This window comes from Pseudomonas sp. NPDC085632 (assembly GCF_044541255.1).
Lineage (GTDB): Bacteria > Pseudomonadota > Gammaproteobacteria > Pseudomonadales > Pseudomonadaceae > Aquipseudomonas.
Genome location: NZ_JBITSX010000007.1, coordinates 1 through 55,418, shown reverse-complemented (window position 1 = coordinate 55,418; position 55,418 = coordinate 1). Strand labels below are relative to the sequence as shown.

Sequence of the window (55,418 nt, the reverse complement as noted above, 5' to 3'; positions counted from 1 at the left end):
GCGTCGGCATTCTTCGGCGGCGACTGGCTGATCTACGGCGGCATGGCGACCATGGCCTGCGCGGCACTGGCGATTCTCGCCGCGCAACGCCTGGAGCGCATGGCCAGCCTGAGCATTCTGGTGTCGGCGGGAATTCTGCTGTCCGCGGTCGGTTTCGCCCAACCGAACCTGATCGGCGCGGCGCTGTTCTATCTGGTCAGCTCGACTCTGGCGTTGAGTGCGCTGTTCCTGCTGGCTGAGTTGATCGAGCGCTCGCGCTCGGCCAACGAGATCCCGCTGGAGGACGAAAGCGAACTGCTGCCGCGTCCGCAGGAATCCCTGCAACCGCCCAAAGGCATCAACCTCGATGACGAGCAGAAAGCTGTGGTCGGTCAGGTCATTCCGTGGACCATGGCGTTTCTCGGCCTGAGCTTCATTGCTTGCGCGCTGCTGATCATCGGCATGCCGCCACTGTCCGGTTTTATCGGCAAGCTCAGCCTGATCGGCGCATTACTCAATCCATTGGGCCTGGGCACCGGTGCGCCGATAACCAACGCTGCATGGGCGTTGCTGGCGCTGCTGATCCTCACCGGGCTGGCGTCGCTAATGGCGTTCTCGCGTCTCGGCATCCAGCGCTTCTGGACGCCCGAAGAGCGCCCTTCGCCGCTGCTGCGCAAACTCGAATGCACGCCGATCTTCCTGTTGCTCGGGCTGAGCATCGTCCTGACCTTCAAGGCTGAACCGCTGCTGCGCTACACCCAAGCCACTGCCGATGCGCTGAACAATCCGCAACAATACGTCATGGCGGTGCTCGGCACCCGCGCCGTGCCGAGCCCGGAAGCCAAGGCCGCGATGCTGGAGGTGCAGCCATGAAGCGTGTGTTTCCGGCACCGTTGTTGTCGCTGGCGCTGTGCGCCTTGTGGCTGACGCTAAACCTGTCGATCAGCCCGGGCAATCTGTTGCTCGGCGCGATACTGGGTTTTGCTGCACCGTTGATGATGCGCAAGTTGCGCCCGAAACAGGTACGCATTCGCCGTCCCGGGACAATCCTGCGCCTGTTCTTCCTCGTCGGTCGTGACGTGGTGGCTTCCAACCTGATCGTCGCGTGGGGCGTGCTCTACGCCGGTCGTCGCCCTCCGCGTTCAGGCTTTGTCAAAGTCCCGCTGGACCTGCGCGATGCTCACGGTCTGGCGACCCTGGCGATGATCTGCACAGTGGTGCCCGGCACGGTGTGGTCGGAACTGTCGCTGGACCGCAGCATTCTGTTGCTGCACGTCTGGGATCTGGATGACGAAGCGCAGTTCATCGAGCACTTCAAGACCACCTACGAGCGGCCGTTGATGGAGATTTTCGAATGAGCCCATTACTGTCGAACGCGATCTTGCTGACGCTGTTCCTGTTCTCGCTGGCCATGGTGCTGACCCTGGTGCGTTTGTTCAAAGGCCCGTCGGCGCAGGATCGGGTTCTGGCGCTGGACTACCTGTACATCGTCGCCATGCTGATGATGCTGACCCTGGGCATTCGTTACTCCAGTGACACTTACTTCGAAGCGGCGCTGCTGATTGCGCTGTTCGGCTTCGTCGGCTCGTTTGCCCTGGCGAAATTCCTGCTGCGTGGCGAGGTGATCGAATGAATGCTGAATTGTCTCTGTGGGTCGAGATTCCGGTGGCGATCCTGCTGGTACTCAGCGGTCTGTTCGCGTTGATCGGTGCGATCGGGTTATTGCGCATGAAGGATTACTTCCAGCGCATGCACCCGCCGGCTCTGGCTTCGACGCTGGGTGCATGGTGTGTGGCGTTGGCGTCGATCATCTGCTTTTCGGCGCTGAAATCCGGGCCGGTCATACATGCCTGGCTGATTCCGATTTTGCTGGCGATCACTGTGCCGGTGACTACTTTGCTGCTGGCGCGGGCGGCGTTGTTTCGTAAGCGCATGGCCGGGGATGATGTGCCGGCTGAGGTCAGTAGTCGGCGGACCGAGAGCGGTAGCTGATTCCGAATCCTTGTGGTGTTGGTGCTGGCCTCATCGCTGGCAAGCCAGCTCCCACAGGGTTTTAGGTGGAACCCGGTATTTGTCTACACCCACAATCACTGTGGGAGCTGGCTTGCCAGCGATGAGGCCAGTTCAGCAACCACAAAATCCGATCTGCTCTCAGACCCAAGCCACCGCCAACAACCCCGCCCCCAACACCGCACACAATGGCGAATACACCCAGGTGTCCAGCCGCGCAAACCGCGAATCCTTCACTTCCTTGAAGAACCCGACCAGATGCGAATCACCAATCGCCCGGGCAAACATCAACAGCGCAATCGCGCTGATCACCCATTGCAATGCCTTATGAGTCACCGCCGGCATTCCCCAGCCAACCCGCATACACACTAACGCAGCGATCACCAGCAACGCCGCTGCCACGATCAACGTGAGCCAGCCTGACGGCTTAAAGGCCGGCCTCACCGTTGCGACAAATCCGCGCACCGGCACCTGCGGCACCACCACCGCTGCCGCCCACTGTCCACCCAGCGCCCAATACACGTGCATCAAGGCGATCACCGCGAACGTTGTCACCAGCCATTGAGCCAACACAAAGGTCATGGTTGAAATCCTTGGAAAGGGATTTGAACAAATCATCCTAGTCGGATTTTTTTCAAGTGCACGACCGATCAGCGGTACGGTAAAGTGCCGCCCCATGAAATTCTCCCGTTCCGATCGCTCACTGCTGGCCTGGATGCTCTATTGCTGCGTCCTGTTCAACGTGTTCGCCTGCAGCATCGGTCACGGACAAATGGTCGGCATGCAGCTTAACGGTATCGGCGGCCAGTTCTGTACCGTCGACCCGGCCACCCAAGCGCCGCTCGCCAGCAATCCCACCGAAGAACAACTGCCAACCCTGTCCAAAGCATTTGGCTGCCCGCTGTGCTCGGTCGGCGGTGGCATGGGTCCGGCATTTAACTCCAGCCTGACGCTGGCGATCCTGCCGGAACAACACAGCCCGCCACTGGCGCCCATTGTCAGCGCTGACCTCCCTGCTCGCTTCACCTGGCCTTCGGCCAACCCCCGCGCCCCACCGCTCGTCTGAGTGTCTTTGCCTTTTTGATTTGTCAGCCCACTGCGCCAACGCGCGGCGTTCGCCTGTGCGCTGACTCCTAGACAAGCATTCAGGATTCAATGATGAAACAACTCACTCTACTGGCGAGCCTGTGCGGCTGCCTGTCCGTTAACGTCTGGGCGCAATCCACCGTGGACCTGGCGCCGATCACCATCGACGGCGAGTCCGGCGCAGAACCGGGCCTGAGCCTCGACCAATCCAGCGGCATGGCCTCGCGCCTGGGTTTGAGCGTGCGTGACACGCCAGCCTCGGTGGCCATCGCCAATCGCAACGACATCGAGCGTCATGGTTCACAGAATTTTCAGGACGCCGCCAACACCCTCCCCGGGGTTAACGCCAGCGCACCGCCGGGGTTCGGCGGGTTCGTCTCCTATCGCGGCTTCACCAGCAGCCAGATCACCCAGATGTTCAACGGCATCAACGTTTCCGGCGGCCTCGCGCGGCCGGTTGATTCGTGGATCTACGACCGCGTGGAACTGGTCGGCGGCCCGTCATCGCTGATCAACGGCGCAGGCTCGGTCGGCGGCTCGCTGAACTACGTGACCAAACTGGCCACCCGCGATGAACAAGCTGTTGAAGGCCGGGTCAGCTACGGCACTTACGACACCACCGAAACCGCCTTCGGACTCAACCACGCGCTGACCGACCCGAGCGCCGATATCCAGCACTATGCGCGACTCGACGTCAGCCACAACACCAGCAACGGCTACATCGACCGCCAGGAGCGCGATGCCTGGAGCGTGGCGTTCTCGCTGCTCAGCGACCTCACGCCCGACCTGTCACACACGTTGGCGCTGGAATATCAGGATGAACACGAAGACAGTCCGTACTGGGGCACGCCCGTGCTCAACCCCAAGGCCGGCGAGTTGAAGATCGATAAACACAACCGCTTCAACAACTACAACGTCGAGGACGGTCGGTACGAGCAGCGGACGATCTGGGTGCGCTCGATCATCGACTACCGCATCAACGACAGCACCACCCTGCGCAACACGTTGTACCACCTCGACAGCCAACGCGATTACCGCAACCTTGAAACCTACCAGTACAACGCCGACAACAGCGCGGTGAACCGCTCTACGGCTTATCAAGTACGCCATCAGGGCGAACAGAACGGCAACCAGTTCGAACTCCGCCACGACAACGCGCTTTTCGGTCTCGACACGACGTGGTCGGGGGGCTTCGAATACAAGGTCAACCAGACCACCAACTCGCCGCTGAACATCAAAGGTGCGAGCACGGTGGACCCGAACAACTATCGGCCAGGGCATTTCTACGACATCCCCGGCACCAACCCCAAGCTGATCAGCGACAAGACCAACGAGGTCACCACCAAGGCACTGTTCGTGGAAAACCGTTTGGCGTTGACCGACAAACTGTCGCTGCTCACCGGCCTGCGCTATGACGACATTGACCTCGACGTGACCAACCATCGCACCGTGACCGCTACTAACCCGAAACACCTCAAGCGCAGTTGGGAGCCAGTCACCGGCCGCGCCGGCCTGAGCTACCAGTTCATTCCGTCGGCCAACGTCTACGTGCAATACAGCACCGCCGCCGAGCAACCGAACGGCACGCAGGACTTCGACGTCTCCACCGGCAAGCAATGGGAGATCGGCAGCAAATTTGATTATCTGAACGGACGCGGCTCGGCGACGATTGCCGCCTACACGATTGAGCGAAAGGACTTCGCCGTGACTGATCCTCTGGACCCGACCAGCAGCATTCCGGTCGGCCAGCAGACGTCGAAAGGCATAGAAATCGCCAGTTCCTTGCGGATTACCGACAAGCTTTTGGCCGAAGGCAACTTCGCCTGGGTCGATGCGCAGTACGATGATTTCACCGAAAAGAATACTGCCGGTGTGGTGGTGTCGCGCAAAGGCAACACGCCGACCAACGTACCGGATCGAGTCGGCAATCTTTGGCTGACCTATGATTTTTCGCCGCAATGGCAAGGTGGGGTTGATGCGCGGTATGTCGCGTCGGTGTATGCGGACACGGCGAACACCATGACCGTGCCGTCGTACACCTTGTTTGGCAGCTTCCTCAGCTACAAGGTGGATTCGCACACCACCGTGACCGGGCGCGTGCGGAACCTGACCAATGAGGTGTATGCCGAGTTTGCGCATGTTTCGCCGGCGTATTACCTGGGGACACCGCGCACCTTTGAATTGGCGGTGGCTACCAAGTTCTAAAAGCTTCGCGAGCAAGCTCGCTCCCACAGTGGATATGCGTCGTTCACAAAACCAATGTGGGAGCGAGCCTGCTCGCGAAGAGGCCTGCCGCATCAACCTCTATTTCAGATCAGCCGAAACCTTCTCCGCCACATCCTTCGGCAACCAGGCCTGCCACACATCCGGGTGCGCCTTCATGAACGCCACCGCTGCATCCCGTGGCGCGGTGTGCTTCTCGCTCATCTCCGCCAATGCCTTGTTCAACGGCTCGATCGGGAAATCCACTTTGCTGAAGAACTCGGCAATCTGCGGATACTGCTTTTGAAACGGCGTAGAGACGCCAATCGACAGCTTCGACGCCAGCGACCGGGTCGGTTTCGGGTTGGGATTATCGGCGTCAGTCAGCGTCTTCCACGCCTCGGCATCAAACGGCGGCTCTTCCAGTTGCACCAGTTTGAACTTGCCGAGCAATGGCGTCGGCGACCAGTAGTAAAACAGCACCGGTTTGCCGCGACGAATCGAAGAGCTGATTTCGGCATCCAACGCCGCGCCCGAACCACTGCGGAAATTCGTGTAATCGTCCTGCAAGCCATAAGCCGTCAACTTCTGCTTGTTGACCACTTCCGAGGTCCAGCCGATCGGGCTGTTGAGGAAGCGCCCCTTGCCCGGGGTTTCCGGATCCTTGAACACGTCCTTGTACTTCTTCAGATCACTGACACTACGCAGATCCGGCGCCAGCGGCTTGATGCCTTTGGCCGCGTCGCCCTTGATCACATACTCCGGCACCCACCAGCCCTCGGTTGCGCCCTTGACCGTATCGCCAAGGCTGACGACTTTGCCTTCGGCCTCGGCCTTGACCCACACCGGACTGCGCCCCGCCCATTCTTCGCCAATGACTTGAATATCATTGTTTGCCAGTGCGGTTTCCAGCGTGATGGTGGTGCCAGGCAAGGTGTCGGTCGGTAAACCGTAGCCCTTCTCGACGATGATCCGCAGCACATCGGTAATCAGGCTGCCGCTTTCCCAGTTCAGGTCGGCAAAATGGATTGGCGCCTGGGCGGCCGTCACCGATTGCGCTGATGTCAGCAAACCGAACGTGGCCACGCTGGCGGCCAATAACCGTCGAAATCCGTTCATGCATTGCACCTCGTGCTGTTCACAGCAATGGCAGGATGGCCTGGCAGAAGACCGCAAGCCTCTGAATACTCAGTCAACTGACTGTAGCCGAGGTTCCTGCTTTTTCCGGGCCATGCCCCGGACGAGGTTATGAATCAGACTTTTCCTGCAAGCTTTGCAGCTCGCGTCTGACCATGCTGGCGTATTCCGCGGGACGCAACTGATAGATCTGCGCAGCCAGCCAATTCAACCAGGCGCCTTGCAGTTCGGCCTTGGCGGCGAACAAACGCTGGGCCTCCTCGCGTGCAGTGTCGAGGTTCTGCGAATGAAAATCCGCGCGGCTCACTCGCTGGCCTTGAACGTCACCAGTTCGCCCTTGCGCCACTTGGCGGCCTTGGCGGTAACGGCTTTCAAGGTTTTGGTCAGGCCTTCCTGCAATTGCTCGTTGGCGGCAAACACAGTCACCACGCTATGGCCTTCCTTGAACAGGATCGCGTGCCCGTCAGCGGTGTCGACAAAGGCGTAATCGCCCAACCCATAGACCGTCAGTTTGATTTCGCGAAAACGGATATCCATCTTGCCGCCTTCACGGCTGGGCAAGACCGATGCACTGAAATGATCGCCGACCTTGAGCTTCAGCCCCGGTTTGTCATCGACCACCAAGGCGCTTTCGGTGTCGATCTCGGCCACGTAAATGCCTTCGGCGTTCTGCTCGGTGATGTAAACAAAACGCGACTGGAACAGCTTGACCAGCTTTGCACGCAAATCACCCAACACGAACAAAGCATGCATATCGAGATTACTGACTGCCAAAGAAACATCCCCACATCTGAAAAAACCGCACACGGAAAACGCGCACGGCAAAAAACGGCCAGGCCGATGTCACTGCAAATAAATCAATAAAGCCCGAATCGAGCAGAGTGCTCATTCAACGCGAGGTTGCTAAGACTACTGGATTGTCACCCGCGAAACTCATCCCGATGTCGCCAAAGCTTGAAGGAAAAATCCTCAGTAGCGGCGAGAGCAGTCTGACTACGAACTTTAGGGAAAATTCTCACGAAAAAAAGCACTTTTCCGACATATCGCTGGCGAAAAATTGCTTTAGATAAGCCCTGTCGCCAACGGGTACTGGCGATTCTAGAGCAGCGATGCTCATTCCGACTACCCGCAACGGCCTGTAAATATCGGCCAACTGATGAAAAGGACTTCATATGTGCACCCTGACTCACTTTGCCGTGACCCCTGACGCCCGGAACGAATTGCCGCTGATGCTACGTGCCACCGTTATCAACGACCATTACCCGCGTTTCCAGGTCGTACCCGCTGGCAACGCCTTCTTCCATATAAAGGAAACATCGACCGGCCGTGTAAGAGGTTTCCGCGAAGATCACAACGAAGCCTGCGCCCTTGCCCGCTCACTTGAGTTGAAGATCGAACTCCTGGCGAATGGCTGCCTCAGATAAAGAGAGAGATCGACCGCGCCATACCGGCGCCCACCGAAGGAGTACACGATGGAACTGCCAGCATACGATCTGAAAACCCTGTTCGATCAACTGGGGTTGCCTTCAGAAGGCACAGCAATCGACGATTTCATCGAAGAGCATCCATTGGACGCCAACACCAAACTGATCGACGCCGACTTCTGGTCGCCGCAACAGGCGCAATTGCTCAAGGAATGGTTAAGGGCCGATGGTGAAGAAGCGGTCATGGTCGACGAACTGAATGTGCGCCTGCATCGCGGCAAGTAATCCCGGATCAGTGAAGGCTGTCACAGGGCTCGGCGTGCAATTGCGCGAGCCACGCAGCCTTGCATTCCTCGGCCTCGTCGCGACTGGCAAACGCCGTGCCGCGACGCTCGCCATTGAGCAACACCACCCAGCAGACGCTGCGGCCCATTGCGCGCAAACCGGCAGGCACGCCACTGCCGATCATCACGGCGACATCAACTCTGCACTGCATGCAGCCCTCCCGAAATCATTAGCACCCTAACTAAGCGGTCAGATTAATGGTTTCCTCCGAGTGGAAACAGCAAGCTCCGTGCACAGATTCATTGCATCAGAAGTAACAATCCCTCAGCGCGGACTTTCCGGCTTATAGCCCAAGCGCAATCCCCCCCAGTGCCGGCCCTTGATCATGATCGGCACCGACAGGTCATGCATCAACTCACCGGTGTCGCGGGTGTAGGTCTGCAACAACACCGGTTGCTGATGGCTGCCGCAGCGAATACCGGTGCGGTCGGCAAACTTGCGTTTGGTGCGATTGTTCACTGCGTCGACCTGCGCATCGCCCGTCAACGGCTGACTGAACAGCTGATTGTGCGTCGGCACATAACCCTGTTGCGTGCAGGCGATGGCGAACACCAGCCCCTCGTGACGCGGCAACAACGGCTCCTGAATCGCCGGCAACACCTGATCGGTGTAGCGGTCGAAACGGGTTTGAAATTTCGCCGGTTGTGTATTCGGGATCGGCTGATACTGACGATCGAACAGATCCTCGAGGCTGATCCGGCCCTGCTCGACATCCGCCTCGAAACGCGCAGCAATCTGACTCGAGCCTTCGCGGGCCAGATCGTAGATGCGCTGGTGATAGTCATCCAGCCCGACTTCGGCCAGGCGCTCACTGATGGTTTCCGCCTGCCCTTCCATTTGCACGGCGGCTTCGGCGAGGCGACGGGTCTGTTGATCGCTGATCGCCAGGTCGCTGCGCATCTGCTCGATGGCCTTGAACAGACTGTCGAGTTGTTCGCGATTGGTTTCTGCACCTTGGGCGATTTCACCGACCTGAGTTTCCACCCCCGCAGCCAGTCGCGCGATGTTATCCAGATGTTGACCTGTATGTTTGACCTGCTCGACGCCGGTCTGCAGATCGCTCGACAGTTCGCGAATCTGCTCCACCACCTGCGCCGTGCGTTGTTGAATATCAGCGACCATCTCTCCGACTTCACCGGTTGCCGACGCCGTGCGCGCCGCCAACCCGCGCACTTCATCCGCCACCACCGCAAAACCGCGCCCATGCTCCCCCGCCCGCGCCGCCTCGATCGCTGCGTTCAACGCGAGCAGATTGGTCTGGCTGGCAATCGACTGAATCACCAGGGTCACGCGCTGAATATCATCGCTGCGCACACTCAAGGCTTCGATCAATTCACGGCTGGCATTGGCGCGCTGACTGAGCTGATGCATGCGCGCGATCGAGTCCACCAGTTCCGTGCGCCCCGCCGCGCTGCTGTGATGCGCCTGACTGGCCGCCTCAAGCGCGGCACGGCTGAGCTGCGAAGTCGCGTGTTCGGTGGCGATCATCACCTCAGCGTTGCTGACGATCCGCGCCGCCGCATCGAGTTGCGACTCGAGTTTGCTCGCCAGTTCCTTGACCGAAAATGCCACGCCCGCCGCCGACAACGCGTTGTGGCTGGTGGTGTAGGAAAGGTCGCGGGTCAGTTCGGACATTGCGCTGCCGCTGTCGGCAGGCTGGGATTCGGGGATGGCGCGGGAGCGCAGGCGCGGCAGCCAGACAATCAGCACCGCCAGCGGCATGCCAATGTACAGCGACCATTCGGCCAGGCTCATGCCGGCCAACAACAGCATCAAGGCGATGCTTTGCAGGGTCGGAACGATCCAGCGGTTTTTCGGCAAAAGCACTGGTGCAGGCAAAGCCCCAACCAGAGATCCATCTCTCGTCATATCAACACCCCACGCTTGTTCTCATTATTGTGACTGCATTAAACGCCACTACAACGCCATTATCCATGGTCCGTTAGTCGTGGGGTCTGTGGCAGGTCAATGGAATCGCGCGGAAATATTGCGGACGATAAAAAGCTTCGCGGGCAAGCCCGGCTCCCACAGGTTCGGTGTTGAACCTTATGGGGCGGACTTGCCCGCGATCACAGCGCCGGAAAAATCAGGCCTGACGCTGGTGCTTGTCGATCTGCTCGTGACGCTCTTGAGCTTCGATGCAGTACTTGGTGGTCGGGCTGATCAGCAGACGTTTGAGGCCAATGGCCTCGCCGCTGTCATCGCACCAGCCAAAGCTGTCTTCCTTGATGCGCTCAAGGGCTTGTTCCAGTTGCGGCAGCATGCGCTGGTCGCGATCGATCGCGTTCACCAGCCAAGTGCGCTCTTCTTCAACCGAAGCCGCGTCCGCCGGGTCAGCCGGGGTGTCCAGGCTTTCGATGGCGATACGATTTTGCTCAATGCGCTCGTGGGTTTCGACTTTCATGTTCTGCAACAGCTCAGTGAAGAAAGCGTGCTGCTCGGCATTCATGTAGTCATCTGCCGGCATGGCCAGCAACTTGTCCTTTGTCATTGATATCTCTATAAAAAAACGTGCATTAAGGCGAATTAGGGAGCGTTTCGGCGAACCGCGTGCGGTCGGCGAAAAGGCATCGTTTATTGCAAATGCCACCCGGCACTCAATTTACGAGGGGCGGCAGTCTAAGGCCCGAATGAGGCCTCAGCAACTGTAAATACAGGGAATTTGTCCGACAACGTCCGGAAACTGCTCTGACACAGCGTTCACACGGCAATCGGAGTGCGTTTATAGCAAGAAATTCAGTCGAGCGGCTGTATATAGAAGACAAACGGCTAACCACGCAGCGCCCAGACGCAATTTTTTACCACGCACTGCATCGTTTCAGCAAAGCAGAACCGCAAAAGCCCCCCTACTATCAGGCCCACCGTGTGATCAAACAGCCTGAAGGATGACCTATGCCCCGCCCCGATCTGCCGGCCACCGACGAGGTTTCACTCGCCAGCCCCCCGATCAATGCCGAGCGCCTGCTGCAACTGATCACCGACGAATACGACGCCCTGCCGCGCCAGCTCAAACGCATCGCCAGCTACATCAGCCAACAGAGCGACCGGATCATGGTCGACCGCATCAGCGACATCGCCCGCGAGTGCGAAGTGCACCCGTCCGCCATCGTGCGCTTCTCGCAACGCTTCGGTTTTAGCGGCTTCAGCGAAATGCAGGCACTGTTCCGCAGCGCCTACACGCACAAAGCCTCGCCGGTGCAAAACTACCAGCAACGCATTCGCAGCATGATCGCCAACCAGTCGCAGCCAGCCGGCGCCGGCGACCTCGCCCGCGAATGCATCGACGCTACGCGCTCCGGCATCGAACGCCTGGGCCGCGAACTCGACGACGCCGCGTTCGAAAAAGCCGTCGACCTGATCGTCAACGCCGACAACATTTATGTCGTCGGCGTGCGCCGCTCCTTCGCCGTCGCCGACTACCTCGTTTACAACTTGCAACACACTCAGAAACGAATTCATCTGGTTTCCGGGCTAGGCGGTAGCTATCGAGAGCAGATGCGCAGCGTGCGCGCCAACGATCTGGTCATCGCCATCAGCTTCGTGCCCTACGCCAAAGAAACCCAACACTGCCTGCGCTACGCCCGACAGCAACAGGCCAACACCCTGATCCTCACCGACAGCCACCTCTCACCACTGGCAAAACTCGCCAACAGCGTATTACTGGTCAACGAAGGCAGCGCCCTCGCCTTTCGCTCATTGAGCGCAACGTTATGCCTGTGCCAGGCGTTATTCGTGGCCGTGGCCTATCGGCTTGAACTGAATGTCGATGAGATTCACGAACAAGCCGGATTTGAGGATTAATGAGCGTTTTCTTGAGCTGTGCAACTGCCACTTTGCAAAATCAATTTCTTTTGATTGGGATTGGTCATAGTCCTTATCCCGGGAAGAAGGATTTGTAACGGCGCTGCCACACTGCCGTAATCAGGCTCTAATGGCTTGGGTGGCGACGGGTCAGAGTTTGAGGCCGGATTCAATGAAGCGATTTTGAAATGTATACCTCGATAACCAATGACAACCGGCTCCGCGAAAGCCTGCCGTAAAGTAATGCCCAACGCCGAAGAGCGAACCACAGATCCGGTAACGCCTGGCATGTCCGGAACAATCTGGCTGACTTTCTTCCTCAACGCATCATTGACTTGAGCCAGTTCGGCTTTGATACGCGCGATCTCCGATTGTTTGGCCGGTGTATCCGGCTTCGGATCTTCCGGCTTGGCGCCCGCTGGTTTAAGCCCCTCTGGCTTAGGCTTCGGCGCACCTTCTGCCGCAGGCTCTTGTGGCGAAACCGGCGCTTGCCCAGTCAATTTGCCAAGTTGGGCTTCAAGTGATTTCTTGTTTTCGCTCAGATCAACCATTGCCAGGGTGACGGCAGAAAACGTCCCACTCATTCCCTCCTCCGATGACACCACAACATCGATTGCCCGGGTCAGATATACATCTGTGACAAATACCAATATAGGTGCTGCCGTGTTGTTTTTATTAACCTGTGCGGCCTGTAGCTGTGCAGCTGATTCGCGCATTCTCCGCAGATCTTCCTCGCTATAGCGATTGAGCGTTTCCTCATCAAAACGAGTCCTCGCCAACAAATACATAGCGCCATAGGTTTCAGCACTGGGAACCGAATATGACACGCTGTACTGAGAGCGGCGCCCATATCCCAAAGCCGTCGCTATCGCGCTGCTAGTGACGTTGACACCGATGTCGCTCTCGGCGAGTGAGGCAAAAGTGAATCCCGGAAACGCCACGAGACTGTTCACCTGTTTGTCACAGACCATCATGGGAATCAGCGCGCGGGTGTTCACGGGGCCACTTCCCGAGCCGTCGTCATAGGTCGCAGTCGACGTGAATGTATGTTTGCGCGCAGACGCGGCAATCTGCGCATCTAGATTGATGTAATCAAATTTGGTTGAAGCGAGAACGTAGTCGGAGGTTGTGATCTTCTCACCGGTTTTCACAGCTCTAGCGATAAAAATATCACCCACCTCGACATTGCTCCGAGGAGGATAAATTGCCTTGATCCCCAACTGTTCTGTGTTGGTGGTCCAGTTCTCGGCAACCACTCCCGGAGCAGGCTTCGAACTCCCACACCCCGCCAACCCCGCCCCCACCAGACACAACACCAAATGTTTAGAAGCTTTCATGCGATGACCCTCCCTGCAGTTTCGAAAGCACGACCTGACGCATTGAATGCGCACAGGTTGGCGCCTCAACGATTTCGGGATCATGGACTGCAAGGGAGTAATACAAACGAGTACTGAATCAGAGGGCCTGAAGCTCGCTTAACTGTTCCATCCCTGGTCGGTGCTGGCAATTTGACTATAGATCCGCACAAGCAACCAACAAGCCCATGAAAGCCTTTATTTATGGCTGTTTCGCAGGTGTTACAGATTTCGCTTCAGTTCCGATACAGACGTTGCGTACGCGCAGGGACAGTAGTCAATCGACAACCTTTCCAGCTACATTCGGCATCCATCGACGATTGCAGGCAGTCACGCCAAGGAATTGCACATGAAACTGATTGGCATGCTGGACTCCCCTTACGTACGCCGCGTGGCGATCTCCGCCAAACGCTTGGGGATCGACCTCGAACACGAGTCGGTCTCGGTGTTCCGCCACTTCGAGCAATTCCAGCAGATCAACCCGGTGGTCAAAGCCCCCACGCTGATCCTCGACGACGGCGTCGTCCTGATGGACTCGACCCTCATCCTCGACTACCTCGAAGCCTGTTCCGGCAAAAGTCTGCTGCCGACCGACCTGAAACAACGCGCCCACGCCCTGCGCCTGATCGGCCTCAGCCTCGCCGCCTGCGAAAAAGCCGTGCAGCTCTATTACGAACGCAACCTGCGCCCGGCCGACATTCAATACCAACCATGGGTCGAACGCGTCGAAGGCCAACTCGCTGCCGCCTTCACCGCCCTCGAGCAAGAACTGGAAAAAACCGGTCTGCCCACCGACGGCACCCTCACCCAGGCCGGCATCAGCCTCGCCGTCGCCTGGAGCTTCACCGACCTCGTCGTCCCCGACCAGATCGACACCCGCCGCTACCCCCACATCGCCCAATACACCGCCTACGCCGAAACCCTCGAAGCGTTCGTCAGCACCCCGATGACCTGACCATGAGCACCACCGACACCGCCGCCCCGGCGTTAAAGGAAATCTTCAACGCCGAGCGCTTGCAGCACATCGCCAGCGAAATGAGCGCCGTGTACCCGGCATTCAAGGCCAAGGCGTTTCTCAAACACACCCAGGACGGACTCGCTGAATTATCAGTGATGCAACGCATGGCGCGTGTCAGCGAGAGCCTGCACGCCGTGTTGCAGCTGGACTTCGAAGATTCCCTCGATGTATTGCGTGAACTTGCACCAAGGCTGAACAGCGGATTCGTCAGCATGTGCCTGCCGCACTACGTCGCTAGCTATGGCGGACACGCGTTCGATACCTCCATGGAGGCCCTGAAGTACTTCACCACCTTCGGCTCCTCCGAATTCGCCATCCGCCACTTTCTGCGCAGCGACCTCGAGCGCTCGTTAGAACTGATGCACGACTGGACCCGAGACGAAAACCACCACGTTCGACGACTCGCCAGCGAAGGCAGCCGCCCTCGCCTGCCCTGGTCGTTTCGGTTGGACGCGGTGCAGGCGGATCCGCAGTTGGCCGCCGGGATACTGGATCGGTTGAAAGCGGATGAGAGTTTGTACGTGCGCAAGTCCGTGGCGAATCATTTGAATGATGTGACAAAGGTGCATCCGGAGTGGGTGTTGGACACGATTGAAGGTTGGTCGCTGGAGAACAAGCACACGGCGTGGATTGCGAAGCATGCGTTGCGGAGTTTGATCAAGCAGGGAGATTTAAGGGCGCTGACGGTGATTGGTGCAGGGGCGAAGGCTGAGGTTGAGTTGTTGGATGTGCGGGTTGAGCCGGCGGTGGTTAGGTTGGGGGAAGCGATTACGTTGTCGTTTGTGGTGAAGTCGACGGTGGCGCATGAGCAGCGGTTGGTGATTGATTATGCGATTGACTATGTGAAGGCGAATGGCGGGGTTTCGGGGAAGGTTTTTAAGTTGAAGACGGTGGGGTTGGCGGGGTTTGAGAGTGTGGGTGTGGGGAGGCGGCAGGTGATTAAGGATTTTACGACGCGGAAGCATTTTGAGGGGCGTCATGGGGTTCGGGTTATGGTTAATGGGGAGGTGTTGGGGAGTGCCAAATTCGACATCGTCGCTGATTGATACCGCTAATGGATTCCGCTGATCTGGCAGTACTCGGACTGATAGGAAATTACGGATGGGGCAGCTTTCGGCCATGAGCGGACATTCGACTAGGGGGTGGATTCTGCTAAGGAATGGGCAAAGGAAATTGATGGTTGGTTAGTAACTCTCTTCCAGTCTCGACTATATTTCTAGATGTCGGCACACTATGGGCCAAGAATGGCGCTAAGAATAAATACAAACTTTTTAGGCTAGTTCAAGGAGCTTTATGGAAACGCCGGGAAGAAACGACCCATGTTGGTGTGAGTCGGGAAAGAAGTACAAGCACTGCCATCGAGATAAAGACAAGCATCCAGCGGTTGAGGCTCATACCCTATTTCAAACTTTAGGATCCTTTAAGAAAACTAAAAGGTGCAGCGTTCCGGAATCGCTGTTGCATGAGTGTTCGAATAAGATAATTAAAGCACACACAGTATCAAAAAGCTCATCCTTGAAGGCGATAGCTAAAAACGGTCATGTTTTAAAAATATCCGTAGACCTAAAATTCAACGTCGCGCCAGAAATAATTCTTGAAGAGGTCGGAATAAATAACGCGTCTACCTTCTCAGGTTTTTGCTCTGTACATGACAAAAAAATATTCTCGTCAATCGAAGATCAACCGTTTAATTCTTCGCCTCTACATTGCTTTCTAGTGACTTATAGGGGAATAGCCAAAGAATTATTTAGCAAGGACTATGCATCAAAAACATTTGAATTGATGAAAACCCTCGATGGAGGTAAAAGCCTACCTCAGCAGGTAGCAATCCAAGCCACATCAAGTTCGCTCGGCAATAACAATAGTTTAACGACAGGGGATTTGAGGCAGATCAAATCGAAGCTCAATACGATGCTAATCTCGAATGACTATTCTGATCTGAACTATACAGTTTTTACACTTGAATCTCCGCCTCCAATAATGGGCAGTGCAATGGTTGGCCCAACGTTTGATTTTAATGGGCACAAAGCTCAAGACATTTCAAGCGATAAAAACAGCGTGCCGGATTACATTGCTATTAATTCATTTTCTAGTGAAGGGAAAGGGTATATTGTTTTATCATGGCTATCAGAGCACTCTTTAACCTGCAATAAACTGATTAGGCAGTTTCTAGATAAAAAACTGACAGCCGATAGCTTGGCGGTGTTCACGATTCTGCTTATCGAAAACTTCTATATTTCGCCAGCCTGGTATTCTTCGCTAGACGACGACACCCAGAGATTAATAAAAAATCTGTATTCGCAAGGCATAGATGGTTATACCTATGGCGAGTCGATAAATATTTCTCGCCCTTTGTATTTTCCACCAATAACGAATATTTTGATGGTGCCGATGATTTAACTTGCATGTTTGCAAGTCAAGCTTCGGGGGTTTGAGTAAAAATACTTCGTAACCATAACGTCGTTATGTTCAACAGCCCCCCACACCTTGACCCGGTGCGGGGGGCTTTTTGTTGGGCTAAGGAGCATGACTAGGGTTTCGAACCCCTTCTAATATCTTTGCAGACCGCTTCAGGGCCAAAATCTCGGTCATTCAGGTCACGTGTTTTGGTTCTCTGCGACCTACAGGGGCCTCCAATGTGCCCTAAATATGCCCTAAAACGCTTTCAACGATCCTCCGAAACCCTCACCCAGCCAGGTCCTTTCGGCCAATAGTTGCCTCTTGCGAAAACAGGTTTGATGCGCGGTCGCCGTGGACACGCCGTACAGACTGAGAGTGTCAAACTGTGCGCATTTTTGCCTACGGAGCGGCGTTCTCTATCCACCATACCTGCGTGGGTATCGGCTTAAATAGAAGTACCGTCAGGACCCTTCTTTCCATAATTGATCGCAAGTGGCGGCTGCCATCCTGCAACTGGCCCAACGTGTACGTTCACACCTCTAGCGAATTGCTCTTGTAGGTATGGAGCCCCTCTATACAAAATCACATTACAATCTTTCTCCAGCTCTTTGTATAAAGCGTTATCGCTACCACAACTGTACAGCAGTGCCACCTTAAGCACACCTTCCTTGCTTTTTGCCAATACTTTTACATAAAGATCACTTGAAACATCCGTAAACTCAACTGCCCATCCAGCGCCTCTTAAAGGGCGTACTAAATCGTCGATGCAATCCTTCATAAGCAGCGCTGTTCGAAGGGTCGCTCCGTCGTCGGTTGGCAGGATAGGGACCAATTTTCCGTTTTCGTGATAATTTCTTTCCTCCATAAGTTTTATGACCATTTGAGCGGATCCATGGAGAATCGCTTGTCGCCATAAGAGTTCGCTGTCTTTATTCGTCGCCGGAAACAGAAGTGGGGCTGAATTATCTTGGTGGTACCAAGACTGAATTACACCCACAGTAGATATGGCAACAATCAATCGAGACAAATTTGCCTGTTGCCATTCGGGCGAAAGCCCATGTGCAAAGAGATGTCTGTTTAGACGGGCCGCACCTTTGTATCCGTCCGTGTTTTTGTAAAAGGAATCTTGCAACCACCGTCTGAATGTTTCAAAAGCAAAAACCATCTCGTCCATGCAGAACAGGTATTCAGTGGTTTTGTAGTTCTTGGGAGTCCACATTCCTTCGAAGTGAAGCTCGGCGGCATTACTTATTGCTCCAGCGACGGCTTTATTCACTCTTTCCATGGTCGCTAAGGAATGGTTTTCCTTGGGAAGTATTTTTGAAATTGCGCCTTCAATGGCTGGGATGAGAGCCGCTATACTTGCCGATTTGTAACCGGCGTAAAACGCCAAATACGCTTCTCTTGCCAATGGGCGGATATCAGCGAGGCATGACGCCCCGGCCATTATTTGCTCAATGCAGGTAGCTTCGAAAGAAAGCGTGTAAATGGTGGAAGTATGATAATTGAACAGCTTTATCGCGTCCTCCGCGGTTCGGTGCTCACAGTCATTAAGTATTCTTGTCACGTCTTTTCTACATACCCAGAACGGGGAGAACCACTCGAGTTTTGCCCAGATTGCTGCCGTCTTTGAATATGACTCGTTCCGTTTAATCCAATCTTCTCGGCTCGCTTCTGTGATCACCGGAAAGCATGCGCTTCCGTGCTGAGTATGAATTATCACGCAATCGGTCTTGCCAAATCTCCCCACATTTTTGCGTACAACTCCGGAGACGGTTAAACCTTTCGCCACCGCCCAGCTTTCAATTTCTTCCAGATTTACTTTATCTTGGTCTTTAAATCTAACCCAGATGCCGCTGAACACACATTCCAACGTTTTCCTTTCCATTATTTTCTCCTAGAGCACCAGACCGAGTCATTCGACATTGGCAGACCAGACACAGTCGCGCTCAGATTGACGAGGGTAGAGATATATCATCGTCGTTTGAGGCTGAGAGGTTGCTTGTGGTCGATTGCGGCTCCTTGCCAAATGCAGAAATCGGCCAAAGCCGGCACTAACGTTTGGTTAAGGGGCGCGGTTTAATCCGTGCTAGCGAGCCACTACTTCAGCAAATGTTCGAGTAAATTCCTCATTAAGTTTTTTATTTGATTTGTTGGTATCTTTGCCTCGAAGCCATTTTTATCCGAAAAACAGAAGCCTTCGCATGGTCGGTGATCATTTGGAAAAGGGTTTACCCTACAATGAGCGACGGCGTTTCGTAGGTGGCGTATTATCTCCCTCAGAGTTAACTCTTCTGACTCTTTGTTTGCACCTGCATTGACAATGCAATCTGAGTTAAAACCCCAAGCCTCTAATTCTTGGAGGGCGGTCTCAGGTATCAACTCCCACATTCTTTCATGTGGGAAAAACAAAAGCCCGATGAGTCCATTCAGTAGTTGTGTGGTTTCATACTCGCCACTGCATGTGTCAATTAGCTCTAGGCTGCGCTGCATGAAGACTCGTTCAAAATTGTTGAAGTAGCTCATGTAGTTACCTCTGGTATATTCTTAACAGAGAATTCAGTCGCCCGAGCAGAGAATATAATAAAGCATGATACTTTTAGGTATTGAGGTACCTTTGAGTCCATTCTTCATCAAGCCTTTTCATTTTTTTCTTGTTTAAGCCCCTACTCCAAGGTAGGCGGCGCCATTCTGCGTGGCGAAGGATATTTTTAAGATGCCTCGCTCTTCTCCGAGCCCCCCAACCACCTAGCCTTCGAACCTCGGCACTTAACCTGGCGTGATTCAGATGACCAGAGCGCGCTTTAGCGTCTGCGGCTGTGATCAGTTCATAAGGTGGTAGATCTTCAAGCCTCGCCGCTTCAGCCCAAAGTAAGTCGATCATCATGAGGCAGCGCCGCCGGATTCCATCGTGGCAAACCAACCATGTAGTAATTTCGCTGCGAAGACGGTCGTGCCTCATCTCCTCGTCGTTGGGCCCGATAGATCCGTAGCATCTAAGGTAATCAGAGTTACCGTCTAGCAAAGTGCGAAGAGGTGCTCCCTGCCTCAGCAGTTCTGTGCCAAAAATTGGATAGATTTCATCAATTTTTATATGGCCTTTTAGGATTCTTGAACATAGATCACTAAGCATGCCACAAACATTACGAACGGACGCCTGAGCCCATGAGGACGCGATGTCGCTAGAAGGTGATCTTAAAAACTCGCGTAATTCTTGAAGTTTTACATGATGAGCAATTTGATAATAGTCTTGTGCCTTTCGTCCAAGAAATACAATTGTCGCCCAGTCGCCTTGGAGTTCAGTCCATCTACATCGGTACATCTCCGCCCAATCCAACCTTTGTTGTTGTCGCTGTCCAGACAGTACTCTGACCTGGGCTCCTCCCACCACGACCAAAAGTATAGTTGCTAATGCAGTTAGCTCGGCATCCGTCATAAATTTTCCCGCCATCTATTTTCGCCACCAATAGGCGGATGATGGCCAATGATCGAAAGAACCGCAATCGGCATCTGAATTTGGAGACCCGCGCCTCGCCTTAAATCGCCCACCGTTTCTAGATTGATCCGATTGGCAGCTTTTGGCCGAAAGCGAACCTTCGTTGAGCTCAGCATTGACGCGGTGGCGGTGAACGGTGATTAACTCCAGACAACGCCACTGAAAGCGGGCAAGAGAAGTGACTGCTACCTCTTTCCTACCAGCTTCCATACGGAATGCCGTACTTTTCGACGTATCGTTTAGCTTTCTCACTTACCGGATAGGCATAACGACCACCGTGCTTCCCTTGTTCCGGCCCCAGAGGCTCTATCTCTCCTTGACCGCGAGAAATCTCAACCGGATTTCGACATGAATCTCTAACCCATGTTTTGAGCACACCGCCCGGAGCGAGCCCCACGTAAAGTGACGCCATAAAGCGAGCAGTTTTCTCCGGTGTTTCCGGGCAACGCTGGTGTGTTGACTTCACCATCAGTTGCCTGCCTTCCTCCGGAATTTCGATGAAACCTTGATAGGTTTTTTGCTCTGTTATGGATTGCCAGCGGACAAAGATCAGTTTTGGAAGGTCGGCGCCCGTCACAGGTATCCCGCTCCCCGACACTGTCCCCCAACCGCGGGCAGACTCTGTGCTGATATCGGGTTCTCCGCTGGCTGCGGTACTCTTGCCAGCTCTAAAGAAGACTTTGTTATTGATGTCTTGGACGGAGCTGTCCTCTACCCAGACCCTCATGTAATTCGGCTCAACGAACACTAACTCCCACCATGGATATTTAGGGTCATTTTCGCCGGTTTCTGGGCCTGTGATTTGGCAGCCAGACAATAATAAAGCGCCCAGCAGCGCAATCCTTGCGTTCATTACAAAAGATCCATTCAGTTAACTGTCACGACTACCAACTTCCGTACGGAATGCCATATTTGTCGATATACCGCTTTGCCTTTTCACTCACCGGATAAGCGTAACGCCCTTCGTTCTTACCTTGGCTCGGCCCCAGTGGCTCAATTTCAGCCTGCGCTCGAGCGACTTTGACCGGGTGGTGGCAAGAGTCTCTTACCCAAACCTGCACAACACCACCGGGGGCCAACCCTAAATAAACCGACGCCATAAATCTCGCTTCCTGATCAGGCGTCTGCGGGCAACGTTGATTGACGGACGCCACCATCAACTGCCTGGCTTCCTCTGGGATTCCTACCCATGCCTGCCACGTTTTCTGTTCGACAATCGATTGCCAACGGACCCAGATGCGGACAGGCAAATCTGCTCCAACCACTCTCCTTCCGCTGCCGCCTACCCCACCTGTCCAACCTCGGGCGGACTCCGTTCCATCTTCTGGCTCTCCCCCCGCAGCGGTGCCGCCGCCGGTTTTATAGAAAATCCTGCCGTTAATGTCTTGAACAGAACTGTTCTCTACCCAGACTTTCATGTAGTCCGGCTCGGTAAACGCCAACTCCCACCACTCGGATTTCGGGTCATTTTTTGCTGAAAGTGGATCCGCGGACTGGCACCCAGTAATGAACAGCGCGCATAGCAGGGTAAAAAGTACTTTCATCACCAAAGTTTCCAGTCAGCTACATGAGGGTGTTGTACGCGTATCGAGTCCGGCGTCGGGGCATTGATGTAAACGGCACTGACACCACTGCCATCTCTGCGCCCGAGAGGATGGTTCCAATTTGCAGACATGTGAATGTACTTCAGCTTCAGCAGTTGGTCTTCTTGCATTGAGGTGTCGTAACTACCCGCCAGAAATCGATCACACAGCGATTGAAGCTCTGCGGGCACTGCCAACTCTGGCGTATCGGGAATGTCTTGAAACCGAACGCCCTTCTCTTTTGCCAATCGGTGCATCACTCGTAGATATACCCTGGAGAGCAAGCCACTCACAGGACGCTTGAGCTGCACTGCGGCATACACGCGTTTCATACGTGGGCTGAGCCGATCCTGCCGATCAATTGGCAGAGGAAGGGCTTCAGGCGTGACGATCTCCAACATCTCTTCTGGCCATCCTTTGGCAAGCCACTGCGCCTTCACCGTCACGGCATCACGGTAGATCGACGTAGTGGAGACATCGGTAAATTGCGACACCTCAAGCGTTTGCATCGGACTGACGAGCACGCACTCTTCGACCTCATCGCGGTAGCCACCGCCGATGTCGGAATGAACCCCGGGCAGAGTTATTTCCAAGTGATCCGCTTTAACGCGGCTCAGAGCGAAGTTGGCCCGATATTCGTCACGTGCGGATAGCTGCACGACATCTGTGAAGAAGCGACGGTCGAGGTAGAGTTTGATTCCTGTTGCGATGGGACTTTTGATGTCCCCAAGATTCGACCAGCCAGCAATCGATGGCACCGTATCAAAAAGGCCAATAAAACCCATGTTGATGCTGCTTTTGTACTCCTCGATGAAGGTCCGGCTGAGGGCATTGGCGTTGCTGCGCAAAACCTCCCCGAGTGGCCCCTGCTTTCCACGTACGACCTCGTTGGCGAAGTGTCTTGCTGCAGCAGCACCACGGCTGAAGCCGAATGTATCAAAGGTCAGGGACGTAATTTCACTATTGGGATTGTTGTCCAACACGTCCTTGATACGGGTTTTGATCTCTGCGAACGACAACTGAACACGGCCCGCCACGCCTGTTTCGCCTCGGCCAGTACCACCACCTAACGTACTGTCCTTTTTGCCTGACTCAGTTCCTATTCCCTCGATGTAAATCATCCGGAACGCTTGCTTTTGCGAACTATCCCCTTCGGCCTTTTGAGGTGCGAAGTACAGTTCGCTCAGTTTCTGAACATTGGTGGTGCTATTGGCGTAGCTGCTGTCCGGATCCCTCATATAGGGCTGACAGCTAGCAGGAATATCCTGCGGCGCAATCGGATGCTGCGCCCCACACAGCAATCCAGCCGCCGTGTTATTCGCATTATTCCCAGTGCCATCAAAGAAAACCCCAATCCTCAACGCGATCCCGATTTTCTCAGGTTCGCGCGCAGGTTCTTTCCCGTGCTTCTCATATTCCGCCCAACGCTGGGCGTGAATATCGACGGGTTTGGCTTCTTCGTAACGATAATTTTTCGGGGGGTTGGGTACGTAGCCACTCATCCGTGATTCCTGGTTCTGATCCTTGAGAACGGCCCGAAGGGTGACAGCCGTGGCTGGGGGGCGCAAGCCGTGGCCGTGTGCCAGCCAGGGTGTGACAGCGGGGTTCGACGAGGGTTTCCCCTCGTCGGGGGTGGGGGTTAGCTGGCGATTTCGACGTTATCCAGCGCTTGGTTGACGGCGATTTCGCCGAGCATCACGACTTGGGCGATGCCCAGTGCGGTTTTGCGGTGGGGGGTGTCGAGCATGGCGGCGAAGTTGAGGAGCATTTCGCTGGCGGAGCCGAGGGTTTCGCTGGCGTTGGCGAGCAGGGATTCGCTGTTGTACTTCGGGTTGGCGAGGTACATGCGTTCGGGTTGTTGGGTGCTGGCCATGATTTGGCTGGCGGGTTTAAGGTAGTGGTCGAGGGCGCGTTCGGCGGCTTCGTGGAATCGCTTGGAATCGGGGGATTCGTAAGGGGATGTGGGGTCGGTTTCTGGTGGGTTGGGTGTTGGTTTGATCATGTTTGTTCTCCTGGTTTTCATTAGGAGCTACCAGCATCACTTGCAGATGATGGGTGGCAGCTATGCGCGGGTCTGCAAGACCGGGAAACCAGGCACCCGGCAGACCCGAAGGTCTCCCGCACAAAGCTGCCATTGAGCGGACACGAACGAGTGTCCTTTTGGCTGGCTGTGCGACTGGTTTTTCCGGCGGGCTTGCAGACCCGATCACTGATGAGCAGTGACGGGAATCAAGGTACGGAGGGAGTGCCAGACGCACAAGCCGGCGGATTCTGGCTTAGTCGTAGGCGATGGCGCAAGGAGTTGTAGGGCGTAGCCAGCAACGAGAGACACCTATTAAACAAACATGTAGATCATCTGTTTAACATGTCAGTTGAGATGCAGAGAATTCCGAATCAATGGGTCTCAAACGAATTCCACTGGTGAGTATCAAGATCCAGCGCGCAGTAGGGTTCGAAAACGTAAAGCACAAGCGGATTTTCAATATCTATCGCTGCCACCTGGAGTGACTTGAGATAGGACTGAGCCTCTGCGAATGATGTACCGAACAGAGGATCATCCATTGCCTTCGCGCGCGTCAGCTTGGAAATCGTTTGATCTGGATGTTTTGCCATCGCAATTCGAAAAGCCAGGCTAGCGTCGAAGTGTGTTTTACCGAAGACGTGCTGACGAAGCCGACTGATCACGCTTCTTGAAATACCAACGTAGATAGGCACGCCGTTGTCGATCAGCACGTAGCAACCCGAAAAATCTTGCGCCAGTTTGAACTGCTTCAGCAACGATTTAACGCCAACACCAGGCACTGAAAAGTCCTTCAACTGTCGCGGAGTTTCAAGAGAGCTTTTTATTCTGCTCATATGGCCGGGCAGTACCGTTTTGGCTAACTCTTCAAATGTGTGCATGCATTCGTGTAACGCCATTGGAGAACCGCTCGGTCGAGAGATGGGCGCCAACGCTATCGCGTCAAGTCAGACCATTACAAGCGATGTAACTCTCGTCTATGTAAAGCGACGCCTGAACAATGTGAGGTAATAAATCTCTGTAGCGAAGAACAGAGGAATCGCTACAGAGATCGTTCACATCTAGCTGGCGATTTCGACGTTATCCAGCGCTTGGTTGACGGCGATTTCGCCGAGCATCACGACTTGGGCGATGCCCAGTGCGGTTTTGCGGTGCGGGGTGTCGAGCATGGCGGCGAAGTTGAGGAGCATTTCGCTGGCGGAGCCGAGGGTTTCGCTGGCGTTGGCGAGCAGGGATTCGCTGTTGTACTTCGGGTTGGCGAGGTACATGCGTTCGGGTTGTTGGGTGCTGGCCATGATTTGGCTGGCGGGTTTGAGGTAGTGGTCGAGGGCGCGTTCGGCGGCTTCGTGGAATCGCTTGGAATCGGGGGATTCGTAAGGGGATGTGGGGTCGATTTCGGGTGGGTTGGGTGTTGGTTTGATCATGGTGAAACTCCTAGTTAATAAAAAGGAGCCTTCACATTCGCTACCAAACGAAGGTGGCGGCCATACGCGGGTTGGTAGACCGGTAACTAGGACCCGGCACACCCGAAGGTGTCCTGCGCATGGCCACCATTGAGCAGAGACCTGATGAGGTCTGCGAACGGTTCGCGATGCGACTAGTTATGGCGGGCTACCAAACCCGATCGCTGTTTTTCAGCGACCGACAGACGATAGAACCCGCGACCTAGACGCACAAGCCGGCGGATTCTGGCTTAGTCGTAGGTAACGGCGCAAGGCGTTGTAGGGTTTCGGTGGTTACTTGAGGCTTCGTTTAAACAGTGGTGTTTTTTTCTGTTTAGAGACTGGGGAAGGTCAAGGTTAGTGGCAGCAAAAGGTAGTCGGCAATTCGGTGATTGATGTGTTGTTTGGGCTGACGCTTTCGCGAGCAAGCTCGCTCCCACAGGAGAATGTTTCTGGCTTGGGATTGGTGGTGATCGGGCTGGCGTTATCGCGAGCAGGCTCACTCCTACAGGGGGTTGTGGTTGGGTTGGGATTTGCGGTGGCCGGGCTGGCGTCTTCGCGAGCAGGCTCGCGCCCACTGGGGAATGCGGGTTAGGCGTCATGCGTTTGGATGCGGAATACGAGGCTGGGGGCTTTGCCTGGGACGTCGTCTAGATCGCCGAAGCGCTGCATGCCGATCTTTTCCAGGACGCGGATTGAGGCGATGTGGTCGGGTCTGACCAGTCCGAAGACTTCGGCTAAGCCGAGGTGTTCGAATGCGTGGGTCAGCGCGGTTTGGGCGGCTTCTGTTGCGTAGCCGTGGCCCCATGCTTCGACGGCGAAGCGGTAGCCGAGGTTGATGACTGGTTTGCCCAGATAGTCATGGGCAGCGATGCCGGCGAATCCGAGGATTTTTTCGGGGGCTTGAGGGCTGCTGATTGCCCACCATCCGTAGCCGTGGGTTGTCCAGTGTTGCAGCCAGCGATCGAGCAGGGCCTCGGCTTGGGCGATGTCGGTCATGGGGCCGGCGGGGTTGAATTGGTTGGTTTGTGGGTCGCTGAAAATTGCGAATACGGTGGGTAGGTCTGCTTGTTTTGGGCGTCTGTAGATCAGGCGTGGGGTGGGGTCTGACATGATCGAAGCCTTGGGATTTTGGGTGGGTCAGTGGGTTGTGTGGCGGTTGGGCTGGCGTCATCGCGGGCAAGCCCGGCTCCCACAGGGATTGGGGATGGTTAGGGTCGGTGACGTGTCATGTTGATGAGGGCGGATCGTCCACCATTCGGCGCCGGGCGTTCTTCGATGGAGTACGGCACGAAGCCAAGTTTTGGGTAGAGCAGCAGGCCTGCGGTGTTTTCATTGAAGCAAGACAGTTGCACTTCCTTGGCCTGGTATTTTTCGAAACCCAACGCGGTCATGGTCTCGACGATGTATCGCGCAACACCTTGGCCTCGGGCGTAGGGCGCGACGATGACGTTGCCGATGCAGCAGATGCCATCGTGCTCAGCGCGGTAGAAATTGGCGAAGCCAACGAACTCGCCGTTGGCCAGAAAAGCCGTGGAGTCGAAGCGTTGGCTGATTGCGCTGTGCATCTGTTCTTCCGTCAGCGGGAAGTTGGCTTTCGGGAACATGAAGAACAGCTCTTGTTCGCCTTGGGGAAAGCTGCACAGGGTGTTGACGTCGTCGGCCGTCACGGGCCGGTGGGAAAAATTCATCGCTGCCCTGCCCTCACTTTTTACCCGCCAGATGATGCGCAACCAAGGCGTTGGCATGACCGTGGCCCATGCCGTGTTTCTCCTTGAGCCACGCCACCAGTTCCATGTGCTTCTTGTCGGAAATGCTGGCGAGCAAGTTGAGCCAGTAATCGATGGGCTGGCCGTACTTCTTTTCGATAGAGGGGAAGTAGGAGGCTGGGCCTTTTACTTTGTTGTTTTCGCTCATGCTGTTGGCTCCGTTTGCTTGCTCATCGATAAAACCGGCGAAGATTCCACCGGATTCAATTCTCGAACATCCTGAACCGCTTCTTCCAGATCATAGGCGGCCAGATCAACATAGCGTTTTATCCGCAGTCTTTGGTAGGGCGTGCTTTGAATGCCATCCCAGACAATCCAGTAAATAAACGAAACCGCGGCGACCAGAATGAGGATGACAGCGCCCTTCCCTCCTATAAAAAATGACGTCGCTTTGATCAGTTCAGTGGACAGACCGATCATCAGAGCGAAGAGCGAAACGAAGACCAGATTTTGCGAAAGTGCAGGTTTGGCTGGCGCGACGGTCAAGTCTGAATATGCCGAGAGTTCCCGAAGCTTGGCAGCCGTATAGCCCTCATCCTGCACAATTTGCAAAAAGAACGCATAGCAAAGAATGTTCTCTTGCTCGCCCCACGGTTGCTGGCCAATGGCATGCTCAGAGAACTGCACTGGATAAACCCTGCGAAGGGCGTTCAGTCGAGTGAAGAACAATCCGCCCGCCCACAAGGCAAGACAGACATAAGAAATCGGAACAAATATCGGATACAGGATGCCCAGAGCGGACAAAGCAATGAGGGGCAACGTGGTCGCGGCGGCCGTCCACATCGGCCATAACCGGCGCGCATTTTTCCATGTGAACAGCAATTTGTTTGGCTGTCTGCGGCTGCGTTTGTACAGCGCCGTCAAATCTACCCATTCCTTGAATTTCATGACCAACACTTCCTTGAATTTGCCCGTGACACGGTGATGCGCAGATATCCTATGTGAATCGGCCAGCATTTGCAGCCGGCCAAATCATGCTGCGAAAGTGCTACTTAGATCGAACGCTGATTCACCCGCGCCATCAATTGCTCGGCACTTTCCTTGCGCTCGGAGTAACGATCGACCAGATGCGCCTGTTGATCACGCAGCAGCACGGTGAACTTCACCAGTTCTTCCATCACATCCACCACACGATCATAAAAGGGTGACGGCTTCATCCGCCCCGCGTCGTCGAACTCCATATAGGCCTTCGGCACCGAGGATTGGTTGGGGATGGTGAACATGCGCATCCAGCGCCCCAACACGCGCAACTGGTTGACCACGTTGAACGACTGCGAACCGCCGCAGACCTGCATCACGGCCAGGGTTTTACCCTGGGTCGGGCGTACCGCGCCTAGTTCCAGCGGGACCCAGTCGATCTGCGCCTTGAACACGGCGGACATCGCGCCATGGCGTTCCGGCGAGCACCAGACCTGGCCTTCCGACCACAGCACCAGCTCGCGCAGTTCCTGCACTTTGAGATGGTCGACCGGAACGTCGTCGGGCAGCGGCAGCCCGGACGGGTTGAAGATCCGCGTTTCGGCGCCGAAGTGTTCGAGCAGACGTGCGGCCTCCTCTACCAGCAAACGACTGAACGAGCGTTCACGGGTCGAGCCGTAGAGCAGCAGGATGCGCGGTTTGTGTTGATCCAAAGAAAACGTCTGTAAGCCTTCGAACAGCGAATGATCAAGATGGGGCAGTTGTTCTGACATATGTCCTCCAGCTCAGAGCGAGCCGATACGATCCAGCTCACGCTGGAGTTCAGCGCGGTTGAGTGCTTTAAATGGCAGGCCGAGGAAGGTCGCGCAGCGCCGCTCGATGATCGCTAGCGTGGCAGCAAACGCCGCGTCCACGGCGGCATCGTCGCCGATCACATCCGAGGGATCTGCCAGGCCCCAATGGGCTTTGAGTGCGGGGCCGAAGTACACCGGGCAGCTCTCACCGGCGGCCTTGTCACAGACGGTGATGACAATGTCTGGCGGATTGTCTTCGAACGCGTCATTGCCTTTGCTGTACAAGCCATCGATGGCAATGCCGGCCTGTTGCAACGTCGACAGGCTGCGTGGCAACACTTGGCCCTTGGGGAAACTTCCGGAACTCACGGCCTCGAATCCGGGGCGCGCCAGATGATTGAACATGGCTTCAGAGAGGATGCTGCGGCAGCTGTTGGCCGTGCACATGAACAGAATTCGCATGGTTTTTTCTTTCTCAGCAACAGGCGCTTTCACGAACCGGACGCCCGTCCATGTTCTGCAGGCGGGCGGCATTGTCTTTGAGCCAATCAGCGTTGGCCTTGGACGTCACTTGCAGGATTTCGCGGACCCACGCCGGCAGCTCCGGATTGAGCCGGTAATAGACCCACTGGCCCTGACGGCGATCGAGCAGCAAGCCATTGCTGCGCAGTTGCGCGAGGTGGCGGCTGATTTTCGGTTGGCTGTCGCCGAGCGCACACATCAGCTCGCAGACGCAGAGTTCACCCTGATCGGCGATGAGCAGCATGGCGCGGACGCGGGTTTCGTCGGCGAGGCTCTTGAAGACTTCGGTGGGGGTGATCATCGGACGGGCTCGGCACATATGGAGATTCGAATATACGTATATCCATATATACGGTCAAGCAAGATCAAAAGATCGCAGCCTTCGGCAGCTCCTACAGAAATCGGTGTAGGAGCTGCCGAAGGCTGCGATCTTTTGATCTCAAAGGTTAAGCAGCAACCCCTGCTCCGCCTCACACAACCCCACCACATAGTCCCAAACCACCCGCAGCCGCACCGATTTGTGCAACTCGCGCCGCGTGCTGATCCAGTAACTGCGCTCGATGCTTTCATCCGGGAGCAACGGCACCAGATCGGGATCCGACTCGGCCATGTAGCAAGGCAACACGGCAATGCCCAATCCCGACCGCGCCGCTTCCTGCTGAGCAATGACGCTGGTGCTATGGAACACAACCCGAGGGCTGCGGCAGAAACTGTTGAGAAACATCAGTTCCTGACTGAACAGCAAATCATCGACATAACCAATCCACGCATGCCGCCCAAGGTCTTCGCGGCTGTGCAATGGCGGGGCTTTATCGAGATAGCGTTGGCTGGCGTAGAGCGCCAAGCGATAGTCGGTGAGTTTGCGCGTCACCAGCATGTCCGCCGCCGGGCGCTCCAGATGAATGCTGATTTCCGCCTCGCGGTTGAGGATGCTGACAAAGCGCGGCACCGCGACCAGTTCCACCTCCAGCCCCGGATAACGCTCGAACAAGCCGATCATGCGGCTGGCGAGAAACTTGATGCCCAGCCCTTCGGTGACGCCGACACGAATCTTGCCCAGTGGCGCAGTGGATTGGGTGATTTCTTCCTGCGCCAGCAACGCAACGTTTTCCATCGCTTCGGCATGTTTAAGCAACGCCTCCCCCGCCGGGGTCATTTCGTAACCTTGCGCGTGCTGGACAAACAGCGCAGTGCCGAGGCTTTTCTCGATGGCTTCGATGTGGCGGGCGACGGTGGCGTGGGTGGTGTTGAGACGGCGAGCGGCGGTGAGCAGCCGGCCGCTGCGTTGCAATTCGAGAAAAAACCGCAGGTCGTTCCAGTCGAACATGGCGTGTCCTTGTCGGCTATGGTCTATGCAGGCTGTTTGAAAACGCACAGCGGCTGCGCAAAAACTAACATTCTTTTGACGAAAGCTAACAACTAGAGTGTCCGACAATAAAAACAAAAAGCGAGGTCAGGGAATGCAGACTTCCCTCGATGAATACGACTACATCGTGGTCGGCGCCGGCCCTGCCGGGTGTTTGCTGGCCAATCGGCTGTCCGCTGATGCGCAGCAGCGTGTGCTGTTGCTTGAAGCCGGCGGGCGCGACAACTATGCGTGGATTCACATTCCTGTCGGCTACCTGTTCTGCATCGGTAACCCGCGCACCGACTGGTGCTTCAAGACCGAAGAACAACCGGGCCTCAACGGCCGCGCGCTGAGTTATCCGCGCGGCAAAGTGTTGGGCGGTTGTTCGTCCATCAACGGCATGATCTACATGCGCGGCCAGGCCAACGACTACGACGGCTGGGCGGCCGAGGGCAACCCGGGTTGGGCCTGGAACGACGTGCTGCCGCTGTTCAAGCAAAGCGAAAACCACTTTGCCGGGGATGCTGAATTTCACGGCGCCAAAGGTGAATGGCGGGTTGAACAGCAGCGGCTGTCGTGGCCGATTCTGGATGCCTTTCGCAGTGCTGCCGAACAGAGCGGCATCGCCAGCATTGATGACTTCAATCAGGGCGACAACGAAGGTTGCGGTTACTTCCAGGTCAATCAGAAATCCGGCGTGCGCTGGAACGCGGCGAAGGCATTTTTGAAACCGGTGCGCGAGCGGGCGAATCTGACAGTGCTGACCGGGATTGAGGTGGATCGTGTGCTGCTCGAAGACGGTCGCGCAACAAAAGTCAGTGCGCGCCACGAAGGCCAGATCAAACAGTTCAAGGCGCGCAAAGAGATTGTCCTGTGCGCCGGTGCCGTTGGATCGCCGAGCATTCTGCAACGCTCCGGGATTGGCCCGCGGCCGCTGCTCGAACGCTTGGGCATCGGCGTGATTCATGAGCTGCCGGGGGTCGGCGGCAACCTGCAGGATCACCTGCAATTGCGCCTGATCTACCAACTGGAAAACGCCCGCACGCTCAACCAGATCGCTGGCAGCGTGTGGGGCAAGATGGGCATGGGCCTGCGTTATCTGTATGACCGCAGCGGGCCGTTGTCGATGGCGCCGAGTCAGTTGGGCGCGTTTGCGCGCTCGGGGCCGGAGCAGACCTCGGCGAATCTTGAGTACCACGTGCAGCCGTTGTCGCTAGAGCGCTTTGGCGAACCGTTGCACAGCTTTCCGGCGTTTACTGCGTCGGTGTGTGATCTGCGTCCACAGAGCCGTGGACGCATCGACATTCGTTCGGCGGATCCGCAGGAAGCGCCGCTGATTCAGCCCAACTACCTCAGTCATCCAGAAGATTTACGCGTCGCGGCTGATGCGATTCGCCTGACCCGGCGCATCGTCAGCGCCCCTGCCCTGCAAGCGTTCAAACCGGTCGAGTATCTGCCCGGCGCCAACCTGCAAAGTGAAGAAGAGTTACAGGAAGCAGCAGCGAAAATCGGCACGACGATTTTCCATCCAGTCGGCACCTGCCGCATGGGCAATGACGGTGATGCGGTGGTCGATGCGCAACTGCGCGTTCACGGCGTGCCAGGTTTACGCATCGCTGATGCGTCGATCATGCCGCGCATCACCTCGGGCAACACCTGTTCGCCTACGCTGATGATTGCCGAGAAGGCTGCACAGCTGATCCTGGCGGGACCTGTACACAGTCCAAATGTGGGAGCGAGCCTGCTCGCGAATGCGGTAGCACATTCAACATAAACGTTGACTGACACGACGCCTTCGCGAACAGGCTCGCTCACACAGGAATCAACAGCACATCCAAGGCATCGCGCATCACCCGGACACGCAACACCAGTGGAACAACAAAAACAATCACTGTGAGGGATACCGATATGTCAGAACACGTTCAGCCGCTGGACGCCGTGCGCAGCGCGGAGACCAGCCCGGATACACGCAAAGTCATCTTCGCTTCCTCACTGGGAACAGTGTTCGAGTGGTATGACTTCTTCCTCTACGGCGCCCTCGCGGCGGTGATCAGCAAGCAGTTTTTCGCCGGGGTCAACGACACCACGGCGTTCATCTTTGCGCTGATGGCCTTCGCCGCAGGCTTTATCGTGCGGCCGTTCGGGGCGCTGGTGTTCGGTCGGTTGGGGGACATGATCGGGCGCAAATACACCTTTCTCGCGACGATCATTCTGATGGGCGTGGCGACCTTCTGCGTCGGCCTGCTGCCGACCTACGCCAGCATCGGCATCGCCGCGCCGATCATTCTGGTGCTACTGCGCATGCTCCAGGGTCTAGCGCTCGGCGGTGAATACGGTGGCGCAGCAACTTACGTTGCCGAACACGCGCCAATCGGCAAGCGCGGTTTCCACACCAGCTGGATTCAGTCCACCGCCACTCTCGGCCTGTTGCTTTCGCTGCTGGTGGTGCTCGGCTGCCGTTACTTCACCGGCGACCAGTTTGAAGTGTGGGGCTGGCGCATTCCGTTCCTGCTGTCGATCGTACTGCTGGGCATTTCCACCTGGATTCGCCTGAGCCTGCACGAGTCGCCGGCGTACCTGAAAATGAAAGAAGAAGGCAAAACTTCGAAAGCGCCGATCCGCGAATCCTTCGGCAAATGGGAAAACCTCAAAGTCGTGTTGATCGCCCTGTTCAGCATCAACGCCGGGCAAGCGGTGACCTTCTATGCGGCGCAGTTCTACGTGCTGTTCTTCCTCACCCAATTCCTGAAAATGGACCCGGCGGTGGCCAACACCTTGCTGATCATCAGCGTGGTGATCGGCGCGCCGTTCTTCATCATTTTCGGCTGGCTGTCGGACAAGGTCGGGCGTAAACCGGTGCTGATGCTGGGCCTGTTGCTGGCCACGGCGCTGTACTTCCCGATCTTCAAATCGCTGGCGCACTATGCGAACCCGGCGATCGATCAGGCCAGCCGTCAGGCGCCGATCACCGTGCTGGCGGATCCGGCCACCTGCACCTTCCAGTTCGACCCGGTGGGCAAGGCCAAATTCGACAGCCCGTGCGACAAGGTCAAAACCTTCCTGGTCAAGCAAGGCCTGCCCTACTCCAGCGCCGCCGCGCCAGCCGGCAGTGGCGTGCAGATCAGCGTTGGCGACGTGAAACTCGATGGCTATGACGAAGCGGCGTTGCGCGGCGCAATCACCCTCGCCGGCTACCCGCAACAAGCGGATCTGCAGCAAATCAACAAACCGATGATCGTCGCCCTGATCGTGGCGCTGATCATCATCTCGGCCATGTGCTACGGCCCGCTGGCAGCGCTGATGGTCGAACTGTTCCCGACGCGCATTCGCTACACCTCGATGTCGCTGCCGTATCACATTGGTAACGGCTGGTTTGGCGGGTTCCTGCCGACGGTGTCGTTTGCGCTGGTGGTGTACACCGGGGACATCTTTTATGGGCTTTGGTATCCGGTGCTGATTACCGGGGTGAGCCTGGTGGTGGGGATGATCTGTTTGCGTGAGACGAAGAATATCGATCTCGACAAGAACTGATGCGTTAACAAAGCCGCTTCAGGCTGGCCCTGAAGCGGCTTTTTGCCGCCTGGAGTTTGCCTCTGTTGAGATAATGGCGTATCAGTGGCCACCCAATAGAGACATCAAGCCTTCAAGTCCACAAACGTCGTCAAATGACAAGGATCATCCTCTCGATGAACGATCAATATGTGTGCATTACCTGCCCGACCCTGCAGCCGCTCGAACCGGTTTTAAAAAGCTGGATAGCCTGCACTCAACGCTACATTGACGTCTGGGATGGCGATGATCTGCCTTACTGGTACAACGAGCAGGCGAACGTCAGCATTCTCGCGGGAGCTGCCTGGAAAGCCGACTGGACAGCCATTGAGGAATACCAGATCAGCAAGATCGCGACAGAGGCAAGTGAGCAGGCAGCCTCGATCGGCCGCAATGATTTGTACATTGCCAATGAACAGGATGGGTTTTGCATAGAGGCAAAAGTGGCTTACGTTGATATCAACGGACAGGAAAAGACCAAAAACCATATCGCTGCCAGACGTGATCAAGCGAAAGGCGATGCAAAGCGAGTCGATTACCACGAACCACGTTTGGGCGCGGTGTTCGTTGCACCTTATTCGCTAGGCACAGAGGCCAGTGACGAACAGATCAGAGCCTTTCAGCAAGAGCTGCTCAAGTTGGACTTTCAGGCCTTGGCGTGGGTAACACCCACTCAGGCCCAAAAAACCCGTAGCCACGACAATCGCTACTACCCGATGGTCGCTCTGTTGTTGATGACGGTATGAACTGAAGGTGCGGCCCTCCACTGAGGGCCTTTACCACTCACTCCGCCTTGATCACCTCAAACTTCACCTGATCCGGATAAAACGCTACGTAGTCGCGGATCGTCGCTACTGACACTTTCGGATTTTCGTAAGTCCACACCGCGTTCGCCCCTTCATGCCCCGGCACTTGCAGGCTGAAGTAATTGGCATCGCCCTTGTACGGGCAATAACTGGTGTGATCGGTGCGGGCGAAATACTTTTCGTCGATGTCTTCGCGAGGGACGTAATAGACCGGCGGGTAGTTGGCTTCGTTGAGGATCAATACGTGGGAGGACGCGGCGACCTGGATGCCGTGGAATTTCACCAGCAGGCAGCCGGCAAGTTGTTCGAGGGCGATGACGGGACTGGGTCCGGAGGATTTCATGGGGTTCTCCTGAATACGGCGAAGAGACCGGTTCAGGTATAGCCCATCGGTTCTGGTTGGGGTGGGTTTACAGCCGAACGGCCCATCAACTTCAAAAGCCCCTCACCCCAGCCCTCTCCCCGGGGCAGAGGGAGCCGATTGGGGGATATTGGCGAGATTCACCGACTTGAACGATTGGCTTTGAATCCATAATCGACTCGGTTTTTCAGGTCGATGGATTTCGCCAAACAACTCGGTCAGTCCCCTCTCCGACTGGGAGAGGGTTAGGGTGAGGGCCGTTCTTCAGGCATCACGCAACGATATCAGTCTCCACCGCTTGCCCCACCACACCCACAGCAAAGTCCACCGCCCCCTGCCCCGTCAGGTCAACCATCAGGCTGGTCTGATTGGTCTGCGCAAAGTAGGTCAGGATCGCATCGCCCGCATGGCCGGTGAAGCCGCTGACAAAGTTCAGCGACGCCGCGCCTGTGGCGAAACCGGCGATCCCCGACAGATCGATCTTGTCCAGACCGCTGGTGAAATCCATGATCCAGTCCGGCGCGGTCATGGTCGAATCGCTAGCAGCACCGAACACGAAAATGTCAGCACCTGCACCGCCCCACAAAGTGTCGCCACCGCCACCACCGTAGAGGATATCGTTGCCGGCACCGCCGAACAGATCATTGGCAGCGGCGTTGCCAATCAGCAGGTCATTGCCTGAACCACCGATGGCATTTTCCACAGTCACACCGTGAGCAACGGACACGTTACCGACAAGGCCACCGACGTCGGAGAACGAACCTTCATTGAGATTGATCTTCTGGTTCTGGCTGAAGCCGGAGAAGTCCAGCGTGTCATTACCGCCACCATCCCACACCGAGAAAACGACTTTGGAAGACGCCGAAGTGGCGCTATAGAAATCGCGCTCGGCGTTGGAGTTGAAACCGTACGTGGTGTCATCGGCGCGGGTCGCGTAGTTGGCGCCATAGAGTTTTTGCACCGCGACAATGTCATCCAGCAATGGCGCCGAAGCGTACGCGCCGCTGCCGTCCTTGCTGAAGTTCTGATCGGTGTTGGCTTCGCTCCAGTAGCTCATCAGGCTGTAGCCACGGGTATCTTCGGCGTACTTGGCGTCGTTATAAGTCGGATTGCCATTACCAGCATTGTAGGCGCCCGGGTGCGACAGGCCGAGGGTATGGCCGATTTCGTGGGTCAGTGTCTGACGCCCGTAATTGTTGGTGTCCGGGGTTTTGTTGACCTGATATTGATCGTTGATCAGATACCACGACTGGCCGTCATAACCGCCGCCGCTCGGCAGGTAAGCGAATGCCGCGCCTCCGGTGCTGACATCGTAGTTGCCGAAGGTCATGTGGCCATCGCCGCCCTTGCCTTCAGTGAACGTGACGTTGGCGACGTCGGCCCAGGATTGCATGGCCAGCACGGCCTGAGCTTTTTGCTGGGCGCTGAACTCGCTGAAGTTGCCCAGTTTGACGTTGTAGTTCGCCGGTTTTTCCGTCAGGAAGGTGTAACTGAGGTCGATCTTGCCGTCAGCGTTCTTGTCGCCCCACGACAGGCCTTTGCGCAGGATTTCATCCGCAGCCTGATCGGCGGTGAATGAGGGTTTGCCATTGACCAGACCGACGCCACGGTCATACAGGTGGCTGAAGGTATCGATTTCGTCGAAGGCGCTGCTGGTTTTCGATTTGGCTTGAGCCATGATGGACTTCCTTGTTTCTGAGTAGTCAGTGTCGACAGACCACGGCGATCTTCTGGCGAGATCGTCCTGTCACTCGCGTGTTTTGAATCGGCGAAAAACCTGACACACGCGCCAACCGGGCGCTAATCAATTTCTCGATAGCCCGGCCTGCGTCCCTGTATTGCCCGTCACCTGCTGCAATGCTTTTTATCTGTATATCCATACAGATAAAAGTTGCCCCTGACGCCAAGTCCGGCCATTCTGTGCACCTGTTCCGACCTTGATCGACGATGGTGGTTATGCGGCTGTACCTCTGTGAAAAACCCTCCCAGGCCAAAGACATTGCGGCCGTGCTCGGCGCCAGGCGTCGGGGCGACGGCTGCTGGCTGGGAACGGACGTCACGGTGACCTGGTGCATCGGCCACTTGCTCGAAACCGCGCCGCCGGATGCCTATGACGCGCGCTACAAGCGCTGGGTGCTGGCCGATCTGCCGATCATCCCGGACAAGTGGAAAATGACCGTCAAGCCGCGCACGGCCAGCCAGTACAAAGCGGTCAAACGCCTGCTGGGTGAAGCCAGCGAACTGATCATCGCCACCGACGCCGACCGTGAGGGCGAGATGATCGCCCGGGAACTGGTCGAGCATTGTCGTTATCGCGGGCCGATCCGCCGATTGTGGCTGTCGGCGCTGGACGAAGCCTCGATCCGCAAGGCCTTGGCCGCGTTGAAACCGGGGGCCGAAACCTTCAGCCTGTATCACTCGGCGCTGGGCCGCTCGCGGGCGGACTGGCTGATCGGCATGAACATGAGTCGGCTGTTTACGCTGCTGGGGCGACAATCGGGTTATCAAGGCGTGTTGCCGGTAGGCCGAGTGCAGACGCCGACCTTGCGGCTGGTGGTCGATCGCGACCGCAGCATCGCCGATTTCGTGCCGGTGCCGTTCTGGGCGATCGATGTCGATTTGCTGCACAACGGCATCCCGTTTACCGCGCAGTGGCGGGCGCCGTCGGATGTCTGTGACGATCAGGATCGCTGCCTCAATCAGGCGTTGGCCCAGCAAGCGGCAGCGGCGATCAACGGCGCGGCCAGTGCCCGGGTGGTTAAACTGAAAACCGAGCGCCTGCGCGAAGTGGCGCCCCTGCCCTTCGATCTCGGCACCTTGCAGGAAGTCTGCTCGAAGAAACTCGGCCTCGGCGCGCAGGAAACCCTCGACATCGCCCAGGCACTCTACGAAACCTACAAAGTCATCACCTACCCGCGCAGTGATTGCGGGTACTTACCGTTGAGCCAGCACAGCGAGGCACCGGGGATTCTTGCGGCATTGCGTCAGGCCGATCCGGGCCTTGAAGCGCTTAACGGGTTTCTGGAGCCGCAACGCAAATCCAGAGCCTGGAATGACGCCAAGGTCAGCGCGCACCACGGCATCATCCCCACCGCTGCGGCGAAGAATCTCGAACGCCTGACCGGCAAACACCGCGCGGTCTACACGCTGATCCGCGCACGCTATCTGGCGCAGTTCCTGCCCAACCACGAATACGATCGCACTCAGGCCGATTTCGATTGCGCCGGTGAAGCGCTACGCGCAGTCGGCAAGCAGATCATCGAACCGGGCTGGAAACGTGCGCTGCCCGAGGCACTGGCGCCGGCCAAGGGCCGCGAGGCACCCGCACCGCAAACCTTGCCGGCCCTGAGCCAGGGTGTCGAATGCGCCATCGCCGCTGTGAAGCTCAAGGATCTGTGGACACAACCACCGAAACCCTACACCGAGGGCGATCTGATCAAGGCGATGAAAAACGTCGCCAAACTGGTCGAGGATCCGCTGCTCAAACAGAAGCTCAAGGACACCACCGGGATCGGCACCGAAGCCACCCGCGCCTCGATCATTCAGGGGTTGCTGGATCGTGGTTATCTGGTGAAAAACGGCAAGGCCCTCGCTGCCACACCGGCGGCGTTCAGCCTGATCGATGCGGTGCCTCGCGCAATTGCCGACCCCGGCACCACGGCAATTTGGGAGCAGGCACTGGACATGGTGCAAAGCGGCGAAATGAGTCTGGAAGAATTCGTCACCAAACAAGCGGCGTGGATGAGCAAACAGGTGACGCGCTGCTCCAGCCTCAGCCTGACCATCAGCGGCCCGCCCCCTGCCGGCAAAGCCTCGGCACCGTGGAAAAAGAAACGTAAATCGACCCGCAGCAAATCCGCAGGCACCACCAAACGCACGGCGAAACCGGCGAGCAAATAAAACCCCGCTAATGTTTCTGCAAGGCTCATCACTTTCAGGAACCCGGCGCATGGCCAATATCGAACTGCACCCTGCTCAGCGCGATGAACTGGAGATCATCGAAAACCTCATGCAGTTCTACATGTACGACTTCAGCGAATGGCTGCCGCTGAAGCTCGCTGATCATGGTTTCTTCTCCATCCAGCCAAAAATTGACTACTGGCGCCATCCGGCCACCCGACCGTTCCTGATTTGCGTCGACGGCGAACTGGCCGGGTTTGTGACCGTCGATGACGAAACCCATGTCGCCGGTACCGAACACAACATTGGCTATTTCTTCATCGCCCGGCGCTTTCGTGGCCAAGGCGTCGCGCAGTTTGTCGTCTCTGCCCTCTTGAGCCAGATCCCCGGTCAATGGCAGATTTTCCATATCGACGCCAACCTGCCGGCCCAGTCCTTCTGGGCCAGACTGATTCCGTTATTGAGCGACGGCCACTTCACCCTGGAGCAGCGCAAAGTAGACGGTTATCCATGCACCTTCTATGTGCTGCGCACGCCTTTTTCCGTTGCCTGAACGGATTCTTTCTCATTCCAAAACAGCTTTGTCCGACAATATGTAGTGCTTGAAAATAATCACTACAAAACCGTTGACGGCGTCGTTTTGCTTTTGCATGATGAAGACGTTCCCCGATCGGGAACACGAGTAACACGCTTGAGCAAACTCGTCTGACCGCCGAGTTGTTTTTTCCGGATACACGCTGCCCACAAGGCAGATTGAAGAAGCTGACCTGGCCTGAACGTCCAGTACAAGGACGAGAAGCGCTGGCGAAAATTCTCAAGACGCTTGTGGTCGACACGGTAAATGTCGTCAAGGAGCCTCCCGGTTTTCGCTGCTTCTCCTCGTTGTGACGCTATTGCGTAGCAGTTATTCAACACGACTACATGCAACAGATGCACGACCCCGTATTTCACACGGGCGAGCGCTGACGTCCTGGTTTCGGTGCCAGGGATCAACTAACCGATGGGCTACCTGTATTAGCGAATCAACTTTGAAAGATCACCAGACTGGTCAAGGGGCAAAATCATGAATCTGAACAATCAACCTACTATCGAAGAACTGGCTCGTATGTTCGCTGCGCAGAAAGACAGCCATGACAGCCATATTCTGTGGATCAGCACGTCGGGTCAGGTGCATATCGACTGCCTGGCACCGCATGCTGGCGAAGAAGAGTTCGACCGCAACCATCAGAACCTGCTGGCCCGCCTGAAGATGTACCGTCGCGGCCACGGTTATGTTGGCAAGAAAGCCGCGGCCGACAGGGACTTCATCGGTAATGTTTTGCAAACGCTGAAACAGGCGTGGGATTCGATGCAGAACAAGAATGAAGTTCGGGTGATTGATCGGTTCTGCTGAGTTAGTCATTAAATAATTGAAAGGCCTGCTTTCTTAAAAGAAGCAGGCCTTTTTTGTTCGCTTGCATTGATTTGGCGTGACTGGAATTGTAGCCCCTCACCCCAGCCCTCTCCCGAGGGAGAGGGAGCCGATTTGTGCTGCGCTTAAAATTTTAGTTCGACTCAAAACTTTCAGGTCGGCGTAAATCGCACAAACACCTCGGTCAGTCCCCTCTCCCTCTGGGCGGTCCGACGTTTCGGGAGTGTTAGGGTGAGGGGCTTCCCATGTCCAACACCAACTCCACAAACGCCACCGCCGCCGCGCTGTGATAATTATTGCGCCGCCGCAACAACGCCGCCCCACGCTGCGGCGCCTCGCTCTCCACGCGCAACCGGCGCAACGCCCGATCCTCCGTCGCAATCGCCTGCGGCAGCATCGTCGCCATCGGCGAACAACGCACCACTTCCAGCAACGTACTCACCGAATTCACCTCGATCCGCACCTGCGGTGTAATCCCGTTTTGGCGGAAATACTCGTCCACCGATAACCGCGTGATGAAGTCCGGCGCCAACAAGGCAAAGTCCAGCGAAGCGATTTCCCCCGGCGTCAGTACCGAGTGGCTGTCATACAGCGGATGCTCACGCCCAACCATGATCCCCAACGTTTCGGTAAACGCCGGGATGCACTCGATATCAGGGCTGCGCACCGGCGTAAACGCAATCGCAATATCCAGCGAGTCATCCGCCAGCCCCGCCTCGATGTCGTCCATCGACAACTCGAATATCTGTAAATGAATCCCCGGATAGCGCGCGGCAAAGTCGCGCACCAACGGCCCGACCAGATACGCCATGAACGTCGGCGTCATCGCCAGACGCAGCGTCCCACGAGACAAATCCTTCACGTCATGCAACGCGCGCTTGCCCGCCTCCAGTTCTACCAGCACCCGGCGCGCGCATTCGATGTAAGCCTCACCGGCATCGGTGGGTTTGACCGTTCGCGAGGTGCGATCAAACAGATTCACTCCGAGGGTTTCCTCCAGTTGGCGAATCTGTTGCGACAAGGTCGGCTGCGACACGTGCAGTGCCTCGGCGGCACGGGTGAAGCCGCCGTGATCGGCAACGGCCAGCAGATAACGCAAATGTCGCAGCAGCATGGGAATCACCATCTATAGGCAGGGCTTATGCCAAGCATTGTATATCGGTCTTGGACGCTATGGATTAATCGGCAGAAGATCAATCCCACACAGCAAGCCAACCCCTGAAAGGAGTGACACCATGCAACAGTCCCACGCCTACAACGACACCAGCCTGGCCCTGACCACCCGCGTTCTCGATGCCAAGGCACGCAAAGATCTGTCGTGGCAGGATCTCGCCGACGGCACTGGCCTGAGCCTGGCATACGTCACCGCTGCCCTGCTCGGCCAGCACCCGCTGCCGGAAAACGCCGCCCAAGTGGTCGGTGACAAGCTGGAACTGAGCGCTGAAGACGTCGCAGCGATGCAGATCATCCCGCTGCGTGGCAGCCTCAGTGGCGTGCCGACCGACCCGACCATCTACCGCTTCCACGAGATGATCCAGATCTACGGCACCACCCTCAAAGCCTTGGTTCACGAGCAGTTCGGCGACGGCATCATCAGTGCGATCAACTTCAAACTCGACATCAAGAAAGTCGAAGACCCGGAAGGCGGCTCCCGCGCAGTGGTCACCCTCGACGGCAAGTTCCTGCCCCTGCGTCCGTTCTGATCCGCACCGGCCCGCGCCCTGCGTGCGGGCCAACTCACCTCAAATGGCTACCCGTCACCAAACGCATCTGGAGGCTGCCCCATGCAAAAAATTCTGTTGATTCTGGCCCTGCTCGGCGGCTTTTGCGCCCAGGCATCTGCCGCTGACGAGGCCGTCGCCTACCGCTACGGCATGCCACTGGATATCGCCCAAGTGCTGGACATTACCCCGGTTGCCGATGTGTGTGGCGTGGTGCCGGTGGAGATGACGTATCTGGACAGCCACGGCGGCAAACACATTCTTCAATACAGCGAATTCGGCAGCGGTTGCTCGAACTGAGAGGACAACACCATGAAAAACCTGATTGATGGCTTCCTGAAATTCCAGAACGAAGCGTTTCCGCAACGCACCGAACTGTTCAAACACCTGGCGACCACGCAACAGCCCGGAACCTTGTTCATCACCTGTTCCGACAGTCGTGTCGTGCCGGAACTGCTGACTCAACAAGAACCCGGCGAGCTGTTCGTGATCCGAAACGCCGGCAATATCGTGCCGTCCTACAGCCCGCATCCGGGCGGGGTGTCGGCGACGGTGGAATACGCGGTGGCGGTGCTTGGCGTAACGGATATTGTGATTTGCGGCCATTCGGACTGCGGCGCGATGACGGCAATCGCCAAGTGCAAATGCATGGATCATCTGCCCGCCGTCAGCGGCTGGTTGCAGCATGCCGAGTCGGCGAAAGTGGTTAACGAGGCGCGGCCGCATGCCAATGACGCGGCGAAATTGAGTTCGATGGTGCGCGAAAACGTGATCGCACAGCTGGCGAACATTCAGACCCACCCGAGCGTGCGTCTGGCACAGGAGAAAGGTCTGCTGAATCTGCATGGCTGGGTGTATGACATCGAGACCGGCTCGATCGATGCGCTGTCCTCGGACCGCCGCACGTTTGTGCCGCTGGCGGAGCAACCGGCGACTTGCGCAATCCACGCGCAAGCCACCCACGCTGCCTGAGCATTGATCGTTCCCACGCTGGAGCGTGGGAACGCTCATTGTCCGCCAGCTCAGCGTTTTACCGTGAGATCGACCTGAGTCATGCGGCTGCGCACAGTGAATACACCATCCCCCGAAAGAATCGCACTGCGCGCAAACAAACGCCCACTCTCCCAGTTCGAAAGCCCCAGTTCCGGCTTGTTCAGCGCGTACTGCCCATCGACCCAACGGGTAATGCCATTGCCCACGAACGGCGCATTCACCGCGTTGTAAAAACGCGCTTGCACGGCGGCATCTTCACTGATCAACGACACGGTAAATTGCGGGCTGTAGCGGTTGAACAAACTGATTGCCTGATCCAGATCGTCAACGATCATCAGACTGACTTCCGGGGTTTCTTCCCATTCCCACTCGCGACCCAACTCGGACTCTGCCAAGGGCTCGGCCAGTGCTTCAGTCTGGTAACCCTCGGCGCGATAAACCTCGACCGTCGCGTTCTGCCACTCACTCGGCAGATAACGTTCACTGCCTTCAACGATGTGCAATTTGCAGCCCTGGCCACGTGCCGTACCGGCCTGTTGCAGCGCATCGAGAAACAACGGCAGCAGTTCCGCCGCACGATCACGCTGGATCAGGCAGACGTTCAACGTATTGCAGACCTTGCGGTCCAGCGAGTTGCGCACCACGGCGGCAAAGCGTTTGGCATCGGCATCACGATCGGCAATCAACCACGCACCACCCGTACCGTGCAGGCTGACGGCGGTGCCGGCTTGCTGGGCAATGCTGCCCAACTGACTGACCGCACGACCCGAACCGCGCGCCACCGCCAACGACAAACGCCGATCAGCGAACATCGCCCAACCGGCAGCATGATTGACACTTTCCACCAACGACACCGCACCGGCCGGCAGACCAGCCTCGGCCAGCGCCGGGTTCAAGGCGTGAGTGACAATCGCTTGCGCGGTGCCCAACGCATCGCTGCCGATGCGCAGTACGGCGGTGTTGCCGGTGCGCAAAACACCCGCCGCGTCGGCGAACACATTCGGCCGACCTTCAAAGACAAACGCGACGATGCCCAGCGGCGAGACCACTTGTTCGACCTTCCAGCCGTCATGTTCAACGCTGCTGATGACTTTTCCGCGCGTCGCTGCCGCATCACGCCAGGCGCGCAGGCCGGCGATCATGTCGCCACGCATGCGCTCATCAGCGAACAGGCGGGTGGTGGAGCGGCCGCGCGCCTTGGCCCGCTCAATGTCGGCAAGGTTGGCGGTTTCGATGTGCGCCCAGCACTCGGGAGTTTCCAGACGCTGCGCGAACAGGTCAAAAAACTGGCTGATCGCCGCATCGGAAACCGCCGACAGCGCGATGAATGCCGCGGCTGCGCGCTCGATCGCCACGTTCGCCGCTTGCTGATCCGCCACCGGGATCAGCAGCAACTCGCCACTGACCTGCTCCACCAGCAAATGGTCACCGGGCTGAAACCGCGCGGCCAGTTCGGGGCTGACCACGGTGACGCGGTTACCAGCGAAAGGGATCGGCGTGCCAGCGACTAGACGTTCGAGCGCGAGAGACATGAAGCGGATTCACCATGCAAAGGGCGGCCGGAAAATGTAGCGGATTACTCGATGAAATACACCTCATCAAACACTAAAGAAACCTGTGGGAGCTGGCTTGCCAGCGATAGCGGTGGTTCAGTCCAATTTATTGTGACTGACAGGACCTCATCGCTGGCAAGCCAGCTCCCACAGGTTTTTGGTGTTTGACGGATCGGGTCAGAAGACTGACCAGCCAATCCGCGCACTCAGCATCTCCAGCGCCGCCATCCCCGCCAGCGAGTTCCCTGCCGCATTCAACTCCGGCGACCACACGCACACCGTGAACTGCCCTGGCACCACCGCGACAATCCCGCCGCCAACACCACTCTTGCCCGGCAAGCCAACGCGATAAGCGAAGTTACCCGCCTCGTCATACAGCCCGCTGGTGGCCATGATCGAGTTGACCTGCTGGGTTTGCCGACGTGTGAGGATCTGTTCGCCGCTGTGTTTGCAAAAACCGTCGTTGGCCAGAAAGCAGAACGCCCGGGCCAGATCAATGCAGTTCATACGCAACGCGCAATGGCTGAAATAGCTGCGCAGCACCGCTTCGACGTCGTTGTGAAAGTTGCCGAACGACTGCATCAGATACGCCATCGCCGCATTGCGCGCGCGGTGCTGGTATTCGGAGTCGGCGACTTTGCCGTCGATCATGATCTGCGGGTTGCCCGACAGTCGGCGGACGAAATCGCGCATCGACAAAGTAGGTGCGGCGAAGCGCGACTGGTTGATGTCGCAGATCACCAGCGCGCCGGCATTGATGAATGGGTTGCGTGGCCGACCGCGCTCGAATTCCAGCTGCACCAGCGAGTTGAACGGTTGCCCGGACGGCTCGTGACCGAGGCGCTCCCAGATCGCTTCGCCGGAATGGTCGATTGCCTGCACCAGGCTGAACACCTTGGAAATACTCTGCACCGAGAACGGCGTCTCGGCGTCACCGGCGCAGTACATCTCGCCGTCGTTGCCGTACACGGCGATGCCCAGTTGATTGGCCGGCACGGTGCCGAGGGCAGGAATGTAGTCAGCCACCTTGCCCTGCCCGATCAGCGGGCGGACAGCGTCAAGAATCTCGTTCAACAGCGCTTGCATGCCGGGTTCCGAAGTCTCGCCCCATGGGATTGCGGGGACACTGGGGCTAGACGCTGCGCCCGCCCGTCGAATCACACCGGCCGCCATCGCACTGAATGTTCTAGGCTCAACCACACATTCAAAACGGGAGAGCACCCATGCATCTCGAAGGCTCCTGCCATTGCGGCGAGGTCACATTCAGTCTCACCAGCGCCCACCCCTACCCTTATCAACGCTGTTATTGCTCGATCTGCCGCAAGACTCAGGGTGGCGGCGGTTATGCGATCAACCTCGGCGGCGACGCGACCAGCCTCAAGGTGCGCGGGCGTAAACACATCAGCATCTATCACGCGAAGATGAAGGACGACGGCGCCAAACGCGCCCATCGCAGCACCGCCGAACGGCATTTCTGTTCACTGTGCGGCAGCGGCTTGTGGCTGTTCAGCCCGGAGTGGCCGGAGCTGATCCACCCGTTCGCTTCGGCCATCGACACACCGTTGCCGGTGCCGCCGGAGCACACGCTTCTGATGCTGGGTTCGAAAGCGCCGTGGGTGGAAGTCGAGGCCAAAACCAAAGACCAACAGTTCGACGTCTACCCCGAAGAATCCATCGCCCAATGGCATGAACGCCTCGGTTTGACCCGATAGACAATCGCCGCCATTCCTCTATCCCTGTGGGAGCTGGCTTGCCAGCGATGAGGACAGCTTGTTCAAAATCAATGTTGGCTGTCCCACCGCTATCGCTGGCAAGCCAGCTCCCACAAGGTTCTTTTTTTACCTTTTGATTTTTGCAGTTCCCTTTTCCCGCACTCGTTCGGTTAACCCCTCAGAAGCACTTCAACTACCGATCGATTCGATGCAAAGGGGTCTCCATGTCGCACCTCCGTTTTCGTTTTGCCCTGTGCCCGCTGGCACTGGCCCTGCTGAGCATTTCTGCCAACGCCGCTGAAAAAACCGACCAGTCCCTGCAACTGGGCGCCACCAACATTTCCGCCCAAGGCCTCGGCGCCACTACTGAAGACACCCGTTCTTACACCACCGGAGCCATGTCCTCGGCCACCGGCCTGCCGCTGTCGATCCGCGAAACCCCGCAGTCGGTGACGGTCATTACCCGTCAGCAAATGGACGATCGCGGCGTGCAAAGCATCGGCGATGCGCTGCGCAATACCCCCGGCATTTCCATGCAGAAGTACGACAGCGACCGGACCGAGTTTTCAGCGCGCGGCCTGGCGATCACCAACTTCCAGTACGACGGCATCAACATTCCCTACGATGGCGTTTACGGCGAGAACCCGAACAATGGCGATGATGCCGCGAGCATCGACCGCATTGAAATCATCAAAGGCGCGACCGGCCTGATGACCGGCTCCGGCGACCCGTCGGCCACGGTCAACCTGATTCGCAAAAAGCCGACCAAGGCATTCAAAGCCTCGATCAGCGGCACCGTCGGCTCATGGGATGCCTACCGCACTGTCGGTGATATTTCCGGTTCGCTGACTGAGTCGGGCAACGTGCGCGGACGTTTCGTCGGCGCCTACTCCGATCAGAACTCTTACCTGGATCACTACAGCCAGCGCAAAGACCTGTTCTACGGCATCCTCGAAGCGGATCTGAGCGACGACACCCTGCTGACCTTCGGCGTGGACAAATCCAGCACCACACCACGCGGTTCGTCGTGGACCGGCAACCCGGTGTACTTCGCCGATGGCGGGCGAACTGATTTCGGGCGGCATTTCAACTCTGCCGCCGACTGGAGTCGCCGCGATTTCGACAACATCACCTACTTCGCCTCCTTGGAGCAGGCGCTGGCCAGCGACTGGAAATTCAAGGTCAGCCTCGACCAGAAAACCACCGATCACGACACGCGTCTGGCCTCGGCCAGCGGCGGTAATCCGAACCGCGCCACGGGTGAAGGCATGTTCATGTATTGGGGGCGCTGGGAAGGTCATCGCGTGCAGAACACCGCTGACGTCAATGTCTCCGGTCCGTTCACGCTGGGCGGTCGCGAGCATGAGCTGATCGCCGGGGTCATGACCTCGCACTCGCGCCAGACCGGTTCGACCTACGACACCAGTGCGTTTTCCGAAGTCCCGGGCAGCATTTACGACTGGGAGGGCAATCTGCCGAAACAGGACTTCCCGAAAAACGGCAAATACGAGCGCACGCAGAGCCAGAACGGCATTTACCTGGCCACGCGCCTGCGCCCGACCGATGATCTGTCGGTGATTCTCGGCAGCCGCTTGAGCACCTTCAAATACAACGAAGACTACCGCTACAACCCCGGCGCCGGTCTCGACGACACCCACACCAGTTACAAGGAACACGGCGTGGTCACGCCTTACGCCGGGGTGATTTATGACCTCGACGACACCTATTCGCTATACGCCAGCTACACCCGTATTTATCAGCCGCAGACCTACAAGGACGCCAACGGTTCGACCCTCGCGCCGGTCGAGGGCGACAGCTATGAAAGCGGTTTGAAAGCGGCGTATTTCGACGGTCGCCTCAACGCCAGCCTGGCGTTTTTCCGCATCGAGCAGGACGGCGTTGCCGAATCGATCGGCACCAACGCGGTAACCAACGAAGGCATCTACAAAGCCATCGACGGCGCCACCACCAAGGGCGTGGAACTGGAACTGGCCGGCGAACTGGCCGAAGGCTGGAACGTCTCCGCCGGGTACACCTACGCGCGTACCCGTGATGCCGATGAGCAGCGTATGTACGGCTATCCGTTGTCGACCACCAAGCCCGAGCACACGGTGCGCACCTTCACCACCTACCGTTTGCCCGGCGTGCTGGACAAGGTCACCGTCGGCGGCGGCGTGAGCTGGCAGAGTGCGTTCTACGGCAAGATCTACAGCGCCCCGGCGGGCGACTACACACGGATCAAACAAGGCGGCTACACCCTCGTCGACCTGATGAGCCGCTATCAGTACAACGAGCACCTGAGCTTCACGGTCAACGCCAACAACGTGTTCGACAAGCGTTACCTGACGGGTCTGGGCAACTTCGACACCACGTTCTACGGCGAGCCGCGCAATGTGATGCTGACGACCAAGTGGGATTTCTGATCAGCAGTTGAAATAGCAGTGCCATGGACGGCCCCATCGCTGGCAAGCCAGCTCCCACAGTGATCTGTGGTGTTCACAAATCCAGTGTGGGAGCGAGCTTGCTCGCGAAGGGGCCGGCACAGGCAACGGCATTCAATCCAGATGCGCCCAAGTCATCCGGAACGACGCCCCACCCCAAGCCGAATCGCCCACCTCAACCTGCCCGCCATGGGACTGTGACACCCGGCGCACCAGCGCCAAACCCAGACCAAACCCGCCCGTACGCCGATCCCGACTGGCATCCAGCCGCGAAAACGGTTCAAAGATTTTCTCCCGTCCGTCCACCGGCACGCCCGGCCCATCGTCGTTGACCCGCACTTGGTAATAATCGCCCGTGCGCTCCAGTGTCACCTCCACCCGTTGCTCGGCATAGCGAATCGCGTTGCGCAGCAGATTGATCACCGCTCGCGCCATGAATCGCGGCTCGATGCGCACGGTGTCGAGCCGGCAATCACCGATCAACAACTGCACCCCCGCCGCTTCGGCCTCCAGCGCGACGCTGCCGACCACGCTGTCGAGCCAATTGGCAGCCTGAATGTTTTCGCGCTTGATCACCGTCGCGCCACGCTCAAGGCTGGCGTAGGTCAGCAGTTCGGAAACCATTTCCTCCAGCTCGCCGAGGTCGGCGTACATGTCGGCAATCAGCTCGCGGTTCTGGCTGGCGTCCGGCTGCTGTTTGAGCTGGTCGAGTTCAAACGACAGCCGCGCAATCGGCGTGCGCAGTTCATGGGAAACGGCGTTGGTCAGTTCACGCTGATTGGCGATCAACCCTTCGATGCGTGCAGCCATCAGATTGAAGTGCTCGGCCAGATCGCGGATGTTCGAGCGTTTCGACAACTGAATGCGCACCGAGAGATCGTTGTCGCCGAAACGCTCGGCGGCCAGGCGCAGCTTTTCCAGATCGCGCCAATGCGGACGCACCCAGAAAAACAGCACGATACCGATCAGCACCGCGAGCATCACATAGGCGGCCGTGATATAGAACGGCATCAGGCTCGGCTCGGGCGGCAGCTTGATGCTGAGCACCTGCGAACCGCCGTCGATGTTGCTGATGAACTGGGTGTAGTTGTCGCGGATCACCAGCAGATTCTGCGTCAGTTCGGCTTTTTCCTGCGCCGTCAGCGCGAGTTGATCGGCCTCGACAAGGCTCAGCGAAAGCCCATAGTGCGGACGCAAACTGTCCAGTTGCCGCTCACGATCCGCGCCCTGCCGCCCCTGCAAATGATCGACCAGCGACCACGCCTGACCGCGCACCGCCTCACGGTTGTAAGCCTGCATCTGATTGTCGAGCAACGCGTTGAAGGTATGCTCGACCGTCTGCAGCGCCAGCACTAGCCCCACTGTCATGACCAGAAACAGCCCGAGAAATAACCGCAGCATCTACAGCTCCCACGCGAACGGATTGAACAGATAACCCTTGCCCCACACGGTCTTGATACACATCGGCTCGCGGGGGTTGTCCTTGAGCTTGTTGCGCAACTTGCTGATGTACACGTCGACGCTGCGGTTAAGGCCGTCGAAGGCAATCCCGCGCATGCGATTGAGGATGTCGTCACGCGACAGCACCTTGCCGGCGGCACTGGCCAGCAACCACAGCAGTTCGAATTCCATGGTGGTCATTTCGATGACCTCGCCCGCCAGCCGCACTTCACGGCAACTGCGATCGACGCTCAACTGGCCAAACTCCATAAAACTCACCACGTTGCTGTCCGGCACCTGCCGCCGTTGCAACGCCCGCAGTCGGGCCAGCAACACCGGTGGTTTGATCGGTTTGATCACGTAGTCATCGGCGCCGGATTCCAGTCCGAGGATATGGTCGAGGTCATCTTCCTTGGCAGTCAAAATCACGATCGGCGTGTCCGACACGCTGCGAATTTCGCGGCACACGTGCAGACCGCTCTGCCCCGGCAGCATCAGGTCGAGCACCACCACTTTCGGCTTGAATTCCAGAAACGCCGCCACGGCCAGATCGCCACGCAGCACGGTGCGCACCTCGTAGCCGTGTTGTTCGAGGAAATGGGCGATCAACGCCGCGAGGCGCTCATCGTCTTCCACCAGCAGGACTTTGCCAAAACCCAGGTTATCCATAACGACCGTCTGCCGCCCATGTGTGAAGTGGTCGGCATTATGGCGGTTTTCGTGGGGGTGGCGTTTGTTTCAGGCAGCAAAAACCGGCCGCTGGGGCCGGTTTTCGGTGATGTTTCATACTCTTAAGAGTTTTTAACAATCTTATGCAGGCACACCGCTGTGAAAGCGGAACTCTTCATCCGGCGACTCGATCAGTTCCTGCTCGGCGGCACGAACCTTGTCGATGACTTGGACAATATCCTTCGCATCACCGTACTGATAAGCCAGCTTCAGATAACCCTGAAAATGCCGCGCCTCGCTTTTCAGCAGGCCAAAGTAGAACTTGCCGAGTTCTTCGTCCAGGTGCGGCACCAGCGCTTCAAACCGCTCGCAACTGCGCGCTTCGATGAATGCGCCGACCACCAGCGTATCGACCAGTTTCACCGGCTCGTGGCTGCGCACCACTTTGCGCAGGCTCGACGCGTAACGCCCGGCATGCAGTTGGCGCAGCTCGATCTTGCGCCGTTTCATGATGCGCATGACCTGTTCGTGGTGCACCAGTTCTTCCCGGGCCAGACGCGACATCATGTTGATCAGGTCGACGTGGGAATGGTACTTGGCTATCAGGCTCAGCGCGGTGCTGGCAGCCTTGAACTCGCAGTTCTTGTGGTCGATCAGCAGAGTTTCCTGATCGGCCAGTGCGGCCTGGACCCAGGCGTCGGGGGTGCGGCAGCCAAGGAATTCGTGGATTTCGGGAAGGATCATGGGGCTCACGGTAAAAGGTGTTCGAGCGAAGGGCGCCGATTATACCGGCCTGCCCGCAGACCACCAGCGGCTGGCGTTGATATGCATCAAGTCGCAGCCTCATGAGCAGCAACTATAGTTGTGCAACGCCGTGCCTTTTCTTTGCTGGAGACTCCGCTCATGCAAGCCATTCGCAGCATTCTGGTGGTCATTGAACCCGAACATTCGGAAAGCCTGGCGCTCAAGCGCGCCAAGTTGATCGCCGGCGTGACCCAGGCCCACCTGCACCTGTTGGTGTGCGACAAGAAGCACGATCACGCCGGCATGCTCGGCGTGCTCAAAGCCGCGTTGCTGGAGGACGGCTACAGCGTCACCACCGAGCAGGCGTGGAATGAGAGCCTGCACGAAACCATCATCGATGTGCAGCAGGCCGAGGGCTGTGGGCTGGTGATCAAGCAGCACTTTCCCGACAGCTCACTGAAAAAAGCCCTGCTGACCCCAGCGGACTGGAAATTGCTGCGTCACTGCCCTACTCCGGTGCTGCTGGTGAAAACCGCCGGTTCCTGGAAGGACAAAGTGATTCTGGCGGCGGTTGATGTGGGCAATGCCGATGGTGAACACCGGCACCTGCACACGACGATCATTGATCACGGCTATGACATTGCCAGCCTGGCCAAAGCGCATCTGCATGTGATCGCGGCGCATCCTTCGCCGATGCTCTCGGCTGCAGACCCGACGCTGCAACTGAGTGAAACCATCGAGGCGCGCTATCGCGAACAATGCCGCGCGTTTCAGGCGGAATTCGACATTGATGACGCGCATCTTCACATCGAGGAAGGCCCGGCGGATGTGTTGATCCCGTTTATGGCGCACAAGCTGCAGGCGTCAGTCACCGTGATTGGCACCGTGGCACGGACCGGGCTGTCAGGGGCGTTGATCGGCAACACGGCGGAAGTGGTGCTGGATGCGCTGGAGAGCGATGTGCTGGTGCTCAAGCCGCAAGAAGTCGAGGATCATCTGGTGGAGTTGGCGGTGAAGCATTAAAGATCAAAAGATCGCAGCCTTCGGCAGCTCCTACAGGTAGAACGCGTCACACAAACCTGTGGGAGCTGCGGCACGCTGCGATCTTTTGACCTTCAGGCGCCAAAGGCGTCTTTAAGGAACCCGGGGGCGATGTAGCGCTGGTAGTGCGCTTCCGACAGCAGGAAGAATTCCCGATCAATGGCATCACGCAGTTCCGGCAGGTTCCAGTCACGAAACTCCGGCAGCAACACCATCCCGTACGCTTCCAGATTAATGATCACTCGCGCACCGCGGGCAATCAGCTGATAAGCCCAGCAATATTCCGACTGATGCGGTACGAAGCGGATCTTGCGCTGTTCGAGCTGCTCGCGCAGTCGCGCGGAATCGAAAATCTCGACCTTGGCCGCCATCACTTGTGACAGCAATTGCTCCAGACGCAGCCACACCGCGCGCTTTTCCTCCTCGTTGTACCCATTCCAGTGGATCACTTCGTGATGGAAACGCTTGCAGCCACGGCACACCAGATCACCGTAAACAGTGGAGCAGAGGCCGACGCAGGGGGTCTTGATGGTCTGATTGGGCATAAGATAGGTAAAACACTGAAACGCGGAACAGGTCGGCATGTTAGCCCTTTGTCAGGCATTGATCACCCCTCAAACATCAGGGTCTCAGACGCACCGCGCGTTTGACCCGGCCACGCGCATTGCCACGAAAGTCCAATAGAGCCCGACTTACCTTTAAATTTTTTTTGCCGTAGAATCAGCCAGCCTTTTAAGGCGCCAATGTCCGTTAGAAGCTGTTTTCAAAGCGTCACGAGCACAGTCGTTCCTTCAGAGCGGTGTTGGCGAGGGATTTTTCCAGCGGGGAAAAATCCAGCGCCAACCCTCATCAGCTCCCCGTTCTGCAGGCGTAAAACTTTGAAAGCAGCTTCTGTAAGGAATTGCCGGTAATTCTGGCCGAACGACCCACAACGTCGTGAGGAGCATGAGTACGGCAATTTCGGGATGAGCGTCCCGGACACCCATTTGGGACCACTGATGAGGGTAATAACTGTGCTTGAAGCCTACCGCAAACATATCGAAGAGCGTGCAGCCCTGGGTATCGTTCCCCAGCCGCTTAACGCCGAACAAACAGCAGGCCTGGTCGAGCTGCTGAAAAACCCTCCGGCTGGCGAAGAAGAATTTCTCGTTGACCTGATCACCAATCGCATTCCACCAGGCGTGGACGAAGCTGCTTACGTTAAAGCCGGTTTCCTGTCTGCTCTGGCCAAGGGCGAAGTTTCCTCCCCGCTGCTGGACAAAAAGCGCGCTGTAGAACTGCTCGGCACCATGCAGGGCGGCTACAACATCGTCACTCTGGTTGACCTGCTGGACGACGCCGAGCTGGCGCCAGTCGCGGCTGCGCAACTCAAGCACACCCTGCTGATGTTCGATGCGTTCCACGATGTCGCGGAAAAAGCCAAGAACGGCAACGTTCACGCTAAAGCCGTGCTGCAATCCTGGGCTGATGGCGAGTGGTTCAAGAACCGTCCGACCCTGGCCGACAAGATCAGCCTGCGCGTGTTCAAGGTCACCGGCGAAACCAACACCGACGACCTGTCCCCTGCTCCGGATGCCTGGTCGCGTCCAGACATCCCGCTGCACGCCCTGGCCATGCTGAAAATGGCCCGTGACGGCATCGTTCCTGATCAGCAGGGCGCCATCGGCCCGATGAAGCAGATCGAAGAAATGCGCGGTCAAGGCTTCCCGATCGCCTACGTCGGTGACGTGGTCGGTACCGGTTCGTCGCGTAAATCGGCGACCAACTCGGTGCTGTGGTTCTTCGGTGACGACGTTCCTTACGTGCCGAACAAGCGTGCTGGCGGTTTCTGCTTCGGCAGCAAAATCGCTCCGATCTTCTACAACACCATGGAAGATGCCGGCGCACTGCCAATCGAGTTCGACGTGTCCAACATGAACATGGGCGACGTGATCGACCTGTACCCGCATGCTGGCAAAGTCTGCAAACACGGCACCGACGAAGTCCTGACCACCTTCGAAATGAAGACCCCGGTGCTGTTGGACGAAGTCCGTGCCGGCGGCCGTATTCCACTGATCATCGGCCGTGGCCTGACCGAGAAGGCTCGCGCCGAGCTGGGTCTGCCAGCGTTCGACCTGTTCAAGAAGCCTGATGCACCAATCGAAAGCACCAAGGGTTACACCCTGGCGCAGAAAATGGTCGGCAAGGCTTGCGGTCTGGCAGAAGGCAAAGGCATCCGTCCTGGCACCTACTGCGAACCGAAAATGACCACCGTGGGTTCTCAGGACACCACCGGTCCAATGACCCGTGACGAACTGAAAGACCTGGCGTGCCTGGGCTTCTCCGCTGATCTGGTGCTGCCGTCCTTCTGCCACACCGCGGCCGATCCAAAGCCGATCGGCGTGACCACCCACCAGACCCTGCCTGACTTCATCAGGACCCGCGGCGG

The 55,418-nt window shown here is 57.2% G+C and carries 57 protein-coding genes and 1 pseudogene (1 of these 58 running past the window's edge); 25 read left to right on the top strand and 33 right to left on the bottom strand.

The features are described 5' to 3' along the window. The 4 genes in view from ACIF4X_RS08175 to ACIF4X_RS08160 are tightly spaced (each overlapping or abutting the next) and all read left to right on the top strand, a layout consistent with a single transcriptional unit that may run on beyond the window. Positions 1–852: the 3' portion of a monovalent cation/H+ antiporter subunit D gene (locus ACIF4X_RS08175; protein WP_397481707.1), read on the top strand. It extends 828 nt beyond the left edge of the window; only the last 852 of its 1,680 coding nucleotides appear in the window; its start codon lies off the left edge, out of view; its stop codon occupies positions 850–852. Next, positions 849–1,337 carry a Na+/H+ antiporter subunit E gene (locus ACIF4X_RS08170; RefSeq protein WP_397481706.1) on the top strand — a complete coding sequence of 163 codons (489 nt, stop codon included), beginning with the start codon at positions 849–851 and terminating at the stop codon, positions 1,335–1,337. Before ACIF4X_RS08175 ends, ACIF4X_RS08170 begins: the two co-directional genes overlap by 4 nt. Further along, positions 1,334–1,612: a K+/H+ antiporter subunit F gene (locus tag ACIF4X_RS08165; RefSeq protein ID WP_007910754.1), complete on the top strand. Its 279-nt coding sequence runs from the start codon at positions 1,334–1,336 to the stop codon at positions 1,610–1,612. Before ACIF4X_RS08170 ends, ACIF4X_RS08165 begins: the two co-directional genes overlap by 4 nt. Next, positions 1,609–1,971: a Na+/H+ antiporter subunit G gene (locus ACIF4X_RS08160; RefSeq protein ID WP_016982998.1), complete on the top strand. Its 363-nt coding sequence runs from the start codon at positions 1,609–1,611 to the stop codon at positions 1,969–1,971. The genes ACIF4X_RS08165 and ACIF4X_RS08160 overlap by 4 nt, the downstream gene beginning before the upstream one ends. A 159-nt stretch (positions 1,972–2,130) precedes the next feature. Here ACIF4X_RS08160 and ACIF4X_RS08155 read toward each other — a convergent pair whose 3' ends face one another. Further along, the gene (locus tag ACIF4X_RS08155) at positions 2,131–2,571 is read right to left on the bottom strand and encodes a DUF3995 domain-containing protein (protein WP_311886585.1); all 441 of its coding nucleotides are present in this window, start codon (positions 2,569–2,571) and stop codon (positions 2,131–2,133) included. A gap of 94 nt (positions 2,572–2,665) precedes the next feature. Between ACIF4X_RS08155 and ACIF4X_RS08150 the strand changes: the two genes are divergently transcribed. Together ACIF4X_RS08150 and ACIF4X_RS08145 are read left to right on the top strand one after the other, a co-directional pair. Then, on the top strand, positions 2,666–3,055 hold the full coding sequence (locus tag ACIF4X_RS08150) for a DUF2946 domain-containing protein (RefSeq protein WP_397481705.1): 390 nt from the start codon (positions 2,666–2,668) through the stop codon (positions 3,053–3,055). 92 nt (positions 3,056–3,147) lie between these two features. After that, positions 3,148–5,280: a TonB-dependent receptor gene (locus ACIF4X_RS08145; protein ID WP_397481704.1), complete on the top strand. Its 2,133-nt coding sequence runs from the start codon at positions 3,148–3,150 to the stop codon at positions 5,278–5,280. A 99-nt stretch (positions 5,281–5,379) separates the two neighbouring features. Here ACIF4X_RS08145 and ACIF4X_RS08140 read toward each other — a convergent pair whose 3' ends face one another. From ACIF4X_RS08140 to ACIF4X_RS08130, 3 genes are all read right to left on the bottom strand, one after another. Beyond that, positions 5,380–6,396, bottom strand: a complete 1,017-nt coding sequence (locus tag ACIF4X_RS08140; RefSeq protein WP_397481703.1) for an ABC transporter substrate-binding protein — start codon at positions 6,394–6,396, stop codon at positions 5,380–5,382. 127 nt (positions 6,397–6,523) lie between these two features. After that, positions 6,524–6,721, bottom strand: coding sequence for a hypothetical protein (locus tag ACIF4X_RS08135; RefSeq protein ID WP_257358234.1), 198 nt, complete (start codon positions 6,719–6,721; stop codon positions 6,524–6,526). After that, positions 6,718–7,167, bottom strand: a complete 450-nt coding sequence (locus tag ACIF4X_RS08130; RefSeq protein ID WP_163005233.1) for a hypothetical protein — start codon at positions 7,165–7,167, stop codon at positions 6,718–6,720. Before ACIF4X_RS08130 ends, ACIF4X_RS08135 begins: the two co-directional genes overlap by 4 nt. Before the next feature lie 419 nt (positions 7,168–7,586). On the opposite strand from ACIF4X_RS08130, the gene ACIF4X_RS08125 reads away from it, so the two are divergent. Further along, entirely contained in the window at positions 7,587–7,838 is a 252-nt protein-coding gene (locus tag ACIF4X_RS08125) for a hypothetical protein (protein ID WP_397481702.1), read from the top strand. A 48-nt stretch (positions 7,839–7,886) separates the two neighbouring features. Next, positions 7,887–8,123 (top strand): DUF2789 family protein, encoded by a 237-nt coding sequence (locus tag ACIF4X_RS08120; protein WP_116029189.1) that lies wholly within the window; start codon positions 7,887–7,889, stop codon positions 8,121–8,123. A 7-nt stretch (positions 8,124–8,130) separates the two neighbouring features. On the opposite strand, the gene ACIF4X_RS08115 is transcribed toward ACIF4X_RS08120, so the two are convergent. The 3 genes from ACIF4X_RS08115 to ACIF4X_RS08105 all read right to left on the bottom strand — a co-directional run bounded on the left by ACIF4X_RS08115 (position 8,131) and on the right by ACIF4X_RS08105 (position 10,674). Then, on the bottom strand, positions 8,131–8,334 hold the full coding sequence (locus ACIF4X_RS08115; RefSeq protein ID WP_223026144.1) for a hypothetical protein: 204 nt from the start codon (positions 8,332–8,334) through the stop codon (positions 8,131–8,133). A 113-nt stretch (positions 8,335–8,447) separates the two neighbouring features. Then, positions 8,448–9,671, bottom strand: a complete 1,224-nt coding sequence (locus ACIF4X_RS08110; protein WP_397481792.1) for a methyl-accepting chemotaxis protein — start codon at positions 9,669–9,671, stop codon at positions 8,448–8,450. Positions 9,672–10,269: 598 nt separating this feature from the next. Then, entirely contained in the window at positions 10,270–10,674 is a 405-nt protein-coding gene (locus ACIF4X_RS08105; protein WP_003225981.1) for a TraR/DksA family transcriptional regulator, read from the bottom strand. Positions 10,675–11,075: 401 nt separating this feature from the next. Between ACIF4X_RS08105 and ACIF4X_RS08100 the strand changes: the two genes are divergently transcribed. Beyond that, entirely contained in the window at positions 11,076–11,984 is a 909-nt protein-coding gene (locus ACIF4X_RS08100) for a MurR/RpiR family transcriptional regulator (RefSeq protein ID WP_397481701.1), read from the top strand. Here ACIF4X_RS08100 and ACIF4X_RS08095 read toward each other — a convergent pair. Next, positions 11,981–13,321 (bottom strand): hypothetical protein, encoded by a 1,341-nt coding sequence (locus tag ACIF4X_RS08095; RefSeq protein ID WP_397481700.1) that lies wholly within the window; start codon positions 13,319–13,321, stop codon positions 11,981–11,983. The genes ACIF4X_RS08100 and ACIF4X_RS08095 overlap by 4 nt on opposite strands. A gap of 367 nt (positions 13,322–13,688) precedes the next feature. Between ACIF4X_RS08095 and ACIF4X_RS08090 the strand changes: the two genes are divergently transcribed. From ACIF4X_RS08090 to ACIF4X_RS08080, 3 genes are all read left to right on the top strand, one after another. Further along, positions 13,689–14,294 (top strand): glutathione S-transferase, encoded by a 606-nt coding sequence (locus tag ACIF4X_RS08090; protein WP_397481699.1) that lies wholly within the window; start codon positions 13,689–13,691, stop codon positions 14,292–14,294. A gap of 2 nt (positions 14,295–14,296) precedes the next feature. Next, positions 14,297–15,403: a DNA alkylation repair protein gene (locus ACIF4X_RS08085; protein ID WP_397481698.1), complete on the top strand. Its 1,107-nt coding sequence runs from the start codon at positions 14,297–14,299 to the stop codon at positions 15,401–15,403. A 247-nt stretch (positions 15,404–15,650) separates the two neighbouring features. Continuing rightward, on the top strand, positions 15,651–16,757 hold the full coding sequence (locus tag ACIF4X_RS08080; protein WP_397481697.1) for an SEC-C domain-containing protein: 1,107 nt from the start codon (positions 15,651–15,653) through the stop codon (positions 16,755–16,757). A 445-nt stretch (positions 16,758–17,202) separates the two neighbouring features. Here ACIF4X_RS08080 and ACIF4X_RS08075 read toward each other — a convergent pair whose 3' ends face one another. The 16 genes from ACIF4X_RS08075 to ACIF4X_RS08000 form a co-directional block, all read right to left on the bottom strand. Beyond that, a complete protein-coding gene (locus ACIF4X_RS08075; protein ID WP_397481696.1) occupies positions 17,203–18,645 on the bottom strand; it encodes a hypothetical protein in 1,443 nt (480 codons plus the stop codon). Between the two features lie 212 nt (positions 18,646–18,857). Beyond that, on the bottom strand, positions 18,858–19,283 hold the full coding sequence (locus ACIF4X_RS08070) for a HEPN family nuclease (RefSeq protein ID WP_397481695.1): 426 nt from the start codon (positions 19,281–19,283) through the stop codon (positions 18,858–18,860). 1,166 nt (positions 19,284–20,449) lie between these two features. After that, complete coding sequence (locus tag ACIF4X_RS08065; RefSeq protein ID WP_397481694.1) at positions 20,450–21,106, bottom strand: DUF2931 family protein; 657 nt, start codon at positions 21,104–21,106, stop codon at positions 20,450–20,452. Positions 21,107–21,137: 31 nt separating this feature from the next. Then, positions 21,138–21,797 carry a DUF2931 family protein gene (locus ACIF4X_RS08060; RefSeq protein WP_397481693.1) on the bottom strand — a complete coding sequence of 220 codons (660 nt, stop codon included), beginning with the start codon at positions 21,795–21,797 and terminating at the stop codon, positions 21,138–21,140. Continuing rightward, on the bottom strand, positions 21,797–23,338 hold the full coding sequence (locus ACIF4X_RS08055) for a DUF2235 domain-containing protein (RefSeq protein ID WP_397481692.1): 1,542 nt from the start codon (positions 23,336–23,338) through the stop codon (positions 21,797–21,799). The genes ACIF4X_RS08060 and ACIF4X_RS08055 overlap by 1 nt, the downstream gene beginning before the upstream one ends. Positions 23,339–23,475: 137 nt before the next feature. Further along, a complete protein-coding gene (locus tag ACIF4X_RS08050; RefSeq protein WP_016982978.1) occupies positions 23,476–23,838 on the bottom strand; it encodes a DUF6124 family protein in 363 nt (120 codons plus the stop codon). Positions 23,839–24,230: 392 nt separating this feature from the next. Continuing rightward, positions 24,231–24,737 carry a hypothetical protein gene (locus ACIF4X_RS08045; protein WP_397481691.1) on the bottom strand — a complete coding sequence of 169 codons (507 nt, stop codon included), beginning with the start codon at positions 24,735–24,737 and terminating at the stop codon, positions 24,231–24,233. Positions 24,738–24,917: 180 nt separating this feature from the next. Continuing rightward, positions 24,918–25,280 carry a DUF6124 family protein gene (locus ACIF4X_RS08040; RefSeq protein WP_007910704.1) on the bottom strand — a complete coding sequence of 121 codons (363 nt, stop codon included), beginning with the start codon at positions 25,278–25,280 and terminating at the stop codon, positions 24,918–24,920. A gap of 609 nt (positions 25,281–25,889) precedes the next feature. Beyond that, positions 25,890–26,411, bottom strand: coding sequence for a GNAT family N-acetyltransferase (locus tag ACIF4X_RS08035; RefSeq protein ID WP_397481690.1), 522 nt, complete (start codon positions 26,409–26,411; stop codon positions 25,890–25,892). A gap of 98 nt (positions 26,412–26,509) precedes the next feature. Beyond that, positions 26,510–26,989, bottom strand: a complete 480-nt coding sequence (locus tag ACIF4X_RS08030) for a GNAT family N-acetyltransferase (protein WP_150794665.1) — start codon at positions 26,987–26,989, stop codon at positions 26,510–26,512. Positions 26,990–27,002: 13 nt separating this feature from the next. Then, entirely contained in the window at positions 27,003–27,215 is a 213-nt protein-coding gene (locus ACIF4X_RS08025) for a DUF4287 domain-containing protein (protein ID WP_397481689.1), read from the bottom strand. Further along, positions 27,212–27,955, bottom strand: coding sequence for a hypothetical protein (locus ACIF4X_RS08020; protein WP_397481688.1), 744 nt, complete (start codon positions 27,953–27,955; stop codon positions 27,212–27,214). Before ACIF4X_RS08020 ends, ACIF4X_RS08025 begins: the two co-directional genes overlap by 4 nt. 104 nt (positions 27,956–28,059) lie before the next feature. Further along, positions 28,060–28,758 (bottom strand): arsenical resistance protein ArsH, encoded by a 699-nt coding sequence (arsH, locus tag ACIF4X_RS08015; RefSeq protein ID WP_397481687.1) that lies wholly within the window; start codon positions 28,756–28,758, stop codon positions 28,060–28,062. 12 nt (positions 28,759–28,770) lie between these two features. Then, the gene (locus ACIF4X_RS08010; RefSeq protein WP_273915079.1) at positions 28,771–29,241 is read right to left on the bottom strand and encodes an arsenate reductase ArsC; all 471 of its coding nucleotides are present in this window, start codon (positions 29,239–29,241) and stop codon (positions 28,771–28,773) included. 13 nt (positions 29,242–29,254) lie between these two features. Continuing rightward, positions 29,255–29,602, bottom strand: coding sequence for a metalloregulator ArsR/SmtB family transcription factor (locus ACIF4X_RS08005; protein ID WP_397481686.1), 348 nt, complete (start codon positions 29,600–29,602; stop codon positions 29,255–29,257). Positions 29,603–29,740: 138 nt separating this feature from the next. Further along, positions 29,741–30,628, bottom strand: coding sequence for a LysR family transcriptional regulator (locus ACIF4X_RS08000; RefSeq protein WP_311997076.1), 888 nt, complete (start codon positions 30,626–30,628; stop codon positions 29,741–29,743). A gap of 133 nt (positions 30,629–30,761) precedes the next feature. On the opposite strand from ACIF4X_RS08000, the gene ACIF4X_RS07995 reads away from it, so the two are divergent. The 3 genes from ACIF4X_RS07995 to ACIF4X_RS07985 all read left to right on the top strand — a co-directional run bounded on the left by ACIF4X_RS07995 (position 30,762) and on the right by ACIF4X_RS07985 (position 34,944). Continuing rightward, positions 30,762–32,423: a GMC family oxidoreductase gene (locus ACIF4X_RS07995; RefSeq protein ID WP_397481685.1), complete on the top strand. Its 1,662-nt coding sequence runs from the start codon at positions 30,762–30,764 to the stop codon at positions 32,421–32,423. Between the two features lie 134 nt (positions 32,424–32,557). Next, positions 32,558–34,180 (top strand): MFS transporter, encoded by a 1,623-nt coding sequence (locus ACIF4X_RS07990; protein WP_064117601.1) that lies wholly within the window; start codon positions 32,558–32,560, stop codon positions 34,178–34,180. A 155-nt stretch (positions 34,181–34,335) separates the two neighbouring features. After that, positions 34,336–34,944, top strand: coding sequence for a hypothetical protein (locus tag ACIF4X_RS07985; RefSeq protein WP_397481684.1), 609 nt, complete (start codon positions 34,336–34,338; stop codon positions 34,942–34,944). Between the two features lie 37 nt (positions 34,945–34,981). On the opposite strand, the gene ACIF4X_RS07980 is transcribed toward ACIF4X_RS07985, so the two are convergent. Together ACIF4X_RS07980 and ACIF4X_RS07975 are read right to left on the bottom strand one after the other, a co-directional pair. Next, a complete protein-coding gene (locus tag ACIF4X_RS07980) occupies positions 34,982–35,347 on the bottom strand; it encodes a DUF427 domain-containing protein (RefSeq protein WP_397481683.1) in 366 nt (121 codons plus the stop codon). Positions 35,348–35,636: 289 nt separating this feature from the next. Then, positions 35,637–37,043: a serralysin family metalloprotease gene (locus ACIF4X_RS07975; protein WP_397481682.1), complete on the bottom strand. Its 1,407-nt coding sequence runs from the start codon at positions 37,041–37,043 to the stop codon at positions 35,637–35,639. A gap of 278 nt (positions 37,044–37,321) precedes the next feature. Here ACIF4X_RS07975 and ACIF4X_RS07970 point away from each other — a divergent pair, with 278 nt between their 5' ends. From ACIF4X_RS07970 to ACIF4X_RS07960, 3 genes are all read left to right on the top strand, one after another. Then, on the top strand, positions 37,322–39,265 hold the full coding sequence (locus ACIF4X_RS07970) for a DNA topoisomerase III (protein WP_397481681.1): 1,944 nt from the start codon (positions 37,322–37,324) through the stop codon (positions 39,263–39,265). A gap of 49 nt (positions 39,266–39,314) precedes the next feature. Next, positions 39,315–39,818 (top strand): GNAT family N-acetyltransferase, encoded by a 504-nt coding sequence (locus ACIF4X_RS07965; RefSeq protein ID WP_397481680.1) that lies wholly within the window; start codon positions 39,315–39,317, stop codon positions 39,816–39,818. 510 nt (positions 39,819–40,328) lie between these two features. After that, positions 40,329–40,658: a hypothetical protein gene (locus ACIF4X_RS07960; RefSeq protein WP_397481679.1), complete on the top strand. Its 330-nt coding sequence runs from the start codon at positions 40,329–40,331 to the stop codon at positions 40,656–40,658. Positions 40,659–40,902: 244 nt separating this feature from the next. On the opposite strand, the gene cynR is transcribed toward ACIF4X_RS07960, so the two are convergent. Further along, positions 40,903–41,790: a transcriptional regulator CynR gene (gene cynR, locus ACIF4X_RS07955; RefSeq protein ID WP_397481678.1), complete on the bottom strand. Its 888-nt coding sequence runs from the start codon at positions 41,788–41,790 to the stop codon at positions 40,903–40,905. A 121-nt stretch (positions 41,791–41,911) separates the two neighbouring features. Between cynR and cynS the strand changes: the two genes are divergently transcribed. From cynS to ACIF4X_RS07940, 3 genes are all read left to right on the top strand, one after another. Further along, the gene (gene cynS / locus ACIF4X_RS07950) at positions 41,912–42,379 is read left to right on the top strand and encodes a cyanase (RefSeq protein ID WP_016982959.1); all 468 of its coding nucleotides are present in this window, start codon (positions 41,912–41,914) and stop codon (positions 42,377–42,379) included. A gap of 81 nt (positions 42,380–42,460) precedes the next feature. Then, positions 42,461–42,697: a DUF2790 domain-containing protein gene (locus tag ACIF4X_RS07945; RefSeq protein WP_397481677.1), complete on the top strand. Its 237-nt coding sequence runs from the start codon at positions 42,461–42,463 to the stop codon at positions 42,695–42,697. A gap of 12 nt (positions 42,698–42,709) precedes the next feature. Next, a complete protein-coding gene (locus ACIF4X_RS07940; RefSeq protein WP_397481676.1) occupies positions 42,710–43,369 on the top strand; it encodes a carbonic anhydrase in 660 nt (219 codons plus the stop codon). 50 nt (positions 43,370–43,419) lie between these two features. Here ACIF4X_RS07940 and ACIF4X_RS07935 read toward each other — a convergent pair whose 3' ends face one another. Both ACIF4X_RS07935 and glsB read right to left on the bottom strand, forming a co-directional pair. Continuing rightward, positions 43,420–44,922 (bottom strand): aldehyde dehydrogenase family protein, encoded by a 1,503-nt coding sequence (locus ACIF4X_RS07935; RefSeq protein ID WP_397481675.1) that lies wholly within the window; start codon positions 44,920–44,922, stop codon positions 43,420–43,422. A 198-nt stretch (positions 44,923–45,120) separates the two neighbouring features. After that, the gene (glsB, locus tag ACIF4X_RS07930) at positions 45,121–46,029 is read right to left on the bottom strand and encodes a glutaminase B (protein WP_007911001.1); all 909 of its coding nucleotides are present in this window, start codon (positions 46,027–46,029) and stop codon (positions 45,121–45,123) included. Between the two features lie 137 nt (positions 46,030–46,166). On the opposite strand from glsB, the gene ACIF4X_RS07925 reads away from it, so the two are divergent. Continuing rightward, a complete protein-coding gene (locus ACIF4X_RS07925) occupies positions 46,167–46,655 on the top strand; it encodes a GFA family protein (RefSeq protein WP_397481674.1) in 489 nt (162 codons plus the stop codon). A gap of 224 nt (positions 46,656–46,879) precedes the next feature. Beyond that, the gene (locus ACIF4X_RS07920) at positions 46,880–49,078 is read left to right on the top strand and encodes a TonB-dependent siderophore receptor (protein ID WP_397481673.1); all 2,199 of its coding nucleotides are present in this window, start codon (positions 46,880–46,882) and stop codon (positions 49,076–49,078) included. Between the two features lie 132 nt (positions 49,079–49,210). Here ACIF4X_RS07920 and ACIF4X_RS07915 read toward each other — a convergent pair whose 3' ends face one another. From ACIF4X_RS07915 to ACIF4X_RS07905, 3 genes are all read right to left on the bottom strand, one after another. Then, entirely contained in the window at positions 49,211–50,497 is a 1,287-nt protein-coding gene (locus tag ACIF4X_RS07915; protein ID WP_397481672.1) for an ATP-binding protein, read from the bottom strand. Then, positions 50,498–51,205: a winged helix-turn-helix domain-containing protein gene (locus tag ACIF4X_RS07910; RefSeq protein ID WP_277761671.1), complete on the bottom strand. Its 708-nt coding sequence runs from the start codon at positions 51,203–51,205 to the stop codon at positions 50,498–50,500. 141 nt (positions 51,206–51,346) lie between these two features. Continuing rightward, positions 51,347–51,949, bottom strand: a complete 603-nt coding sequence (locus ACIF4X_RS07905; RefSeq protein WP_397481671.1) for a tRNA-(ms[2]io[6]A)-hydroxylase — start codon at positions 51,947–51,949, stop codon at positions 51,347–51,349. 159 nt (positions 51,950–52,108) lie between these two features. On the opposite strand from ACIF4X_RS07905, the gene ACIF4X_RS07900 reads away from it, so the two are divergent. After that, positions 52,109–52,972: a universal stress protein gene (locus tag ACIF4X_RS07900; protein ID WP_397481670.1), complete on the top strand. Its 864-nt coding sequence runs from the start codon at positions 52,109–52,111 to the stop codon at positions 52,970–52,972. Positions 52,973–53,064: 92 nt separating this feature from the next. On the opposite strand, the gene ACIF4X_RS07895 is transcribed toward ACIF4X_RS07900, so the two are convergent. Further along, positions 53,065–53,535: a DUF1289 domain-containing protein gene (locus tag ACIF4X_RS07895; RefSeq protein ID WP_064117650.1), complete on the bottom strand. Its 471-nt coding sequence runs from the start codon at positions 53,533–53,535 to the stop codon at positions 53,065–53,067. A gap of 468 nt (positions 53,536–54,003) precedes the next feature. Here ACIF4X_RS07895 and ACIF4X_RS07890 point away from each other — a divergent pair. Next, positions 54,004–55,418, top strand: a pseudogene (locus ACIF4X_RS07890) (aconitate hydratase B); the annotation flags it as partial.

Excerpts from the sequence above, each read along its gene's own strand:
- ACIF4X_RS08170 (WP_397481706.1), top strand. The coding sequence starts at position 849 with ATGAAGCGTGTGTTTCCGGCACCGTTGTTGTCGCTGGCGCTGTGCGCC.
- ACIF4X_RS08165 (WP_007910754.1), top strand. The coding sequence starts at position 1,334 with ATGAGCCCATTACTGTCGAACGCGATCTTGCTGACGCTGTTCCTGTTC.
- ACIF4X_RS08160 (WP_016982998.1), top strand. The coding sequence starts at position 1,609 with ATGAATGCTGAATTGTCTCTGTGGGTCGAGATTCCGGTGGCGATCCTG.
- ACIF4X_RS08155 (WP_311886585.1), bottom strand. The coding sequence starts at position 2,571 with ATGACCTTTGTGTTGGCTCAATGGCTGGTGACAACGTTCGCGGTGATC.
- ACIF4X_RS08150 (WP_397481705.1), top strand. The coding sequence starts at position 2,666 with ATGAAATTCTCCCGTTCCGATCGCTCACTGCTGGCCTGGATGCTCTAT.
- ACIF4X_RS08145 (WP_397481704.1), top strand. The coding sequence starts at position 3,148 with ATGAAACAACTCACTCTACTGGCGAGCCTGTGCGGCTGCCTGTCCGTT.
- ACIF4X_RS08140 (WP_397481703.1), bottom strand. The coding sequence starts at position 6,396 with ATGAACGGATTTCGACGGTTATTGGCCGCCAGCGTGGCCACGTTCGGT.
- ACIF4X_RS08130 (WP_163005233.1), bottom strand. The coding sequence starts at position 7,167 with ATGCATGCTTTGTTCGTGTTGGGTGATTTGCGTGCAAAGCTGGTCAAG.
- ACIF4X_RS08125 (WP_397481702.1), top strand. The coding sequence starts at position 7,587 with ATGTGCACCCTGACTCACTTTGCCGTGACCCCTGACGCCCGGAACGAA.
- ACIF4X_RS08120 (WP_116029189.1), top strand. The coding sequence starts at position 7,887 with ATGGAACTGCCAGCATACGATCTGAAAACCCTGTTCGATCAACTGGGG.
- ACIF4X_RS08115 (WP_223026144.1), bottom strand. The coding sequence starts at position 8,334 with ATGCAGTGCAGAGTTGATGTCGCCGTGATGATCGGCAGTGGCGTGCCT.
- ACIF4X_RS08110 (WP_397481792.1), bottom strand. The coding sequence starts at position 9,671 with ATGATCGCCACCGAACACGCGACTTCGCAGCTCAGCCGTGCCGCGCTT.
- ACIF4X_RS08105 (WP_003225981.1), bottom strand. The coding sequence starts at position 10,674 with ATGACAAAGGACAAGTTGCTGGCCATGCCGGCAGATGACTACATGAAT.
- ACIF4X_RS08100 (WP_397481701.1), top strand. The coding sequence starts at position 11,076 with ATGCCCCGCCCCGATCTGCCGGCCACCGACGAGGTTTCACTCGCCAGC.
- ACIF4X_RS08095 (WP_397481700.1), bottom strand. The coding sequence starts at position 13,321 with ATGAAAGCTTCTAAACATTTGGTGTTGTGTCTGGTGGGGGCGGGGTTG.
- ACIF4X_RS08090 (WP_397481699.1), top strand. The coding sequence starts at position 13,689 with ATGAAACTGATTGGCATGCTGGACTCCCCTTACGTACGCCGCGTGGCG.
- ACIF4X_RS08085 (WP_397481698.1), top strand. The coding sequence starts at position 14,297 with ATGAGCACCACCGACACCGCCGCCCCGGCGTTAAAGGAAATCTTCAAC.
- ACIF4X_RS08080 (WP_397481697.1), top strand. The coding sequence starts at position 15,651 with ATGGAAACGCCGGGAAGAAACGACCCATGTTGGTGTGAGTCGGGAAAG.
- ACIF4X_RS08075 (WP_397481696.1), bottom strand. The coding sequence starts at position 18,645 with ATGGAAAGGAAAACGTTGGAATGTGTGTTCAGCGGCATCTGGGTTAGA.
- ACIF4X_RS08070 (WP_397481695.1), bottom strand. The coding sequence starts at position 19,283 with ATGAGCTACTTCAACAATTTTGAACGAGTCTTCATGCAGCGCAGCCTA.
- ACIF4X_RS08065 (WP_397481694.1), bottom strand. The coding sequence starts at position 21,106 with ATGAACGCAAGGATTGCGCTGCTGGGCGCTTTATTATTGTCTGGCTGC.
- ACIF4X_RS08060 (WP_397481693.1), bottom strand. The coding sequence starts at position 21,797 with ATGAAAGTACTTTTTACCCTGCTATGCGCGCTGTTCATTACTGGGTGC.
- ACIF4X_RS08055 (WP_397481692.1), bottom strand. The coding sequence starts at position 23,338 with ATGAGTGGCTACGTACCCAACCCCCCGAAAAATTATCGTTACGAAGAA.
- ACIF4X_RS08050 (WP_016982978.1), bottom strand. The coding sequence starts at position 23,838 with ATGATCAAACCAACACCCAACCCACCAGAAACCGACCCCACATCCCCT.
- ACIF4X_RS08045 (WP_397481691.1), bottom strand. The coding sequence starts at position 24,737 with ATGCACACATTTGAAGAGTTAGCCAAAACGGTACTGCCCGGCCATATG.
- ACIF4X_RS08040 (WP_007910704.1), bottom strand. The coding sequence starts at position 25,280 with ATGATCAAACCAACACCCAACCCACCCGAAATCGACCCCACATCCCCT.
- ACIF4X_RS08035 (WP_397481690.1), bottom strand. The coding sequence starts at position 26,411 with ATGTCAGACCCCACCCCACGCCTGATCTACAGACGCCCAAAACAAGCA.
- ACIF4X_RS08030 (WP_150794665.1), bottom strand. The coding sequence starts at position 26,989 with ATGAATTTTTCCCACCGGCCCGTGACGGCCGACGACGTCAACACCCTG.
- ACIF4X_RS08025 (WP_397481689.1), bottom strand. The coding sequence starts at position 27,215 with ATGAGCGAAAACAACAAAGTAAAAGGCCCAGCCTCCTACTTCCCCTCT.
- ACIF4X_RS08020 (WP_397481688.1), bottom strand. The coding sequence starts at position 27,955 with ATGAAATTCAAGGAATGGGTAGATTTGACGGCGCTGTACAAACGCAGC.
- arsH (WP_397481687.1), bottom strand. The coding sequence starts at position 28,758 with ATGTCAGAACAACTGCCCCATCTTGATCATTCGCTGTTCGAAGGCTTA.
- ACIF4X_RS08010 (WP_273915079.1), bottom strand. The coding sequence starts at position 29,241 with ATGCGAATTCTGTTCATGTGCACGGCCAACAGCTGCCGCAGCATCCTC.
- ACIF4X_RS08005 (WP_397481686.1), bottom strand. The coding sequence starts at position 29,602 with ATGATCACCCCCACCGAAGTCTTCAAGAGCCTCGCCGACGAAACCCGC.
- ACIF4X_RS08000 (WP_311997076.1), bottom strand. The coding sequence starts at position 30,628 with ATGTTCGACTGGAACGACCTGCGGTTTTTTCTCGAATTGCAACGCAGC.
- ACIF4X_RS07995 (WP_397481685.1), top strand. The coding sequence starts at position 30,762 with ATGCAGACTTCCCTCGATGAATACGACTACATCGTGGTCGGCGCCGGC.
- ACIF4X_RS07990 (WP_064117601.1), top strand. The coding sequence starts at position 32,558 with ATGTCAGAACACGTTCAGCCGCTGGACGCCGTGCGCAGCGCGGAGACC.
- ACIF4X_RS07985 (WP_397481684.1), top strand. The coding sequence starts at position 34,336 with ATGAACGATCAATATGTGTGCATTACCTGCCCGACCCTGCAGCCGCTC.
- ACIF4X_RS07980 (WP_397481683.1), bottom strand. The coding sequence starts at position 35,347 with ATGAAATCCTCCGGACCCAGTCCCGTCATCGCCCTCGAACAACTTGCC.
- ACIF4X_RS07975 (WP_397481682.1), bottom strand. The coding sequence starts at position 37,043 with ATGGCTCAAGCCAAATCGAAAACCAGCAGCGCCTTCGACGAAATCGAT.
- ACIF4X_RS07970 (WP_397481681.1), top strand. The coding sequence starts at position 37,322 with ATGCGGCTGTACCTCTGTGAAAAACCCTCCCAGGCCAAAGACATTGCG.
- ACIF4X_RS07965 (WP_397481680.1), top strand. The coding sequence starts at position 39,315 with ATGGCCAATATCGAACTGCACCCTGCTCAGCGCGATGAACTGGAGATC.
- ACIF4X_RS07960 (WP_397481679.1), top strand. The coding sequence starts at position 40,329 with ATGAATCTGAACAATCAACCTACTATCGAAGAACTGGCTCGTATGTTC.
- cynR (WP_397481678.1), bottom strand. The coding sequence starts at position 41,790 with ATGCTGCTGCGACATTTGCGTTATCTGCTGGCCGTTGCCGATCACGGC.
- cynS (WP_016982959.1), top strand. The coding sequence starts at position 41,912 with ATGCAACAGTCCCACGCCTACAACGACACCAGCCTGGCCCTGACCACC.
- ACIF4X_RS07945 (WP_397481677.1), top strand. The coding sequence starts at position 42,461 with ATGCAAAAAATTCTGTTGATTCTGGCCCTGCTCGGCGGCTTTTGCGCC.
- ACIF4X_RS07940 (WP_397481676.1), top strand. The coding sequence starts at position 42,710 with ATGAAAAACCTGATTGATGGCTTCCTGAAATTCCAGAACGAAGCGTTT.
- ACIF4X_RS07935 (WP_397481675.1), bottom strand. The coding sequence starts at position 44,922 with ATGTCTCTCGCGCTCGAACGTCTAGTCGCTGGCACGCCGATCCCTTTC.
- glsB (WP_007911001.1), bottom strand. The coding sequence starts at position 46,029 with ATGCAAGCGCTGTTGAACGAGATTCTTGACGCTGTCCGCCCGCTGATC.
- ACIF4X_RS07925 (WP_397481674.1), top strand. The coding sequence starts at position 46,167 with ATGCATCTCGAAGGCTCCTGCCATTGCGGCGAGGTCACATTCAGTCTC.
- ACIF4X_RS07920 (WP_397481673.1), top strand. The coding sequence starts at position 46,880 with ATGTCGCACCTCCGTTTTCGTTTTGCCCTGTGCCCGCTGGCACTGGCC.
- ACIF4X_RS07915 (WP_397481672.1), bottom strand. The coding sequence starts at position 50,497 with ATGCTGCGGTTATTTCTCGGGCTGTTTCTGGTCATGACAGTGGGGCTA.
- ACIF4X_RS07910 (WP_277761671.1), bottom strand. The coding sequence starts at position 51,205 with ATGGATAACCTGGGTTTTGGCAAAGTCCTGCTGGTGGAAGACGATGAG.
- ACIF4X_RS07905 (WP_397481671.1), bottom strand. The coding sequence starts at position 51,949 with ATGATCCTTCCCGAAATCCACGAATTCCTTGGCTGCCGCACCCCCGAC.
- ACIF4X_RS07900 (WP_397481670.1), top strand. The coding sequence starts at position 52,109 with ATGCAAGCCATTCGCAGCATTCTGGTGGTCATTGAACCCGAACATTCG.
- ACIF4X_RS07895 (WP_064117650.1), bottom strand. The coding sequence starts at position 53,535 with ATGCCCAATCAGACCATCAAGACCCCCTGCGTCGGCCTCTGCTCCACT.